Origin of the sequence: Antarctobacter sediminis, from assembly GCF_019218285.1 — a bacterium.
Taxonomy (GTDB): domain Bacteria; phylum Pseudomonadota; class Alphaproteobacteria; order Rhodobacterales; family Rhodobacteraceae; genus Antarctobacter; species Antarctobacter sediminis.
Genome location: NZ_JAHUZG010000001.1, coordinates 1,522,254 through 1,576,328 on the forward strand (window position 1 = coordinate 1,522,254; position 54,075 = coordinate 1,576,328).

The window sequence follows — 54,075 nt, forward strand, 5'->3', positions numbered from 1 at the left end:
ATTAACCTCAGGCGCATAGACCGCGGGTGCCGTATCCGCGCCCAGCACCAGCGCGTCTTCTACTGGCCCCGCTTCTTCCGGGATCTCTCTGCCGTGCAGGGGCAGAACCGTGGCCGGTTCGTCAGTATGGGGCGGAACAGCGCTTTCATCGACCTCGGGAACGCGCAACGCGGGCGACAGGACAAGGCGGTCCGGCGCAGCCGCAGTCGATTCCGATCTTGGTCGCCCTTCCTCGGACACCAAGCGGCGGATCGAGGACAGCACATCCTCTATTTCGACGTTCGTTACGGGATCTGACATTGTTCCTGCCACTCTTGCCTCGGGTCAGAGTGTACCCGCAAAGCGGGGCCCCGCACAACAGACGCAGAAAAAACTACTCTTTTCCCAGCGCCTTCAGAACACGGTCCAACTCGGCCCCTTGCTTGGAGCGCTTCATCGGGGCGGTCTTGACCAGATTGTAATAGGCCGCCGGATCGAAGGACGGCACGTCAAGGTGCAGCGCCTCGGCCGTCAGCAAGCCCAGAGAGGACAGGACCTGATAGGCGGCGATTGCCTCATCCACCTGCGCCCCGACAAGGCTGGCCCGCGCGTCCAGCAGTTCCTGTTCCGCGTCCAACACTTCCAGCGTGGTACGCGCGCCCAGCTTGGCCTCTTCGCGCACGCCCTGGAAAGCCACTGTCGCGGCGCGGACCTGCTGTTCGAACGAGGTGCGGTTGGCGCGGGCGACGCGCAGGTTGGCGTAGGCCTGACCGACGTTCTGTTCGATCTGGGTCAGTACGACATGCAGTTGACCCCGGCTGGCGTCACGGTTCGCCATGGCCTGACGCAGGGACGAATCGAGCGCCCCGCCCGAATAGATCGGGCCGCTGGCGCCAAGGGTCACACTCCCCCCGCGAGAGAAGGTGCGGTCGTCAAAGCTCTCGGTGACGCCATAGCTGCCTTCAAGGCTGACCACGGGCTTCTTGGCCCCTTTGGCGATCAGGATCGCCAATTCGGTCGCGGTGACCACATGCTGCTGGGCAATCAGTTCCGGGTGCTGGCGCAGAGCCTGCTTCTTGGCCTCTGCGACGCTCGCCGGCAGTTTGGGCAGGGCACGGGGGTTCACAAGATTGCGGGGTTTGTCACCCACCGCTGCAAGGTATTCCTCACCGGCCACCAGCAGATCCCCCTGCGCGGCGGCCAGCGCGGCGCGGGCCTGCGCTAGGCGCGCCTCGGCCAGAGCCACATCGGTGCGTGTCACCTCACCCACTTCAAAGCGGTCACGTGCCGCGCGAAGCTCCTGCTGGATGACGCGCACGTTGTTCTGCCGCAGGTTCACGGTTTCGCCAAAGCGGCGGATGTTCATAAAGGCCGCAGCCGCCCGCAACAGAACCTGCTGCTCGACAGCCACCAGCTGCGCCCGCGTTGCCAGCACCTGTTCCTTGGCGGCATCAAGACCCAGCTTGTTGCGGCCACCGGCATAAAGCGTGATCGATGCGATCAGGTTGAAGCTGGCAGTGTTGGAAAAGCTGCCGCTTTCGACAAAAGCCCCCGTGGTGGCGCTAAAGCGACCGCTGTATCCATACTCACGCTTGATGTTGCCCGCCCAGCTCAGCACCGGGCGAAGTTCGGCCAGCGCTTGGGCCACGTCCTCATCCGCGGCGCGCAAGGTGGCCCGGTTCTGCTCCAGCAAACCGCTGTTCAGATAGGCCTTGGTCATCGCATCGGCCAGGGTTTCCGCCCAGGACGGTGCAGCCATTGCCACCATCAGGGCGACGCCGGTCGCCCCCCGAATACATGTCTTGCGAATTCTGCCCAGCACCGCTGTCCCCAATGTCCTGTCCGCGCGCGGCCTGCCCTGCCCCTGTTATCCTCAGAGGGCGAATTCAGCCGCTTTCTCGAAACCCTGCATGATCGGCGCTGTTCCGTTAAAGGCAAAGCGCCAGTTGATCTGTCCGTCCAATTTATGGCCGATGCGCACCGTTCCAAGGGCACCTTCCATGAAGATGACCGCGATACGGCCACCTTCTTTCAACTGCGCCACGATCCCCTGGGGCAGAACTTCGACACCGCCTTCGATCAGGATCGCATCATAGGGACCATGTTCCTCGGCACCCTGCGTCAGCGCACCGGTGTGCAGGACAACATTGTCCGCATGATGTTCCGTCAGCAGGGCCTGCGCCTCGTCGGCAAGGCTCTCTGCCTCTTCGACCGCGACCACCGCCTCGGCGATCCGCGCAACAACGGCTGAGGAATACCCATAGCCCGCGCCGATATCCAGCACGAGGTCGCTGTTGGTCAGGTTCAGCGCATCGAGGATCTTGGCAAACACCCGCGGGTCCAGCAGCACCCTGCCCTCTCCAAGGTCCACATGCTCGCTGGCATAGGCAGCCTCAATCCGGTCACGGGGCACAAATGCCTCGCGCGGGACGCTGAGCATGGCGTCGATGATCGGGAATTCCGTAACGTCGGACGGGCGAACCTGAGTGTCGACCATCATGCGGCGGCGGGTGGCGAAGTCTGTCATGTACTAAACTCTTTCGTTCAGAACCTGTTGTAGCTTGTGCCACAACTGCTGTGAAGCAGCAATGACCCAAGGGACCAAACTTTGAGAATGTGACCCAGTGACCCGTGGAATCTTTTGCAAGATACCCGCTTGACGCCCCCCGCCGTTCCGCCTAATCAGGCCTCCACTCTGGCGAGTTGGCGGAGTGGTGACGCAGCGGATTGCAAATCCGTGTACACCGGTTCGATTCCGGTACTCGCCTCCAATATCCCACTTACTTTTGCGCGTCACCCCATGCCGTTGGACAACGGCCTGCGTTGGGCCTCTTTCGCGGCTCGGGGATACCCTTTCTTTCAGTGTGGGCAGCACTCTGGACCTCACCAGGTCCCAACTGAGCCCCAGTTCACATCCCCACGCGGAAAACCGCGCCGGAGGTCAGTCCTTGCGCAGGGCAAAACCCAACTGACAATGTAAAGCTTGGAGATGGTACCGCCTCCCCGGCTCGAACGGGGGACCTCTTGATCCACAATCAAGCGCTCTAACCTACTGAGCTAAGGCGGCACTCCGACGGCTGCGGGACGTCGCCGCCCCGAACCGTGCGGCTTCCTAGCAGCACGCCCCGGACAGCGCAAGCCCTCTGTCGCGCAGAAAATGACAGTTCTGCGACTTCTCTTTCAGCCCAGCTTGAGGATCAGCGCCATGGCGGAATCGCCAGCCGCACAGCCGTGAAAAAGACCGTATCCACCGCCGCGCAACTCTAGCTCTTCGATCATTTCGATGATGGCACGCAGGCCTGTCGGCCCCTGTGGATGGCCCCAGATCAGCGAACTGCCAAAGTTGTTCATCCTGCGCCAATCGATTCCAAAGGCGCGGGCAAAAGCGATGTCATTGACAGCAAACGGGTTGTGCGACTTGATAACATCCATGTCCCCGATCGCCAGATCCGCGCGCTCCAGTGCCCGCCGAGCGGCGTCGATGGGGGCGGCCGGCATATGCGCCCTATCCTCGCGCGACTGGCCAAAGGCCAGAAGCTGCACCAATGGCGCATCTTTTCGTGTGGCCATGTCGCGCGCCCTGTCCGGCTCCGCCACCATGACCAGCCCAGCATTGCCGTCCGCCGGATGGGTCTGGGCGGCAAAGGTTACGCTGCCGCCTTCGCGCACCGGTCTCAGCGCGGCCATCTTGTTTGGTGAGGCCGGGTATACCCCGCAATCGCCGCTGATCGTCTTGACCGTCTTGCGAAACCGGGCGTCGGGAACAGCAAAAGCCGCCGCCATGTAACGTTTCTGAAATGCCCGGTCGTCTTTCAGCGCATCCTCGTACTGGGCCTGCCGATGCAGGGTCAGTTCATGCTGTTCCGCCGTGTCGATCCCCACACGGCACGCCACGTTGTCGGCGGTATCGACCATGGCACATCGGGCGAAGGGGTCCTTGTTGAAACTCTCCAGAACGATATCTTCGCTCTGGCCCGTGCCACCCGGAGCGCCGGGCGCAGGGTAATAGACATGCGGGCTGTTCGAAGTCCGATCCCCCGAGACCAACAGCGCAGAGCGGGCAGCGCCAATGGCGAACTCCCCCGCTGCGGTCGCCAAGAGCCTTGCCCCGGTCGCACAGGCCTGATTGACGGTCGGCCCGGTCAACCGTTCCGCACCGATCATCCCGGTAAACCACGGCAGACCGTAGAAACTGCGATACTGTGGCACCGTCAGCCCATAGGCCGCGAAATCAAACGCCTCGACGGGCAAGTCTCGCTCCGCCAGCGCCGCCCGCGTAACATGTGCGGCAAATTCCATCGCGTGCAGATCGGCGAACTCTCCCTGCCAACGGGCAAAGGGCGTGCTCCAATAGGCCCCGTAAGGGATGTAGGCGTGCATGGCGGTCTCCATTCAGGCGGTCAAAAAAGGGCCAAGGCAGTCAGGCACCCTGCCCCCGAAACGGTGCCAGCGCGGAAATCAGGCCGCACAGGTCGGACAGCGATTGGTCCGGTGAACGGTGGCTGGTGTCGAGGTGATGCTCTGCGCGGCGATAGCTGTCTTCGCGTGTCCTCAGGATCTCGCGCAATTGCAGCATGGCGCGCGGGTTCCCCGCCATCGGTCGGGTGTCGCCCTGAGAGCGCACGCGATCCATATGCTCCGCGGCGCTGGCCTTGATCCAGATCGTATGGAAACCGGACAGGATGCGGTCAAAACTGCCCTGCTCCTCGACGATGCCGCCACTTGCGGCCAAAACGATCCGGTCTTGCGTCGACAGGAGGGACTCCAGCGCCTCGGCCTCGATCTGGCGATACCCCTCCTGCCCGTAAAGCGCGATGATCTCGGCCACGGGCATCCCGGCGCTTTTCTCGATTTCAGCGTTCATCTCGACAAAAGGCAGGTCGAACGCCTTTGCGATCCCGGCGCCAAGGGTGGATTTCCCCGCTCCGCGCAGACCCACAAGACAGATGCGCCGTGCCTTTTGCACCCGCAGGCGATCCGGATCCAACACCTGCATGGTTCGGGCACGGGTCGCCCCGCAGGCGCTGCGGTACAGGGCGGCCACATGGGCCACCTCTTCGGCCAGCGGATCATCATCGGCCAGCAGATCCGGCAAGGAACGGCCCAGCGCGCCGGACACCCGCTTTAGCAACCCGATGGAGATATTGCCGTCACCGCCTTCCAGTTTGGCAAGATAGCGGGAGGACACGCCCGACAGATCGGCCAGATCCTTGCGCGTCAACCCGGCGCTTTTCCGTGCTGCGCGCACGCGGTCCCCAACCCGCCGATACAGCGTCGACAGATCGTCCGGCCCGCCCTTGGCCCCGGCTTGCGTCGCCACCTGTGCCATGGCCCCGGTTCCGGCCTAACCCGCCTGCGACGGACCGCCGTCCGGCAGGCAGCTTTCGACGACCACCCGGATGTCATCCGGCGGGGTCCGCTTTTTGAACGCCGTGGCATCGGTAAACACACTGACCGACCGCGACGAAAAACACAGCCGCCCGTCCTGCTCTCCATCCACCCGGAAGGTGATCGAGGTTTCCCCCAAACGCACCGGCCAAACGTAGCAAATCAGCTCGTGGCGCGGAGTGATCGGCGCGCGGAAATCCATCTCCAGCCGGACAAAGGGCGTGCCGACGTTGCGATCCAGTTCCATCTGGAACCAGCCGTCCCCGTCCAGATGAGCCTCCCACCAGCCGTTGATCGCATCCAGCGCGAACCACGGGATGCGCGCGGTATATACGATCTTTGCGGGGTCACAGTCCCCCCATGTCACGCGGATGCCGTGGCGGTGGGTCTTTTCGGGGCGCGGCTCCATCTCAGTAGGTCTCCACGTGATAGCGGCCTTCTTCGCGCAACATGTCGCGCAGGTTGGTCCACTGCTGGCCGATGCTTTCCGCGATATTGGTAAAGGCCAGTTCCACGCCCTCCTCCATCTCTTTCAGCCCGCAGATGTAGATATGCGTGTTGGGGTCTTGCAGCATGTCGGCCACGATATCCTCTTCGGTCCGCATGCGGTCCTGCACGTATTCCTTGTCCTGCCCGGGCATCCGGCTGAACACCAGATGCTTTTGCAGAAGGCTGGAAGGCACCTTGTTCAACGGGCCAAAGTACGGCAGCGAATCCGGCGTGCGTGCGCCGAAAAACATCACCATGCCGCCAGATTTTTTTCCGACCGTGCGCTGCCGTGCCATGGTAAAGGCCCGCATCGGGGCCGAACCGGTCCCGGTACAGATCATCAAAAGCCGCGCATCGGGGTCGTTGGGCATCAGGAAGGTCGCGCCGAATGGCCCGGTCACCTGCACCTTGTCGCCGGTCTTGAGATCGCAGACATAGTTGGAACAGACCCCGTTTTCCTCGCGCTTCACCGTCAGCGAGACGTTGTGATAGCCGGGGCGCTCGCCGTCACGGGGGCTGGACACCGAATAAAGCCGCGGCAGATGCGCCTGACCCTCGGCATCCGTTCCGGGTGCGATGATGCCCAGCGACTGCCCTTCCAGCACCGGAAACGGCTTACCCTGGAAATCAAGAATGATGTGGCGCACGTCCGTGTCGGAACCTTCGGCCGTCAGGCGATAGTTGCCCTGCACCACCGCCTCGACCGGATTGCCGAGATTATAAAGGTTGACCGCAGGTTTGGCGGCACTGGTCGGGGCCGTGGCTTTGCCGCCGGCACCCTTGTGCGCTTCGGCCAACAGGGCGGCCACAGGATCCTCGCCGCCCTCGACGCCTGCATCTGCGCTTTCGGCCACCGGAACTTCGCCCTGCTCGGGCAGTTCGGTCCATTCGAATTGCTCTTCCATCGAATAGGGCGTTTCCACCACGCGCCATTCGTCGATCGACCCTGTCGGACAGACCGGGATGCAGTCCATGCAAAAGTTGCAGGTCTCGGCGTTCACCACGACGTTGTTGTCGTCATGTTCGATGGCACCCACCGGGCAGGTCATCTCGCACGTATAACAACGGATGCAGATTTCCGGGTCGATCAGGTGCTGTTTCAACGGCTTGTTCATCGTGTGTCCCGGTGCAGAACCGCCTCCGGCACAGCGATAGCGTCAATCAGCGCCCGGCACAGGCCGCGACAATCTTCGCAGCCGATGCAACAGCCGATCTCTCCCAGTTCCTTGGCAACCTCGGTGACGCGCGGAGCATGGCCAGCGTTCCGTTTGGTAATCATCGCGTTTCCTCCTCCTGCTGGTCGGCGTGGCGCGGATCTGACGCCCGCGCCCTCCCTTGTTTCGGGACACGGGCGACCCTGTCATCCGGGCCGCCCGAGCCGCATGGCTCAGGCCATGTGCAGTTTCACATATTCAAAGTCGCCGGGCTTGTTGTCGATGCCCACTTTCGGCGGCGCGATCCAGCTGGCGTATTTGCCCGGCTCGTAGACCGGCTTCATCAGCGACTGGATGAAATCGCCATCCGCATGGGTCGGCAGCCACTGGGTGATGCCCTTGTCGTACTCCGCACCCGACACGTGATTGCCTTCGGGGTCGAAGTTGTGGCCCGCGAAGATGCCGATCTTGCGGTTGAACGCCTGGTGCGGCAGCTTCAGCTCAAAATGGACACCCGCCTTTTCGATGATCTTGTTCCAGCGACCCACACCGCCAGCGGCATCGCGGATATAGTCATCGCGCAGGCGCATGTTAATCGCGGTCAGCGCCGGCACGTCCTTCTCGACGATCTTGCCGCCCTCGAGGTCCAGCACCCGGTAGGTGGCGTCCTTGAGCATGTGGTCGTCGTCGATCCGGTTCTCCATGTAGCGGCCCTTGATGCCCGCGTTAAAGGCATTGGCCGCGTTGGTCGAAACTTCCTGGCCAAACAGGTCGAGGCTCAGCGTGTAGTGCAGGTTGAGCTTTTTCTGGATGGTCGGCAGGTCGATCACGTTGAGGTCGCGGATCTTGCCCACGTCATAGGGATCGGTGATGCCCGCCTTGTTCATCGCCTCGACCGTGGCCTGAATGGTACGGCCCACGCCGGTTTCGCCCACAAACATGTGGTGCGCTTCTTCGGTCAGCATGAAGCGGCAGGTGCGCGACAGCGGGTCGAACCCGGACTGCGCCAGCGATTCCAGCTGCATCTTGCCGTCACGGTCGGTGAAATAGGTGAACATGAAGAAGGACAGCCAGTCCGGCGTTTCCTCGTTGAAGGCGCCCAGCATACGCGGTGCCTCCTCGGACCCGGAGGAGCGGCGCAGCAGGTCGTCAGCCTCTTCGCGGCCATCCTTGCCAAAGTATTTCTGCAGCAGGTAGACCATCGCCCAGAGGTGGCGGCCCTCTTCGACGTTCACCTGGAACAGGTTGCGCATGTCATACAGCGACGGCGCGGTCAGGCCAAGAAAGCGCTGCTGTTCGACCGAGCCCGGCTCGGTGTCGCCCTGAATCACGATCAGGCGTTTCAGCAGGTTGCGGTATTCGCCCGGAACCTCTTGCCACGCGGGCTGTCCGGCATGTTCGCCACAGGGGATCACGCGGTTTTCGACCTGCGGTGCCAGCAGCACGCCCCAGCGATATTCCGGCATCTTCACGTAGTCGAACTTGGCCCAGCCCTTGGGATCCACGCTGACGGCGGTGCGCAGGTAGACCATGGACTCCTGAAAATTCTGCGGGATCAGCCGGTTCCACCAGTCCAGATAGCCCGGGTGCCATTTTTCCAGTGCTTTCAGCACCTTCTTGTCCGACGACAGACCCACGTTGTTTGGGATCTGGGTGTCGTAGCTCACGTTGATCAGATCGAGCATGTCTCTCTCCCTTTGGGTGTGGTGTGGCGGGACCGGCGCCTGTGCCGGGGCCCGCCAGGGTGGACCGGGGTCCACCGTTGCGCGCGTCAGACGCGCTCCATGTTGTATTCACCGCGGATGCCGGTGCCGTAGCGTTGCAGGGCCCCGTTCTCGCCCACCGCGTTGGGACGGTTAAAGATCCAGTTCTGCCATGCCGTCAGGCGGCCAAAGATCCGGGTCTCCATGGTTTCCGGCCCGGCAAAGCGCAGGTTTGCCTCCATGCCGGTCATCGCGTCCGGGCTAAAGCTCGCCCGCTCTTCCATAAAGATGCGGACCTCGTCCTCCCAGTCGATGTCGTCGAGGATCATGGTCACAAGACCCTGTTCATTGGCCTCTTCGGCCTCCAGCGCCTCGCCGATCTTGCCTTTCAGGGCCTCGACATGCTCTGGCTCGGCCAGAAACCGGGTTTCCAGCCGGGTCAGCCCGTTGCCCATCGGATAGGGGCCAAAGTTGGCAGCGGTCAGGGTGATCGCCGCCATTGGCCGGTTGTCGCCCTCGAACTCGTCTTCCATCATGTAGCTGCGGTCGACCGCGAACAGGATTTCGGCAAGCACGCCGACAAAGCACGACCCATGTTCGACAAAGGCCGCCAGCGAGCGCGAGGTCACGTCGATCCGCTTGAGCGTGCGCTTCCAGTAGTGACGCACCTCGTTGGCCAGCCAGTGATCGGCATTGTCGGCCAACAGTGCCTCATGTGCGGCCAGCTTTTCGGGATCGCCCTGAGTGCGGAAAATCCACAGCCCCAGTTCCATCTCGTTCAGGCGCAGATGCAGGATCGCATCCTCAAGCTCGCGGCAGAGCTTGAGCATATAGGCCTGATCGCCCTGCGCCACGAAGGCGTCCATATCGGCGGGTGCGTCCTCTTCGGGGCCTTTCAGCGTGATGACGGCTTTGCGCCCTGCCCGGTCCAACTCGACCTCGACCAGCGAATAGGTCACCGCATCCTCCGAGATGCTGCGCGACAGCGGCCCCAGCGTGATGCCCTCGGCCACGTCAGGTTTGGCCGAGGCCGCCGCGAATTCCTTGGCGCGTTCGACAACCGTGTCATCGAACTTGGAGTTGGCGATGACCTCGTCAACCAGCCGCCAATCCTTGGCGCGCTTGCCTTTCACGCCTTCCTCGATGGAACAGAAGATGTCCGCCAGGTCGCGGCGCACCTTACGCTTGTCGGTGACTCGGGTCAGCCCGCCGGTGCCCGGCAGAACCGCCAGCAACGGCACCTCTGGCAGGCCCACGGACGAGGTGCTGTCATCGGTCAGCATGATGTGATTGCAGGCCAGCGCCAGCTCATAGCCGCCGCCCGCGCAGGCACCTTTGACCGCCGCGATATATTTTTGACCGCTCTCCTCCTCGGCGGCCTCGAACCCGTTGCGGGTTTCATTGGTGAACTTGCAGAAGTTCACCTTGTGGCTGTGCGCGGCGCCGCCCAGCATCCGAATGTTCGCGCCAGCGCAAAAGACCCCCGGCTTGCCCGACTTCATGACCACGGTCTTGACCTCGGGGTGTTCGAACCGCATCCGCTGGACGATGTCGTTCAGCTCGATGTCCACGCCCAGATCGTAGGAATTCAGCTTGAGCTTGTAGCCGTCGAACAGGCCCGCATCCTCATCCACATCCATGATCAGGTTGGCCACCGGACCATCATATTCGACACGCCAGTGGCGGTATTTTGACGGGTCGGTCTGAAAGTCGATCATCTTGGTCATCGGGTCCTCCCTGGTCGCGAAGCTGCACTGAAGGTACATCAATCTGGATTGTAAGTAAACTTATGTATGCACAATAAAGCACATAATAGATCACCAAAATTCAGCCACTTACCCCACAATGCCCACCATCACCGCCAACATGTGCATTATATTTCATATTCACTCTCCACCTCGAGGGAATCAAGGATGGCATGAATCGCCCCAGCCTCAACGCCCATGATCGTCACGTCCCGCGCAGCAGGCAGCAGGTCTCGCGCGATCATGCATATCCGTCGCACCGCCCGCGGACGGTTCATCCGGTCCTTCAGCAAGGCGTTGGCGGTCTGGATCAGCGCCTGAACGAAACGGCGTTCGGCACTCTCGTCCGGCAGGGCCATCCAGACCGGTTCCAGCGCCTCATGCGCCTCCCAGAAGAAACCGGTTTCAAGGTAGAAAAGCCCATGGCGGAACGCCGCGCTCTCGGCCAAGTCGTCCGGTGTCATGCCGCCGCGCACGGTTGCCCGTATCGCGTCAAGGAACCCCTCTGCGTGCCGGGCCGTCTGCCCCGGCACATAGGCATGTGTCGGCCTGTACAAGGCCCGCACGGTCACGCGCCCTCGGGTTCAGCGGCTTCGATCCGCTCCAGTGTGGCGCAAAAGGCGGCAATGCCCGCCACCACCTGTTCCGGCTGATCCAGATGCGGTGAGTGGCGACACTCGTCCAGAATCAACAGATCAACCGGCGCATAGCTGCGGCTTTCGACCTCTTCGATCTGGGCAAGAGTGCCGTATTGATCCTCGCGCCCCTGCACCGCCAGCGTCGGGATGCGCAGGTAGTCGATCACGTCCGCCACGTTCCACGCCTTGAATCCGGGATCCAGCCAGGCGTCGTTCCAGCCCCGAAACGTATTGTCCGGGTCGCGATGATACCGCGCCATCTTTTGGCGCAGGTCGGTCGTGGCATAGGCATCGCGCGCCTTGGCGATTTCGGCCAGCCCCATGTCTTCGGTGAAGAAATGCGGCGCCATCAGCACGATGCCTCGCACCCGCATGTCCGAAACGCCGCCCGCATAGATTGCCGCGATGGTCGCACCGTCGGAATGCCCGACCAGCACGCCGCGCCGGAACCCGATCGCATCCAGCACCTCGGGCAGCACATCCACCGCCTCGCGCGTCATGTAGTCCAGCGGGCGCGGCAGCGCGGCCAGATCCGACTGGCCATACCCCGCGCGCGAATAGGCAAAGACGCCAAAGCCTGTCGCCTCGGCCAGCGCCTTGGGGAAGTCGCGCCACAACGCCACGCACCCCAAGCCCTCGTGCAACAGTACCAGCGTCGGCGCCGCTTCGGGCGACGGGCCGTAACAGGCATATTCCAGCGACTTGCCACCGGCGGTCAGAAAGCCGTTTTCCACCCAAGGCGCGGTCATGCCTGCACCCTCAGCTTGAAACGCTGAATCTTGCCGGTTGCGGTCTTGGGCAGATCCTCGACCACTTCGACCCAGCGGGGATATTTCCACATGCCGATCTTGTCCTTGACGAAGTCCTTCAACCCGTCGACGGCCGCCGCATCCTGGCCCTCCTTCAGCACGACAAAGGCCTTGGGTTTGTCCAGCCCTTTGTCATCGGCACAGGCCACCACGGCGGCCTCCAGCACGGCGGGATGTTCGATCAGCGCCTGTTCGACCTCGAAGGGCGAAACCCAGATCCCGGACACCTTGAACATATCGTCGGTGCGCCCGCAGTAGACATAGCGCCCCTCGGCGGTGCATTCATATTTATCGCCCGTGCGGGTCCAGTGCCCCTCGAATGTCGATCGCGACTTGTGCCGCCGGTTCCAATAGCCATCCGCCGCCGACGGCCCGCGCACCAGCAGTTCGCCCACCTCACCCTCGGGCACATCCTCGTCATGTTCATCGACAAGCCGCACCTCGTAACCGGGGACGGGTGTACCGGAGGTGCCATAGACGATCTCGCCTGGCCGGTTGGACAGGAAGATATGCAGCATCTCGGTGGACCCGACACCATCGACGATCTCGGCCCCGGTCAGCTTGAACCACCGTTCGCCGACCTCTTTGGGCAGCGCCTCTCCGGCCGAAGTGCACAGGCGCAGCACATGCGCCGGCACGCTTTGCCTGTCCATTGCCGCGTTCATCGCCGCGTAAAGCGTTGGCACGCCGCAAAACAGCGTCGGGCGTTCGGCTTCGAGAATGTCGAATACCACCTCCGGCGTCGGACGCCCGGACAGCAGCACAGTCGTTGCGCCGACGGACATGGGGAAGGACATGGCATTTCCCAGCCCGTAGGCGAAAAAGATCTTGGCCACGGAATAGACCACGTCGTCTTCGCGGATGCCGATAACCTGCGCGCCAAAGGTATCTGAAGTCGCCTTCAGGCTGGAATGTACGTGGCGCACCCCCTTGGGCTGACCGGTCGACCCAGAGGAATACAGCCAAAAGGCCATTTCGTCCTCATAGGCCTCGACCGCGTCGATGGGCTCAGCCCCTTCGACAAATGCACTGTAGCTTTCGGCCCCCTCTGGCGCGGTGCCGATCACCACCACCGCCCGCAGATAGTCATTGTCCTGAAGCGCGGGCTTGACCGTTTCCCACAGCTTTTCCGACACCACGAGGATCGACGCGCGGCTGTCTGCCAGCACGGTTTCATAGACCGGCGCGGACAGAAGCGTATTCAACGGCACCGGGATTGCGCCCGCTTTCAACGCGCCCCAGAAAACCACCGGAAACTCGATCTGATCCTGAACGATCATGGCGATACGCTCTTCGCGCCGAACGCCGTGACGGCACAGGGCCCCGGCAAAGCGCCTGGTCTCCTCGACCAGTTGTCCGTAGGTCAGGTTGCGCTTTTTTCCGTCAGCCTCTCGAAAGGCCACCTTGTCCCCGCGCCCCTCCGCCACATGGCGATCCACGAAATACAGCGCTGCGTTTCCGTTCATGACTTGGCCTCCTCCTGCCTGTCACCCTGTCCGTACCGACCCGGTGGATCGGCGCATCCGGCGCACGACTGTCCGCACAAGCCTGTCTGAAACGTGCTTCAGACGCGGCCCCTCCTCCGCGCGGAATCGTGTTTTGATAAGCATACACCCCAATCCCGCGTTGTGCAATTTTTTGCATCAACATGGCAGCAATTCACCTTTTATGCATTATACTTCACAACCGAAACCGCGCCGTCGCCGTCAATAAAGGATGCACAATGACAATATGCACACTTGTCACTTTGGCGGACCGGCGTAGGCTGATGCCATGAAAGCCATCCATACCATGCCCGGCCATCTGATCCGGCGTCTGCAACAACTCTCATCCTCGGTCTTTGCCGAACAGATGCGCGCCGCCGGGGTCGACCTGACCTCGCCGCAATTTGCGGCACTTGCCATGTTGCAGGAACACCCCGGGATCGATCAGGCGACCCTCGCAGGCATGATCGCCCATGACCGCGCCACCATGGGCGGCGTGGTCGAACGGCTTTGTGCCAAGGGGCTGATCGAACGCAGAACCAACCCGAATGACCGCCGGGCCAAGGTTCTGGACCTCACCCCCGAAGGCAAGGCACGCATCACACATATCCGCCCCATCGTCGAAGACATGCAGCGCAACCTGCTGTCGGGTCTCGACGAAGAAGAACAGCGCGAGTTCCTGCGGTTGGCGACCAAGCTGGCCGAGGCAGGCAACGACCGTACCCGCGCGCCGCTGCGCCTGCCGAAATCCGGCCGGGACGCGGGCTGAACGCCGCGTTGATCCGGGCCGCGTGCCGTGGCATCCGTGCGCTATCCGCATTATTGGAGGGGCAACATGTCGGACACCATCCTTGTCAACGATCACGGCGACTGGCTTGAAATCACGCTGAACCGGCCAGAGCGGCTCAACAGCTTCACGCCCGAGATGCACCTTGCCCTGCGGTCCGCGCTGACCCGCGCCGCCGACGACGCCAAGCGCGCAGTCTTGCTGACCGGTGCCGGGCGCGGCTTTTGCGCCGGGCAGGATCTGGGCGACCGCGATCCGCGCAAGATGGACGGGCCGCCCGACCTTGGCGAAACCGTCCGCACCTATTGGGCGCCGCTGGTGCGCCAGATCCAGGCGCTGGACATGCCGGTGATCTGTGCGGTCAACGGCGTTGCCGCAGGGGCCGGATCCAGTGTGGCATTGGCTTGCGACATGGTGCTGGCCGCTGACAGCGCCAAGTTCATCCAGTCCTTTTCCAAGGTTGGCCTGATCCCCGACACCGGTGGCAGCTGGCACCTCACCCGGCTTGTCGGCCCGGCCCGCGCCATGGGTCTGGCCCTCACGGCCACCCCTCTGCCCGCCAAGCAGGCCGCCGAGTGGGGCCTTATCTGGCAAGCCCTGCCGGATGAAACCCTGATGGACGAGGCCCGCGCCCTGGCTGCGCGCTTTGCCGAAGGTCCGACCTTTGGCTATGCGCGCACAAAGGAAGCGATCGCCGCCGCCGCAACCAATACATTGGACGCGCAACTTGACCTTGAGGCCGAGCTAATGAAGGCCTGCGGCGAACATCCCGACTATGCCGAAGGGGTTTCCGCCTTTCTGGACAAACGCAAGCCACAGTTTGGCGGCACGGGCTGACCGAGCCTACAGCACAACCTCCCACGCCTGTTCTACGACCTCCGTGCCAAAGCTGACCTTTGGCTCGGAGCGTAGCAACCGCCAACCCATCCGCGCGTACAGCGCGCAAGCGGCCCGATGACTTTCATGGGTCCACAACTCCATCCGGCAATAGCCACTGTCCCGCGCAAACCCCATACAGGCGGACAGCAGGCGCTTGCCGACGCCCTTGCCGCGCGCCTCGGGCACGAGGAAGAACAGACGCAGCTTGGCCATCCCTTCGGCGCTGCCGCGCACGCAAAAGATGCTGCCCAAACGCCGATCCCCTTCCCACGCGACAAAGGCACGTTCCGAGGCCGGATCGTGATCCGTTGCGAAATCTTCGAGGATCTGGCGCACGAGCACCGGAAAGCTCTCATCAAAGCCTTCGTCGCGCGCATATAGCGCACCATGTTGCGCCACCAGCCAATCAATGTCGCCGGGGCCAAGATGCCGAAACTCGATCTCCATAAGGCAAAGATGCCCGCCGCATGCCTTGCAAATCAAGCCTGCCACCGCTAGGTGACAACGATCTTTCGCAGGCTCCGGACAAGGCGGCGGCACATGGGCATCAACGACGAACGCGACATCGAGGCAAACCTCCAGATCGGACCCACCGACAAAGGCATGGTCCGGCTGTTCATCCATGCCGACGGGCTGGAAATCCCGATGGATTTCGACCCGGTCGAGGCTGAGGAAATCGCCGAGGAACTGCGCGCCGCGGCCGCAACGGCCCGCAAGAGCAAACCCAAGCGCCGCTAAGGCTTGGGCACATGCTGGTCGATAAAGACCCGGTTGCCATCCGGATCGACCAGCGAAATGCAGCCCGGCCCCGCACTGTCAGGCTCCACCGGTTTTTCCGGCTCGATCCCCTGCGCCTGCAAGCGGGCCTGAATTTCCCGAATATCGGTAAAGGCCTCCTTTGGCTCCGCCTCTTGGGTCCAGCCGGGATTGAAGGTCAGCATATTGCCTTCGAACATCTGCTGAAACAGTCCGATCGTGCTGTCCCCGTTGCGCAGGATCAACCAGCCTTCCTCGGCAACGCCGCTGACCTGCGCAAACCCCAGGGCCTCGTAGAATTTCCGTGACGCCGCCAGGTCCTTGACCGACAGGCTGACCGAAAACGCTCCCAATTCCATCACATTGCGCCCCTTCCTGACCGCGTTAAAATCCCGTTGCGCGCTCTAGCCCGGCGCCCGGATCCCGCAACCCGTGCAAACGCCGGGCGGCGTGCACCGCGAACTTGCGGATCAGCTTGTTTCGCCGCGCCGCCGGCAGCTTGTCCTCCGGTGCCATGCGCAGGATTTCGGCGTCATAGCCATCGGCAATAATCAACCCCGTTTCCTCTGGCAAAAGATCGGTCGGAAACGCCTGATCCACCGCCCAGAAATAGCGATCACACCAGTCCAGATAGCCCTGCCATTTGCTGTCCCCCATGAAATCCGCACGGCTGGATTTGCATTCGACCACCCAAAGCTCTCCTTTCGGGCCAAGCGCCATGACGTCCACGCGCAACCCGCGATCGGGCACGAATTCCTCGACCACGGCAAAGCCATGCCCCGCAAGGTGGCGACATACGCCCCGCGCCAGCAACTGCCCTGGCATCAAATCAGGGGGAACAGGCAAATCCATGCTCAAACCTTCGAACAATTCGTGAACAAATGCAACCCCGGGTCGCGCCACCTTTCCTCTGCCCGCGAATAGATTAGGCTCGGCCCGATCCGCAGCGAACAGTCAAGGAACCGCATGTCTCAGGACACTTCCGCCAACCGCCTGACCCGCGCCGAAGCCAGAGGCGTGCGCGCCGCACGCGAGCTTGAGGGCCACCTGACATGGCTCGACACGTTTTCCGGCACCGCCCTTGGGGTGCTTTCGGTTGCTTCCGGCATTTACACCTATCTTGGGGTGTCTTCGCTGCTGGATGAGAATGGTGCCATGTCGGTCTTTGCCGCCATAGCCTATTCCACGGCGGTTTCGGTCGGGATCTTTGTCTTTTGGTCCTACATGTTGCGGCTGTTTCCGGCGGTGCGAACCGCCCGCGCCCGGACCGGCCTGATGGCTGCCATGGGGCTGGGCAGCCTTGCGATCGTCGCGATGTCCTCGTGGCTGAATGCCGCCGCGCTGGCCGGATCGGCCGCCGTGGAACAGCATCTTGCCGAAACCGTTCAAGACTATCAGGCGGCGCTGGAACGCGCGCATGAAATCGCGCTGACCGGTCAGGCGCTGGAACGCGACGTCGCCCGCGTGCGCCAGTCCTTCGAAGACCTCTCGGATCTCGAGGCACAGGGCGCGCTGTCCGGCATGGCCGGGCGTGGCGCCGTTTTCCGCGTGTTGCGTCAGAAATCGGCGGAACTGGCGGCGTTGGAAACCCAGATTGCCGCCCAGACACCGCTGGTTGAAACCGCCTTTACCGAGGGCAATACGATCCTGTCCCGGATGCGCGCGCTGACTGTTGAACCCGGCAGCGTCGAAGCGCGGTCGGTCGAGTTTTCCGAGGCAGCCGTCCGCCTGCAAGGGCTGATCACGCAGTTGCGCCAACTCTCTGTAGCGCCACTGGTGGAACGCGCCGCACAGGATCTTGCCGCCTCCGTGGTGCTGCCCGAACTGGACAGCTCTACCGCACAGGGCCGCGCGGACCAGTCAGCCACGATCACGTCGGTTCTGGAAGTGCTGGCCCAACGCGCCGCAACGCTGGAGAAGGCCGCGCAGAACGTACAGGCACTGCAACCGCCAACCGATGTCACCTACACGCCGGTGTCGGCGGCAGATGCCGTCATCCTCTACGCGCGCAACTTTGTGCCGTCATGGGCCGGCGCCATCGCCATCGACCTGCTGCCCGCCGTGCTGGTTTTTATCCTCGCCATCACCCATGCCGCGATCCGGCAAGGCCGCGAAGGCGCAGGCGTCGAAGACACGCTGACGCTGGCCGAACTGCGCGCTGCCGTTACAGCCCTGCGTGAGGTGGAAGCCGTGGCCGCGACCCCGCCACAGACCCCGGATGCAAGCCCCGACAAGGACAGCGACTCGGTCACGCCGATCAAAGGCAAATCCGCATGAGAGGGCGCAGCTGATGAACCGCAGCGTTGCCCGGACCATGTCCGCCGTGCTGATTTTCCAGGTCGGGATCGGCGTCCTGCTGGTCCTTGGCGACATGCGGAATGGCACACTTGCGCTGCCCGGTTTCAAACCCGACGTTCCGCGCCTGTCCGAACCGGTGCGACCCGGCGACCAGAGACGTGTCTTTTCACCACGCCAGATACGCCCCGCTGTCTCGCCCGAACGCGATCCGGGCGAATTGCCGGACCGGCTGACCCTGACCTTCGACAGCGGCACATGGAGACTGGAAGGCGGAATCGCCGAAGGCGACGCAGAGCGGCTGATCCCCCAGATCGACCGTGCCGACCCGCCCATCGCTTCGCTGCTGCTGCAATCGCCCGGCGGTTCGGTTCGTGACGCGCTGGATCTTGGCCGTCACCTGCGCGCCTCCGGCATCGCAACCGAGGTGCTGGCGGGCGAGTTCTGCTATTCCGCCTGCCCCTACCTCTTTGCCGGGGGCAAGACGCGACAGGCGGCAGCCTCTGCCTCTATCGGAGTTCACCAGCATTACTTTGGGGAAAATACCCTGCTGCCCGCCTTCACCGCCGTCGAGGACATTCAGCGCGGACAGGCCGAGGTGATGGGCTATCTCGACGACATGGGCATTAGCCCGCTGGTCATGCGCCACGCGCTGGCCACGCCGCCGGACGAAATCTATGTCCTTCTGCCGGAAGAGTTGGAACGCTACGGGTTCATCACCAACGCCGCCCCGGACAGCTGACCGCTTTTCGGGCAATCCACAAGAATTCTGCGCCCTGCCCTTGTCATGCCCGCCGGGCCGACTTAACTCAGGCGCTGGCGGGTTCTGCCCTTCTCGTGAGACGGGTACATTCCGGTGGCCTTAAGCAAATCCGAGGGAGCTGGCTCTGGTCAGGCCGTGGTCTGATTACCTGGCGCCCACCTGTATTAACAGGTCCTCGGGAATGCGTTTACCCACACGGTTGGCGTGGTTCCCGCCGCATCGCTCAGGCACACCATCCGTCCGGGAAGTGGACTGGAGGGTGGGCCGCTGAGCCGGCACGGCTCAGTCGGGGCGCCCGGAAGCCGCTTCCGGTTCAGCGACGCATCAATGCCTTCATAACACGGGATTTCGGGGCTTCTGCCGCCACTTTTACCTGTGCAGGTTCTTGGAAGTTTGCCCGCTGCCTCTTGCCGCCGCGGGGTTCGTCGTCCTCGCCCAATCTCATGATGGAAATGGCGAACTGTACCCCGGCAAAGACGATCCCGTTGAACATGAACAGCATCAGAACAGCGACAAGCCCAACGTCGCTGCCGGAAATCAGGTGCCAGAGGTTGGCCACGTTGAACCACAACAGCAGCCCGACAAAGAGCGCCGAAAGACCAAAGCCGGTCAGTACCTGAACAATGTAGAGACGGATCAGCCGGGGCATGGGCGACTCCTTCGTATTCCACGGTCAGAATACTATTTGGGTCGCAGGAGGCAACAGGCAAGCCCGCGCCAGTCCCTTTCACCTTGTTGCGTCAGAACGCCTCGGGCTTGGCCTCGCGCGCCATGTGGTCCAGCACCGCATTGACGAACCGCGCCTCTTTCCCATCCGGGAAAAAGGCCGAGGCCACATCCATGAACTCGACGATCACCACCTTCGGCGGGGTGTCGAACTGCAACAACTCGGCCCCCGCCGCGCGGAACAGCGCCCGCAGGGTCGGATCGATCCGCGCGATGGGCCATTTCGCCACCAGCGCACGGTCTGTCATCTGGTCGATCTTGGCTTGCCAGCTGACCGCCTGTTCCAGCAAGCGGGCAAAGAAATCGACATCGCCGTCGATCATCTCGGTGCCCTCGTCGATTTCGGCCCCGAAACGGTGCTCGAGGAACTCGCGCCGCACCCTGTCCAGGCCGCTATCCGATTGTTCCATCTGAAAAAGCGCCTGCACGGCATATAGCCGCGACGCGCTTTTCATTTTCCGTTTCTGATTGCCCGAAACTGCGGTCATGCGATGTCAGGGTCCTTCGTGGTGCCGGCGATCTGGGTATCCTCGCCAAAGGGGACGAATCCCACCCCCTTGCGCGAGCCGCCCCACTTACGGGTGAGCGCCAGCAGATGCAAGGCCGCAGCGGCTGCGCCGCCGCCCTTGTTCTGTCCTGCCGCCTCGGCCCGCACCCGGGCCTGTTCGTAATTCTCGACCGTCAGGATACCGTTGCCGATGCACAGCCCCTGAAGACCCAGCAGCTGCAAGGCGCGCGAACTGTCGTTGCAGACGGTTTCGTAATGCGTCGTCTCGCCCCGGATCACGCAGCCCAGCGCCACGTAGGCGTCGAAATTCGACAGCCGTTCCGCGATGCCGATGGCCGTCGGAACCTCCAGCGCGCCGGGGACCTGCACGACCTCGTGCCAGCCGCCCACGGCCTCGACCTCGGCCACCGCGCCAGCCACCAGCTGATCGGCGATGTCCTTGTAATACGGGGCCACGACGATCAGGACCTTGACGGGCTTGTCGAATTCCGGCCGGTCCAGCGTGTGATGCGTTTCGTTGGATGCCATCAGCCCAGCTCCGAGATCTTGCGCGTTCCGGTGATTTCAAGGCCATAGGCCTCCAGCCCCACCACCTTGGGCGTGGGCGAATTGGTCAGCAGCACCAGCTTGGACAGTCCCAGCGAGGACAGGATCTGTGCCCCAAGTCCGTATTGCCGCAGCGTCTTGGGCGAAACACCGTCGCTGACATCCAGCTTCATCGCCGTATCACGCAACAGAACGACGACACCGCGCCCCTCGCGGGCCACTTCTTCCATGGCGTGCTGGAATTCATGCGCGCGGCCTTTCGGCCCGGTTCCCACCACGTCCAGCATCGGATCCATCGCGTGCATCCGCACCAGCACCGGTTCCGAGGTCGAAATGTCGCCTTTGGTCAGAACGATATGTTCGTCACCGTGGGTTTCGTCGGTGTAGACGCGCATCATCCACTCACCGCCGAATTCCGAGGTGATCTTTTCCTCGTTCCGAACCTTCACAAGGTTGTCGTTGCGGCGGCGATAGGCGATCAGGTCGCTGATGGTGCCGATCTTAAGCCCGTGTTTCTGGGCGAAGGCGATCAATTCGGGCAGACGGGCCATGGTGCCGTCTTCGTTCATGATCTCACAGATCACGCCCGCCGGGTTCAGACCGGCCAGACGGGACACATCAACGGCGGCCTCGGTGTGGCCCGCGCGGACCAGAACACCGCCCTTGCGGGCACGCAGCGGAAAAACATGGCCCGGCGTGGCAATATCGGCTGCGCCCTTCGATGCGTCGATCGCCACGGCAATCGTCCGCGCCCGGTCGGCGGCGGAAATCCCGGTGGTCACGCCCTCGCGCGCCTCGATCGAGGTGGTAAAGGCGGTTTCGTGCCGCGACGAGTTATTCGTCGACATCAGCGACAGGCCAAGCTCCTCGATCCGGTCCGAGGTCATCGCAAGGCAGATCAGCCCGCGGCCATACAGCGCCATGAAGTTGACCGCATCCGGTGTCGCCCATTGGGCGGGAATCACCAGGTCGCCTTCATTCTCGCGGTCCTCGTGATCGACAAGGATGAACATGCGCCCGTTGCGGGCGTCGTCGATAATCTCTTCGACCGAAGAAATCGCGTCAGACCAGTCCTGTTCGACCGGGCCGGGTTTTTCAAAGTCGGGCATCGGGCCTCTCTCCTGCCTGTCTCAGGCGGGATACTTGACAGACAGGCCAAAGGCCAGAGGCAAGGACGCCTCGGGCCTGTGCATCATGCGAAAGCCCCTGTGCGGCAGGTTTCGCCCCGATCAGTCAAAGATATCTTCCAACAGGTCAAAAGCCTCATCGAAAAAGCGATAAGCCAGCCCCTTCTTGGGCTTTTTCTTTTTGTGCGTGGATTTTCGCGCCTTTTTGGGCGGCAGCGCACCGGCGACGGCCGCCGGAACCTTGCGCGCTTTTTTGCGATCCGCGTAAGGGTCCGGGGCCTCTTCGACCTTGAGCTTTTTCATGTTGTGCAGCGGCGCGCCACAGGCCGCACAGCTCAATTCATGCCGAATCTGCCCCTTGAGGACCAGCGCGGCCCGCGTTCCGCAATAACAGCAGGTCGTGATTTTCGTCTTTGCCATGCAGGCGATCTAGGCACGCGCCGCATAGAGCGCAACGGCCGCCGCGTTCGAGACATTGAGCGAACCGAAATCACGCGCGAAATCAATCCGGACCAAGGCATCGACCGTTTCCTTGGTCTTGGGGCGCAGGCCCGGCCCTTCGGCCCCCAACACCAACGCCACCGGCGCATCGCGCCGCCCTTCCAGCGCTTCTTCGATGGTCTGCTCGGCTTCGCCATCCAACCCAAGCACAAGATAGCCCATCCCCTGAAGCGCGATGATCGTATCGGCAAGGTTGCGTTCGCGCAGATAGGGTTGGCGTTCCAGCGCACCGCTGGCCGTCTTGGCCAGCGCCCCGGTTTCCGGGGCCGCGTGGTGGCGCGTGCCAATCACTGCCTGTGCGCCGAATACTTCGGCGGACCGCAGGATGGCGCCCACGTTATGCGGATCGGTCACGCGGTCCAGCAAAACCAACCGCAAGGCGGCCCCCTCCGCGGAAATCGCGACGTCTTCCAACCGCCCCCAATCCAGCGGCTTGACCTCCAGAGCGGCCCCCTGATGAACCGAGCCGGGATCCAGCGGCGCGCCGAAGCGACGCGGATCGTTGATTTCCGGCTCAATCCCCGAGGCGCTGACCGCGTCTGCCAGTTTCTCTGCCGCGTTCGGCGTGAGAATCAGCCGAAGCTTTTCTCGCCGCGGGTTCATCAATGCATCGCGCACCGCGTGCAGCCCGAACAGCCAGACAGTTTCCGCCGCAGATGCCTTGCGCGCCTGCTCTTTCTCGATCACCCACTTCGGTTTCTTTGCCATGGCCGATGCCCCCGTTTCCTGAGGTGACAGGCTTTGCATCGGACAAGGTGCTTTGCCAAGGGAATTTCCTGTTGACGCCGTTTTTGGGCGGTTGTAATCAGCCCCCCACGCCGGCAGCGACCGGCGCTCGGTGGGCGACAGGCCGCAAGGTGTGGCAGGGGACTGTAACTCCCTCGCGGAGACGCACGCTTGGTTCGATTCCAAGGTCGCCCACCATTTTCCAAATGATAGCAGACAATCGCAGGGCGTCCGCGCATCCATGACATGGCGTCCATATATCCGCCCAGTTCCTCAGCGCAGATGCCCGGGTTAACAACGACTTCGCCCATGTCTGACATGCCGTTATGGCGTTAAGCACCGCGCTGGCTGCGACACCGAATCCGGGTTCATGGCAGATTATAGCCCACGCGGGCCGTCGGAATGGATTGTTCGAATCAAAAACCCGCGCCATTGGACCAGGGAAAGCGCATGAGGGGACGCCGTTCATGCCGATTCACAAACCGAACAACCAGATTTCTTCGGCCAACTGACAACGCTCATGACGGGCGTTGATCCTGATTTGCCAACCTGCTCGGATTCAACCTGAGCGTTGCGGCATCGCAAAGGCCGCTGAAGAGCACTTTTTTCTTGCTGCTTGACGGTCCTTTTCGCAGATCCCCATAGGGTTCACGGCAAGGGCACAGAGATCGCCGGATACCTCGCCAACAATCTCGCATGTCCGCCAAAAGACGCTGCGCGTGAACCTAATGTTTCGCGCACTCGCGCATCGACAGCGCCGGGATCAAGATCCAAGCGCACGGGACAAGGCCGGCCCGCGACTTCGACAAAACCTCCCGTCCTATTGCGAAGACGATTGCGGCAAGGCTTCGCTCCATTTCCGCAGTTCGTCTAGAAACCCCAGAGCGGTGCGGCCAAACTCCGTGATCTCATATTGAACTGAAACCGGGGCGGTATCCATGACCTGACGGGTCACAAGGCCCTGCGCCTCAAGTTGGCGCAGGCGTTCGGTGATCATCTTCTTGGACGCGCCGCCGATCATGCGCGACAGATCGTTGAAACGCACAGGCGCGTCCTTGAGGTGCCAGAGGATCGAACCGGTCCATTTGCCGCCAATGATCCGCATGCCGCGTTCAATGGCGCAGGGCGCGATACAGGCATCGTGGACAATCCGGCGCCCCTGCCCATCCCCTTGCACTCTGGCTTGCATATCACATCTCCCGGCCGGGCCCGGCACAGGGCGCGCGGCCTTTCTGTCAATCCCAAAGGTTACCAAAAGTATACTGGTTGATTTCCAATCCTTGAGAACGCAACTTCCTCGCAAGCCGGCTCCAAGTCAAGAGCGGCACCCAGACGAAACTGACATCCAAGGTTCGAAATCATGAGCAAGATCCTGATCCTGAACGGCTCCCAGCCCTATGAATTTGCCCCCGGCAAGCTGAACGCCAGCTTTGCCGAACGCGCCCGCGCATGGCTGCAAGAGCAAGGCCACGAGGTGCGCCTGACCACCGTGGCCGAGGGCTATGACGTCGAGGCCGAAGTGGACAACCACATCTGGGCCGATACCGTCATCCTGCAATTCCCGGTCAACTGGATGGGCGCGCCGTGGTCGTTCAAGAAATACATGGACGAAGTCTATACCGCGGGCATGGACGGACGGCTGTGTGCAGGTGACGGTCGCGTGGTCGAAGCGCCAAAGGCGAACTATGGCATGGGCGGCAGCCTGAGAGGCACCACCTACATGCTGTCGGCCACGTTTAATGCGCCGCGCGAATCCTTCGACAACGCTGCAGAGCCCTTCTTCGAAGGTATGTCGATGGATGACCTGCTGCGCCCGGTGCATCTGAACGCCAAGTTCTTTGGCATGGCGCCGCTGCCGTCCTTCGGGTCCTTCGACGTCATGAAGAACCCAGAAATCGAGGCTGATTTCGCCCGGTTCGACGCCCATCTGGCACGCGTTTTCGGCGCAACGGCCGAAGCCGCCGCCTGAGATCTTGCCCCGGTGCGCCGCTGGCCTCCGGGGCAAACCGCTTTGATCAAGGAATTTGCGCCATGTCCCAGCCCGACATCCATCTTTATACCGCCGCCACGATGAACGGCTACAAGCCGGTGATCTTCCTCGAAGAGGCAGGCGTGCCCTATGACCTGACCTTCATCGACTTTTCCAAATCCGAGCAGAAGGCCCCCGACTACCTGAAGCTGAACCCGAACGGCAAGATCCCCACCATCGAGGACCGCGCCGAGGGCCGTGCGATCTTTGAATCCGGCGCCATCCTTTGGCATCTGGCCGAGAAATACGGGCAATTCCTGCCCGAAGGCGCGGCCGAACGGTCCGAGGTCATGCAATGGCTGTTCTTTCAGGTCGGGCACGTTGGCCCGATGATGGGTCAGGCCATGTACTTCCAGCGCATCGCCGCGCCAAACGGGCACGAAGAGCCTTTCTCGATCAAGCGCTACCGCGACGAAACCCGCCGCCTGCTAGAGGTTCTGGACACCCGGCTTGAGGGGCGGGACTGGCTGGCCGCCGATCAATACACCATCGCCGACATGGCCGTTTATCCCTGGGCGCGGGCCTTTCCCTGGGCACGGGTCGACATCGACGGGTTGCCCAATCTCAAGGCCTGGTTCGACCGGATCGACGCCCGCCCCGCCGTGCAGAAGGCGCTGACCATCCCCAAGGCGCAACCGCAATTCTGGGATGCGCAGGCCGATGACGGCGCTTTTGCCGCTGAAAACGCCGCGCGCTTTGCCAGCGACGCGAAAGGCTGAACCCGTGGCGCTGACGCTGGTCGGATACCCCGTCTCTCCCTTCGTGCGGAAGGTCCGCGTGGTGCTGGAAATCAAGGGCATCGCCTATGACCTCGACCCCGTTGTGCCTTACACTGAACGGGAAAAGGTACTGCCCTTGAACCCCGCGGGAACCGTGCCTGTTCTGGTCCCCGAGGGCGGCACGCCGATCCCCGAAAGCGCCGACATCGTGACCTGGGCAGAGGCACGGGTGCCCCTGCCCGCCGTCATTCCCGCAGACCCAAAGCTGCGGGAACGGGCTCTTGCGGTGCAAAACTATGCAGACACGCAGTTGGCCGGCGTTTTTGGCGGCATGATGTTCGGGCAGCGGGTGATCGTGCCCTATTACTTTGGCAAGCCGCAGGGGAAAGAGGATCTGGTGACCCGGGCCATGACGCAAATGGCACCGCCGCTTCTGGACCAGATCGCCGGCTTGCTTGAGGGTCAGGATTATGTCGCTGGTGGCTTTGGCATCGGCGACATCGCCCTGTCCAGTTGGCTGCGTGCCGCCGAAATCGTGGGTTTTGGCCTTGATGCGGCGCGTTGGCCGGAAATCGCGTCCTGGCTGGAACGCTGTCATGCGCAGCCGGGTTATGCCAAGGTCATCGCCGAAGAAGAGACACTGGCCCCGGTGAAATGGGCCCGCGCCCGTTACCGCAAGGACCTGACATGACCCGGCCCGAAATCACCCTGTATACCGCGCCCACCATGAACGGCTGGAAACCGCTGATCTTTCTGCATGAGGCCGATGTGCCCTATGAGCTGGTGGCGGTAGATTTCTCGAAAAAGGAACAGAAGGCCGCGGACTATCTGCGGATCAACCCGAATGGCCGCATCCCAACCATCGTGGACCGGTCCAACGGCGATTTTGCGGTTTTTGAATCCGGTGCGATCCTGCTGTACCTCGCCGAGAAATACGGCAAGTTCCTCAGTGCGGACCCCAAGGAACGGTCGGAAACGGTGCAATGGCTGATGTTCCAGATGGGGGGCATCGGCCCGATGATGGGACAGGCGATGTATTTTCAGCGTATCGCCCGGCCCAACGGCCATGACGATCCTTTTGCCATCAAACGCTACATCGACGAAAGCCGCCGCTTGCTGGAAGTGCTGAACACCCGGCTTGCGGGACGCGACTGGCTGGCCGGTTCCGACTATTCCATCGCAGATATGGCGACCTACCCTTGGGCGCGGTCGTTTTATTGGGCCAATGTTCCTGTCGACGGGCTGGACCATCTGAACGCCTGGTTCGACCGGATCGACGCCCGGCCCGCCACGCAGGCGGCGCTGCAACTGCCGCAACCGCGACCGGCTGTCTTTGGCCATGGCGACACCGAAGCCGCCGCCGCGAAAAACGCGGCCAACTACAAGGATTGAGAGCATGACTGACAAGGCCCCCCTGCGCGTGGACATCGTTTCAGACGTGGTCTGCCCATGGTGCACAATCGGCTATCACCAGCTGAAAAAAGCATCCGAGGAAACCGGTATCGCCATCGAAGTGCACTGGCACCCGTTCGAGCTGAACCCTGGAATGGCACCCGAAGGCGAAAACCTGCGTGAACACCTTGCGGCGAAATACGGCACCACGCCCAAAGCCTCGCGCGAGGCGCGCAACCGGTTGACCGAAATGGGCGCCGCGTTGGGATTCACCTTCGACTATACCGACGACATGCGCATGGTGAACACCTTCAAGGCGCACCAGTTGATCGACTGGGCCGAGGATCAGGGCAAGGGCCACGAGACCAATATCGCGCTCATGGGCGCATTTTTCACGCGCCGCGAGGATCTGAACGACCCGCAGATCCTTGGCAACGTGGCAGCCAGTGTCGGGCTGGACCGCGATGCCGCTCTGGCCATGCTGGACAGCGGCGAAAAGGCCGATCTGGTCCGGCAAAAGGAACAGTTCTGGACCTCGCGCGGGATCAGCGGCGTGCCCGCAATGATCTTTGACCGTCAGCACCTTGTGACAGGCGCACAGGGCGAAGACAATTACGCCCGTATCCTTGACCAGCTCTCGAAGGAAGCCGCATGACCGAGATCCACCGCGAAGAAAACGACAGCAAAGGCCGCTACTGGACCGTCGTCGATGGCCACGAGGCCGAAATGACCTTTTCCCGCCTAGGCAGCACGCAGATCATCATCGACCACACCGGCGTGCCCGATGCCCTGCGCGGCAAGGGTGTCGGTGTAAAGCTGGTGGAACGCGCCGTGCTGGATGCCCGCTCCGAAGGCCGTAAGATTGTCCCGCTTTGTCCTTTTGCCAAGGCGCAGATCGCGCGCCACCCCGAATGGCAGGACGTTCTCTGAGCGCCTGTTCCCGAAAGGACCGGAGCATGACAACCGCCCCGATCAAGGCGCTCACGTTCGACACCGGCGGCACGGTCCTTGACTGGCATTCAGGCTTTCGCGCCGCCTTCGAGACCGCCGGGGCGCGTCATGGGCTGACGGTGGACGGGGCGGCGCTGGCCAATGACCTGCGTCGCCGCAGCATGGCCATGATGCTGAACCTTGGCGCCGAAGGCCCGCCAGACCGTAATTTCGACGATGCCCACAGGCTTTGCCTTGATGCCCTGCTGGCGGACCACGGGCTATCGGTCTTTGATGACTCCGACCGCAAGGCCATCGCATGGGACGCACCGCATGGCTTGATGGCATGGCCCGACGTGGCCGAGGGACTGGCCGCGCTGCGCCAAGAATACATCACGGTTTCATTCAGCCTGCTGTCCTACCGTCTGGTGATCGACACGGCGCGCCGAAATGCCCTGACATGGGACGCGGTGCTGTCATGTGAAGGGCTGGGCCTGTACAAACTGCTGCCCGACGCATACCGGCGCGCCGCAAAGCGGCTGCAATTGCCCCCTGAATGCTGTCTCATGGTCGCCTGCCACCCCTATGATCTCGACGCCGCGCGCGCGGTCGGCTTTCAGACGGCGCTGATACGGCGGCCGACCGAATGGGGAAACCTCGCCGATGCGGCCCCCAGTCTGCCCCCGCGCGGCACCTATGACTTCGACGTCGACAGTGTCACGGAACTTGCACACCTGCTGGCTATGCGGGGGTCCGGCCCGCGGACCGACGTTGTCCGCCTACACCACGACAAGACGCCTCTCGAACAAGGAACCCACAGCTAGATGGCCAAAGTCCTTCACATCTTCGCCCACCCCGGGCGCGGTTCATCCCGCATCAACATGGCGCAATGGAGCGCCGCGCAAGCCGTTGACGGGATCACCAGCCTCGACCTTTACGCCATCTACCCGCGCTACGACATCGACATCGAAGTCGAACAGCAGCGCCTGCTGGATCACGACCTGGTCCTGCTGCAATTCCCGCTGTTCTGGTATTCCGCGCCCGCTCTGGTCAAGGAATGGATCGACCTGACCTTCGAGCACGGCTTTGCCTATGGGCACGACGGCGACCGGCTCAAAGGCAAATCGCTGATGCTGGCGCTGTCGGCCGGCGGCCCGCAGGATGCCTATAACCCCGAAGGCTATCAGCATTTTCCGCTGCGCACCTTCCTGACGCCTTTTGAACAGACCGCCCGTCTGTGCCAGATGCATTTCCTGCCCCCCTATGTCCAGTACGGTGCCCTGCGTGCCGATCCCGCGCCCCATGCCAAAGGATTTGCCACATTGCTGAAGGCACTGCGCGACGACCGACTGGACCTGCCGCGCGCGCCCGAGGTGCTGACGCATGACACTCTCCCGCTGATCGAAGGCGACCCGACATGACCGATTTCCTGATCCTCGCCTTTCTCTTTCTCATCGCCGGGGTGATCTCTGTTCCCATCGCGTCGCGGTTGGGGCTGGGCTCCGTTCTGGGCTACCTGATCGCGGGCATCGTTCTCAGCCCGATCCTTGGCCTGCTGCATGTGGACGTGATCTCGATCCAGCATTTCGCCGAATTTGGCGTGGTCATGATGCTGTTCCTCGTCGGGCTGGAACTGGAACCGCGCCTGCTCTGGGCCATGCGCGCCCGTCTGCTGGGTCTGGGCGGGTTGCAGGTGGGTCTGACCGCGGCGCTGATCGCTGGCGTGGCTTTTGCCTTTGGCATGGTCTGGCAGGTATCGATCGCCATCGGCCTGATTTTTGCGTTGTCCTCGACGGCAATCGTGCTGCAAACCCTGAATGAGAAGGGCCTGATGAAAAGCGACGGCGGACAGGCGTCCTTTTCCGTCCTGCTGTTTCAGGACATCGCGGTGATCCCCATGCTGGCCTTCCTGCCCTTGCTGGCGCTGCCCGGTCTTGCCGATCATGGCGCAGGCCACGGGGCGGACCACGGCGATGGACATGGCGGCGGCGGCGATCACGGCGCCAGTTTCTCGCTGGTCGACGGGCTGGCGGGGTGGCAAACCGCACTGGTCACCTTGGCCGCCATCGCGCTGGTCATCGTGGCCGGCATGTACCTGACTCGGCCTGCCTTCCGCTTTATCGCACAGGCCAACCTGCGCGAGATCTTTATCGCCGCCGCCTTGACCTTTGTCATCGGGATCGCGCTGTTGATGACGCTGGTCGGCCTGTCGCCTGCGCTTGGCACCTTCCTTGCGGGGGTGGTGCTGGCCAACAGCGAATACCGCCACGAACTGGAAAGCGATATCGACCCGTTCCGCGGGCTGCTCCTGGGGCTGTTTTTCATGACCGTCGGGGCCGGGATCGACTTTGGCCTGCTGGCTTCGGAAACGGTCACGATCATCGGGCTGACGCTGGGCGTGATGGCGGTCAAGGCCGCTGTTCTGATGACCCTCGCGCGGATCTTCCGGGTGCGCGACGAACAGGGATGGCTGTTCGGGCTGGGTCTTGCACAGGCGGGCGAGTTCGGGTTTGTCCTGATTTCCTTCGCTGCCGCCAGTTCGGTGCTGCCACCTGACATCTCTCCGCGTTTGACGCTGATTGTCACCCTGTCGATGATGCTGACGCCGCTGCTGTTTATTGCCTATGAAAAACTGATCCTGCCAAGGTTCGAAGCCTCGGAACAGCGCGACGCGGATGAAATCACCGCCCCCAGCCATATTATCATCGCCGGTCACGGTCGCTTTGGCGGGATCGTCAACCGGATGCTGCTGAGCGCGGGGCACGAAACAACCGTGCTGGACCACAATGCCGACATGCTGGAACGGTTGCGGGCCTTCGGCGTGCGTGCGTTCTACGGCGATGCCACCCGCCCCGATCTGCTGCATGCCGCCGGGATCGAAGACGCCAAGGTTCTGGTCATCGCCATCGACGACAAACATCGCGCGACCGAACTGGCCCGCTATGTGACAGAGCATTATCCGCACGTACACATCACGGCCCGCGCCATGGACCGCAACCATGTCTACGAACTCTGGGGCGCGGGGTGCCGCGATATCATCCGCGACACCTTTGACAGCGCAGTGCGCACCGGGCGGTCGGTCTATGAGGCGCTTGGCGTCCACCCGTTCGAAGCAGAACGTACCTCGCGCGCCTTTGTGGCCGAGAACCAGCGCACCATGCGGGAACTGGCCGGCCTGTACGATCCAGACATTCCGAACCACGAAAACGCCCCCTACCGTGAGCGCGCAAAAGAGCTGTTGGACGAACAGGCTGCGCAGATGCGGGCGCGCGGGTTCGGCGCGTTCCACGAACGGTCAGATCGCGGTTGGTCGCCGCCCACGGTCGAGGATGTCAAAGCCGCCGAGAAAAGTCAGGAAACCGATTAGGCCGACAGGCCGGAGGTCCGCATGCCCCACTCTCTTCCGCGGCTGAAACCGGACCCGATCCCGCAGATCGCCCCGGTGCCGGAACACAGCGCCGAGGGCCGTCTGGCCGAAGTCTATGACCGCACCAAGCGCGGCCTGTCGGTACCGTGGATGGGGGTGGTGGCCATGGCCTTTGCCCGGTATCCGGCCTTTTTCGACCGGCTCTGGACAGCCTTGGAGCCGGTCGCCGCCTCTTCGGTCTTTGACGAGGCCTGCGCCAGCCTGCTGACACAGGCCGAAGCAGAGGCATGGGCGCTGGAGCCGTCCGGCATCACCGCCCGCCTGTTGGATATTGGCTATGCGCCAGCGGAACTGGACGAGATCCGCGCCTGCAACGCGGTCTTTTCGCCCGGCAACATGCCTTATCTGCTGATGGCCGCCTTGGCGCGGCTGCTATTGGAAGGGCAGGATTGGACGGGCCAAGGCCCGCTGCCGCCCAAGGGGCCGATGGGCGCGGCACAACCACCGCGTCCCGCCCTGATGGAGCCACACCACGCGGACCCTGCCCTTTCGGCGATCTATGCCGACCTGCGGCAGGTGCTGGGGCTGCCCTTCGTCAACACCGATTACCGGGCCTTTGCCCGATGGCCCAGTTATTTTGCACTGGCCTGGCCGGACCTGAAGACCGCCATCCAGCGGCCAGACTATGAGGCCCGTGTGACCCGGGTCCATGAGGCAAGCGTTTCCATTGCCCTGTCCCTGCCCAATGTAACCGGTCTGACGGCACGCGATCTTCAAGAGGCCGCGGCCAACGATAGCTCTGTCGCAGAGGTATTGGCCGTCGTGCGCCTGTTCCAATGGCTTTTGCCCGGCCTTGCGGTCAACGTCGGTTTTCTACGGCACCAGTTGAAAGACTGACCACAACATAAGGGTCGTTTCGGGTTATATTGCGAACCGTCAGAAAACTGTCGCATTCAAATTAACATATAAAAATCAACACTATAAACGCTAACTGCCTTAGATGGACTCAGGTTACAAAAAGTAAACTGGTTGATTTAGGTTTCTACAAAGGCCTTTTTCCTCGTGACGGGTTCACCCCCCGGCACCGCAAGCAGCAACCGACGCCAGCGAGGAAAAACAATGACAACTCTGACAGTGAACGGGAAAGAGCACAGGCTCGACCTTCCCGGCGACACGCCCCTGTTGTGGGCCCTGCGCGACGAACTGCGCCTGACCGGCACCAAGTTCGGTTGCGGCATCGCGCAATGCGGTGCCTGCACCGTCATGGTCGATGGCATGCCGCGCCGGTCCTGCGTGACGCCGCTTGATACGCTCGAAGGCGCCGACGTGACGACGATCGAGGCGCTGGACACCCCCGAGGCGCAGGCCGTCCGCAAGGCATGGGAACAGATCGACGTGCCGCAGTGCGGCTATTGCCAATCCGGGCAGATCGTCACCGCCGCACAGCTATTGCTGGAGGTGCCGAACCCGACGGACGAAGACATCGACAATGCCATGGCCGGAAACGCCTGCCGCTGCGCTACCTACCCGCGCATCCGCAAGGCGATCCATGATGCCGCCGCGCTGCTGGAGGGCTGAACGATGACTGCGACCCTCACCCGCCGTTCGGTCCTTGCCGGTGGTGCCGCACTGATCATCGGCACCCGCATCGCCATGGGCACCCGCGCCGCCGCGCAGCCGATGACCGGCCCGCTGGAAGCCAATGCCTTTGTCCGCATTGGCACCGATGACACTGTCACCGTCCTGATCAAACACATCGAATTCGGCCAAGGCACCTGGACCGGGTTGTCGACACTGGTCGCCGACGAACTGGATGCTGACTGGGCACAGATCCGGGCTGAACACGCACCCGCCGATACCGCGACCTACCAGAACTTTGTTTTTGGCATTCAGGGCACCGGCGCGTCGACCTCGATGCGCAATTCATACGACCAGATGCGCAAGGCCGGGGCCACCGCCCGCGCGATGCTGGTGGGCGCCGCCGCCAAGACATGGGATGTGCCTGCCTCCGAGATCACGGTGTCCAAGGGCGTCCTCTCGCACCCGTCAGGAAAATCCGCCCGCTTTGGCGAACTGGTCGAGACTGCGCGCAGCATCACGCCGCCACAAGATCCGCCGCTCAAGACCCCGGACCGGTTCACCCTGATTGGCAAAGCGGCCCCGCGCCTTGACACGCCGGCAAAAACTACGGGAGCGGCGCAGTTCACCATCGACGTCTATCGCGACAATATGCTGACCGTGGTGGTTGCCCATTCGCCATGGATCGGTGGCAAGGTTGGCGCGGTCGATGCCAGTGCCGCGCTGGCCGTGCCCGGTGTCGAGAAGGTCGAAACCATCCCAACCGGTGTCGCCGTCTACGCCATCAATACCTTTGCCGCCCTCAAGGGCCGCGAGGCGCTGACCATCGATTGGGACCTTGCCGAGGCCGAACGACGCAGCGCCGACGCCCAGATGGAAGACGTGGCCAATGCCGCGCGTGATGGCGACGGCGTGGTTGCTGACAGCTATGGCGACCTGACCACCGCCTTCGCAGATGCCGCCGAGGTGATCGAGGCCGAATACCGGCTACCTTTCCTTGCCCACACACCGCTGGAAGCGCTGGATGGCGTGATCGAAAGCCGCGCCGATGGTGTCGAAATCTGGATGGGCAGCCAGATGCAGACCGTCGATCAGCAAGTCACCGCCATGATCCTTGGACAGCCGGTTGAGGCGGTCAAGATCAACACCCTTCTGGGCGGTGGCAGCTTTGGTCGCCGGGCCCAGTACGACGGGCAATTCGCACAGGAACTGGCACAGGTTGCCAAGGCCGGAGGCCCGGGCACCTATAAACTGATCTGGACGCGCGAGGATGACTTGCACGGTGCCTATTATCGCCCGCAAGTGGTACACCGCCAACGCGCCGCTCTGGATGCCCAAGGTCGCATCATCGGGTGGGAAAACCGTTTTGCCACGGTGAGCATCATGGCCGGTTCGGCTTTCGAAGTGGTGATACAGAACGGCGTCGATCCTTTTTCGGTCGAAGGTGCGGTTCACAAGCCCTATGATTTCGGAGCATTCGAAGCGCGTTGGGTGCCGGTCACCAGCAAGGTGCCCCATCTTTGGTGGCGGTCAGTGGGCCATTCGCACACCGCCTTTGCAAACGAATGCTTCCTTGACGAGGTGCTTCAGGCCAAGGGCAAGGATCCGGTCAACGGCCGGCTGGAGCTGTTGGGCAGCAAATCGCCCCGTGACGCCGCCGTGCTGACGAAGGTGGCCGAAATGGCTAACTGGCAGGGCGCTCAGGGCACAGACGGTCGCGCATACGGGGTTGCGCTTCACCCCAGCTATGACAGCCATTTAGCTTATATCGCCGAGGTTTCAGACGAACATGGCATGCCCAAGGTGCACAAGGTCTGGGTGGCCGCCGATGTGGGCATCGCGGTCAATCCCGACGTGGTGAAGGCGCAGATCGAAAGCGGGTTGGGCTATGGCCTCTCCGCCGCCCTCTATAACGAAATCACCTTCCAAGAGGACGGTCGCATCGCCCAATCGAACTTTGACAGCTACCGCCTGTTGCGAATGGGCGAAATGCCCGAGGTCGAAATCAACCTGATCGTGACCGACAACCCTCCCGGCGGGATCGGTGAAGCGGGCACGCCCCCCATCGCCCCCGCCGTCGCCAATGCATGGCGCGTGTTGACCGGCACCGCCGTGCGTCAACTGCCCTTCGAACGCGCCTGAAGGAGTCCGAAGATGACCATTTCCACACATCTGACACGTGCCGTTTTTGTCGCCCTTTTGCCCTTTGCGGCCGTGGCCGGTGACGGGAACGGCGGCGACCTGACCCCAGTCAGCGCCTTTGACGAAATCGCCGACAAGGGCGAACGCTCGGTCGCCCTTTTTGGCGAGATGCTGAAAGTGATCGAAAGCCCACGCTGTCTGAATTGCCACCCGGTCACGGGCGGCCCGACACAGGGCGACGACATGCGCCCTCACGAACCGCCAATGGTGCGCGGAGACGGCGATTTCGGTGCGCCCGGCATGTATTGCACAACCTGCCACACAGGCGACAATGTTGCGTTCATCACCGGCAAGGGGTCGATCCCCGGGCATGAACCATGGGTGCTTGCGCCAGCGTCCATGGGATGGGTTGGCCTGACAGACAACCAGATCTGCGAACAGTTGAAGGATCCCGAACGCAACGGCGGACGGTCGCTGGACGAAATCCGTGAACACATGGCCGAAGACGGGCTGGTCGGCTGGGCATGGCATCCGGGCCAAGGCCGCACCCCGGCCCCGGGCAGCCAGCACGAATTTGGCGAACTGGTCAGCGCGTGGATCGAAACCGGCGCAGCCTGCCCCGGGTGATCCCCCGCTGGTCGCCTCTGAACCACTCTGAAAGGCCCGGCAACCTACCGGGCCTTTCTTGCGTCGCCCTGGTGCGGGCTTTGGGCGCATTTCTTTGCAATGACACGCGGGACGTGATCATCACCGACACCGTCGTGATCCTGCGGCAAAAGCCGCCGCGCGCTTGCCCGGGATGTGGTGGGGAGCAGGCCCCGGAGGCGTCTATGCCCCGGCGCCGGCCACCATGGCGCCCAGTTCCCGTGCCTTGGTCTGCGGCTGCGACAGGATCATGGCGGCCAGCTCTTCGGCCTCTGCCCCCATCAGCAACCGAGCTTTTTCCCGCAGCTTGGCGGTCAGGTCCTCCAAGGGAACCGGGGCGGCAAGGTCATGGGACTGGGTTTCTTTCCGTCCGTCGGCAAAATGAAGTTCGACCTCGGCCTGCATGTCCCCAACAGAGGCATCCCCGATCACGTCGACCCGCTCTGCCAGATCGGCAAAGGCCGCCTCCGCGGCAAGCGCATCCGTGTAGACCTTGGGATCGGCGGTCGAAACGCCGGACAGCGACATGCTCGCCAGCCAGCCATAGCTGAACTTGACCTCCAAGCCGGTGCGCGGAGCCTTGAGATCGCAGACTGTCAGCCATCGCGGACTGGTGCGCAGAACCAACCGCGACACCCTCTCCGGTGACAATGTTTCGCGCGCTTTCAGATGCGCCAGCGCCTCAAGCATCGCGTGGGTGCCGTGACAACAGGCGTGCAGCTTGTATTGGATGTCTTCAAAGAGGAACCGCCCAGTGGCCTCCTCTGGCAGCGTTCCGGCCCCATGGTGGGTGACAAGAAACCCCTGCGCCCCTTCCAGCCCATCCTGCGCCGAGGTCAACCCCGCTTTGGCCAGTGCGGCGCATTCCACACCCGTCGAGGCCGCGTAGCCAGCGTTCAAGGGTTTGCCCATGGTGCCGAACTGGTTGCGCAGGCCAGAGGCGCGCGTGGAACAAAGGCCCAGCGCCGCGCGCATCCCCGGTTCGTCCAATCCCATCAGCCGTCCCGCAGCAAGCGTCGCGCCAAAAGCCCCCGCCGTGGCGGTCTGGTGATAACCGATGTCATAGTGGTCGCGCCCCAGTGCCAGACCGGTCAGGATCGCGCCCTCGGCCCCTGCAAGAAATGCCTCGACCACGGACTCCAGCCCCGCGCCCTGCGCCTCGCCCACGGCAAGGGCCGCGCCATAGATCCCGGCGGACAGATGCCCGATATGGGCAAAATGCGTGTCGTCATAGTCCAGCGCATGTGAGGCCGTCGCGTTCAGCAAGGCCGCCGCGCGCATGGGCATCCGCCGCCCGCCAACCGCCTGCGCCGCCGCCGCGCCCCCTTCGCTGTCCAGATAGGCCGCCAGCCGCAGCGTAACGGGCTCACTTGCCCCTGCGCGCAGGCAAGCCACCCAATCCAGTAGTGACAGGCGCGCCATTTCGCGGCTGCGCGATGGCATGTCAGTGCCCGGCATCCTTGCCAGTTCCATCAGGCGCTCGATCACGGGGCGGGTCATGTTATTTCCTTTCCTGTCGGCCTTGGCCTGAACGGGTCATCAGGGCCCGTGCCGGCCAGCGGCAAATTACGCATGGACATTTTATTTCGCAAGCGTATTGTTCGCACACTATCTTTATTTGGCGACCCACCGGGGCCCGCCAACACCGCAAGAGCGAAGGGGAGAGCGCGTGGAACCATATTTGAACACCGAGGACAGGGCCTTTCGGGAGGAGGTCGTCACCTTTCTCGACCGGGCCATGCCCGAAGATATCAAGCGCAGCTTTCTGGACATGCGCCGCCACACGCAAGAGCAATCCATGCGCTGGCATCGCATACTTGCCGCGCAGGGTTGGGCCGCGCCGCATTGGCCCAAGGAGCATGGCGGTGCCGGTTGGACCCCGATCCAGCAATATATCCTCGAGGTGGAGTCCGCGATGCGGGGCGCGCCCCGGGTCCGCCCCTTTGCGCTCAAGATGTTCGGACCGGTTCTGATCCGCTATGGCAGCGAAACCCAGAAAGACCGCTATCTGGACCCGATGATGAAAGCCGAGGAGTTCTGGTGCCAAGGCTTTTCAGAGCCGGGCGCAGGATCAGACCTTGCAAGCCTCAAGACCCGCGCCGAGCGGACCAACCATGGGTACAAAATCAACGGGTCCAAGACATGGACTACCATGGGCCATCACGCCGACTTCATGTTTGCCCTCGTGCGCACCGATCCGGGTGCTGCAAAACGTCAGGCGGGCATCTCCATGGTCATCATCGACATGAAGGCCCCCGGCGTCACGGTTCGGCCCATCGTCACCATCGACGGCGATCACCATGTAAACGAAGTTTTCTTAGACAATGTCGAGATCCCTGCGGAAAACCTTGTCGGTGAAGAGAACGCCGGCTGGAGCATCGCCAAGTTCCTGTTGCAGAACGAACGGGTCAGCATTGCCAATGTCGGTCTCAGCAAGGCGCAGTTCGCCCTGTTGAAACGTCTGGCCGCGCGTCCGGACCAGGACGGGCAGACCCGCATAGACGATCCGGTACTTGCCCGGCGCTTTGCCGATCTGGACACCGACCTGCTTGCGCTGGAGGTGACAAACCTGCGCATGTTGACAGCCTTGCAAGGCGGGGCCGACCCCGGCGTCCTGTCCTCTTACCTGAAACTGCGCGGGACAGAGATCCAGCAGCGCATCGCTGAACTGGCGATGGACCTCGCCGGGCCGGACGGCCTGCGCTGGCAGCAGGATACAGCTCCGCCCGAGGATCTCTACGGGTTGAACCTCTGGCTCTACAGCCGCGCCTTTACGATCTTTGGCGGGTCCAGCGAGATCATGAAGAACATCATTGCCAAGCAGATCATGGGGGCGACATCGGCATGAGCATCTTTGACAAGAGCGAAGAACAGCAGATGCTGGCGGATGGCGTTGCGCGCCTGTTGATGGATACCGGCTATCCCGAGGCCCGCAATGACATCCTGTCCGGGCGCAAGGCGGATGCCACCGCAACCCTGACCGACATGGGCTTTCTCGGCGCAACGCTGCCCGAAAGCTTTGGTGGCGCTGGGTTGGGGATCGCGGACGTGGTGCCCGCATTGGTTGAAAACGGCCGCCTTGGCGGGCTGGAGCCGGTGACTGGCCCCCTGCTTGCAGGACTGGCGCTGACACTGTTGTCCGAAGGCGGCAGCCTGTCCCTGCCAGAAGGCGTTCCGATGGCGCTGGCCCTGGCCGACGCTGAACAGCCAGACCAGTTGCCCATGGTTCTGGACGCCGACGAAAACTGCGCCCTGCTGGTGGCCACGCAAGGCGACGACGGCCAGGACAAACTGTACCTGGTTGCCCCCGGCGCGGCACGGGTGAAAGCCTATCACCTGCCTGATGGGCGCCGGGCCGCGGATGTCACCCTGACCGGCGCGGACATGGCCAGCGCTCCGCATGTGACTTTGGCCAAAGGCAGCGCAGCACGCCTGCACGACATGGCCGCGACCCTGCTTTGCGCCGATGCACTTGGCGCCTTTCAGACCATGTGTGACCTGACACGGGACTATCTGGACACGCGCGAACAATTCGGACAGCCGCTGTCCAGCCACCAGGTGCTGCAACATGCGTTGGTGGACGCCTTCCACGAGATCGAACACGTCCAATCCCTTTTGCATCTGGCAACCCAGTCCTGCGCGACCGACGACGACGACCGCCTGCGCGCGCGTTCGGTTTCGGCGCTGAAACGGATGGTCGGACAACGGCTGCGCGCGGCGGGGGCCTCGACCATCCAGATGCACGGCGGCATTGGCATGACCGACGAATACGCGCTTGGCCATTACATGAAACGGATCCTTGTCGCGGACATGCTGTTCGGGTCCTCTGACAGGCACGCCCGCCGGATCGCTGAGCAGATCAAGATCGAAGCCAAGGCCAACCCCTTTGCCGACCTTGAGGCCAGCCTGACATGACCGCCTCGACACAGACCATTCCCGAAACCACGATCCACGCCGAAACCCGTGGCAGCACCCTGCTGATCCGAATGGACGGGCCGGAAACCCGCAACGCGATCACCGGCCCGAACTTTGGCCGGATGCGCGCGCTGTTGGCGGATGCGAGCCGCAACCCTGCCCTGCGTGCCGTGGTGATCACCGGGGACAACGGCTATTTTTCCTCGGGCGGCAATCTGCGCCGTCTGAAAAAGACCGCCGAGGGCCCTTATTCCGAGGCCTCGTCAAACACCGATCTTTTGTCTGCCATGATCCTTGGCATCCGCGACTGCCCCCTGCCCGTCATCGCGGCGGTCGAGGGCGGCGCGGTAGGCGTTGCGACCTCGCTGGCCTTGGCCTGTGACATGATCGTCGCCGCAAGCGACGTGTCTTTCACCGTGGCCTATGTGCGGATCGGCCTGACACCGGATGGCGGCGTCACCCATTTCCTCAGCGCCGCCCTGCCCCGCCAGATCGTTTCCGAACTGTGCCTGACCGGCGCCCCGATCACCGCCGAACGGCTGGCAACGGCGGGTCTGGTCAATCGCGTGGTCGACAAGGGCACCGCGCTGGACACCGCGCTGGACTTGGCGAAACGGTTCGACAAAGCCCCCCGCACCGCGGTTTCGGTCATCAAGTCCGAACTGAACGCCGCCCCCCGCAACAGCCTAGCCGAGCAACTGGCGCTGGAGGCGCAAAACCTGAACCACGCGCGCTATCAGCCCGAAGGCCGCGAGGGCATTGCCGCCTTCCTTGAGAAACGCAAGCCGGAGTTCCCGAGCAATGAATAAACACGCCCCCATCCGCCAGCTGCCAAAGGCGCTGGCCAACCTGCGCGTCCCCATGGTCGCGGCACCGCTGTTCATCATTTCGAACCCGGATCTGGTCATCGCCCAATGCAAGGCTGGGATCGTCGGCAGCTTTCCGGCGCTGAACGCCCGTGAGGAAGACGGCGAGCCCATCTTGCTGGAAGCATGGCTCAAGCGCATCACAGAAGAACTGGACCGCTACAATCAGGCCCATCCCGATGCGCCTGCCGCGCCCTTTGCAGTCAACCAGATCGTGCACAAATCCAACACCCGGCTGGAACGCGACATGGAAATCTGCGCCCGCTGGAAAGTGCCGATCTGGATCACCTCGCTGGGCGCCCGCCCCGAGGTCAACGAGGCCGCGCATTCCTGCGGCGGCATCGCCCTGCATGATGTCATCAACGACATGTTCGCGCGCAAAGCCATTGCCAAGGGCGCGGACGGATTGATCGCGGTCGCAGCCGGTGCCGGCGGCCATGCCGGGCCAATCTCTCCTTTTGCGCTGATTCAGGAAATCCGCGAATGGTTCGACGGGCCCCTGCTGCTGTCCGGGTCCATCGCCACGGGGCGCGCTCTGCTGGCGGCACAGGTGATGGGCGCGGATCTGGGCTATGTCGGCTCCCCCTTCATCGCCACCCAAGAGGCCAACGCCGTTGAAGGTTACAAGCGCATGGTGCTGGAAAGCGGTGCCAGCGACATCGTCAATTCAAAGCTCTTTACCGGGATCGCGGGGAACTATCTCAAACCGTCGATCCGCAATATCGGACTGGATCCCGATGCCCTGCCCACCGATCCAACAGAAATGAACTATGGCCGGGGCGAAGGCGGCAGCGCCAAACCCAAGGCCTGGAAAGAAGTCTGGGGCGCGGGCCACGGCATCGGCGCGGTGCGCGACGTGCTGCCCGCCGGTGATCTGGTGGCCCGGATCGGTCGTGAATACCGGCAGGCGCTTGCAGATATCCGGCGCTGACCTCCTACCTCCCTGCCGGATAACCGAAGGGCCGCCCGTTTCCGGGCGGCCCTTTTTTGGTATTGGCAAAAGGGGCACGGGCCCCTCTCTGCGCAGTTCATCCCATGGACCCCGGCAACAAAAGCGAGATGATCGGGAAGGCCACGATCAGGGCCAGCACGATCAGATCCATGACAAGGAACTTCATCACGCCGAAAAAGATCGTGTGGACGGCCACTTCTTCGCGCACGACCGAACTGACAACAAAGACGTTCAGCCCCAGCGGCGGTGAAATCAGCCCGATCTCCAGCAGTTTGACCACGACCACGCCGAACCAGATCAGGTCATACCCCATGTTTTCCACCAGCGGCACGACAAAGGGCAGCGTCAGCAGCATGGTGCCCAGCGGATCAAGGAACATGCCCATGATCAGGTAGATCACCACGATACACAGCAGGATCATCCCGTTCGACAGTTCTGCCGCCGCCACCGCATCGACCACATAGCCCGTCACCCCGGTAAGCGAGACGAAGGAGACAAAGATCTTGGCCCCCGCGGCAATCAGGAACAGCGAAGCGGTGGTATGCGCCGTTTCGCGCAGGCTTTCGACCAATTGACGCCAGCCCAGACGACCGGAGAGCAGGCCGAAACCGGCGGCAAAGACAAGGCTGACCGCCGCGGCTTCGGTTGCGGTGAACCAGCCGCCATAAATGCCGCCGATGATAATGACGCAAAGCATCACGGCCGGCCAGGTCTTGATCAGCGCGCTGATCCGGTCGCTGCGGCTGTAGGTCTCTTCGACCCTTGGCGCCACGCCGGGGCGCAGACTGACCCAGATCAGGACGGTGATGATGAACCCGACAAGGGTCAGCAGGCCCGGCAGGGCCCCCGCAAGGAACAGGCGACTGATCGAGGTTTCGGTGAAGATACCATAGACGATGAACAGCACGCTTGGCGGGATCAGCGATCCGAGCGTCCCGCCCACCGCCACCGACGAGGTCGCGATTTCCTTCGAGTAGCCGAACCGGCGCATTTCCGGCACGCAGATCCGCCCCATGGCCGAGGCACAGGCCAAAGACGATCCGGTTATGGCCGAAAATCCGCCACAGCCGACAATCGAAGCCATGGCCAGCCCGCCGGGCAAGCGCGACATCCAGACCCGCGCGCTGTCGTAGATGTCCGTGGTGATCCGCGAGTGATAGGCCAGATGGCCCGCCGCGATGAAGAGCGGGATCATGCTGAGGCTGTAGGAGTGAATGAAGCCAAAGACGCTTTTCTCGATCAGGCTGACCGCCGGACGCAGGCCCGCGGTGAAATTCGGGTCCATGCCCGGACGCCAGGAAAAGACAAGCAACACACAGACCGAGGCCACGGACATAAGGGCAAAGGCGATCGGAACGCGCAGCATCAGAAGGGCCAGCGCGGCAAAAAACCCGATGGCGCCGATGGTGGATGGATCCATCTTTTAGGCTCCGTTTGGGGGCGCGCCCTGCGGCCGGAGCGCCGACCTCAGGTCGAACCAGCACAGCAAAAGCAAACGCAGGATGAAGAGGGCATAGCCGATCAGAAAGACGAGCCTTCCCGGCCAGGCGGGTACGGACAGCACACCAAAATAGTAATCACCGTCCTCATACGCGCCCCAGAAGGATTTCCAGGCCGCGTATACGATGAAACTGACCGCCAGCACGCCAACGACCGATCCCAGCAGATTGAGCAAGGCCTTTACCTTCGGACTGCGGTCGAACCACGTCATGAAGATGTCGACAGAGATGAACGACCGTTCCGCCGCAACAAAGGCCAGCGGCAGGACCACGGCGGCGATCATCGCTTCGGACACAAGGACCGTCTCGTCCGGGATCGAGGTGCCGAACAGGTTGCGAGAAACCACGGCGCACATGATGTAGATGCCCAGCAGCAGGATCGCCAGCGAAGACACGTCCAGCAGGAAAAGCTCCAGCTTGGCCAGCGGTGAAGAACCGGCATAGCGGTAACGGCCGCCACCATGGGCGGCCGTTTCGGATTCGTTCAGCGGTTCCAAGGGTAGCCCTCGGCGTCGCGGATCTCGGTGTATTTGTCGATCAGGGATTTGTACTGATCCCAGATCGCATCACCATCATAACCGGCCTCGGTAAACTTGGTCCGCCAGTCCTGAATATAGGGTTCGGTCCCCTCCAACAGCGCATTGCGCACCGCCGGATCCAGATCGATCACACTGACCGTCTTGCCATAGTGACCGCTTTCCAGCTGCTCGATCATCTCGTCCACGCTTTGGATCTGAAGCTGGGCGAAAAAATCGATCATGTCTGAGCCAGCGGTCATCAGGATGCCTTGCTGTTCCTCCGACAGGCTGCGGTACATGTCGCGGTTGGCGATGATGGCAAAGCCACCGATCTGGCCAAAGTCGGCGCGATAGACCGTATCGATCACCTCGTGCAGGTTATAGGCCTTGATGGCGTAGAAATACCCTGCGTCGCAATCCAGCAAACCGGTGTCATACCCCTGATAGACCTGATCATAGGTCATGTTCACAAGGTTGGCCCCCAGATCGCTGAGCACGCGACCATAGACACCGCTGGCCCGCATTCGGTAGCCGGCGAAATCCTCTGCCTTTTCCAGCGTGATCCCCTCACGGCATTCGATCTGAAGCCCGGTGGTGTGGTAATTGGCAATGTAGACGGTGTTCTGTTTGGCCAACGAATCTTGCGCCGCTGGGCTGGAGGTCATCAGGTCATACATCGCCCGCATTCCAACCCAAGCATCCGCCGAGGCGCCGTAGGGCAGATCCCCCACCAGCAGCGCCAGCATCTGGTTTGGCGTATAGACCCCGATAACCGACCCCATGTCGGCGATCCCGTCGCCTACACCTTCGGCGGTGTCCCCCAGTTTCAGCAGCGCGCCACCCCAGTTGATGTCGATCTTCATCTCGCCTTCGGACAGGTCCTCGACCCGGTCGGCGAAATACTGCAACGCTTCGGCACGGGTGCCCCGGTTAGGACCGCCTTCGTTGAACCGCAAGACGATCTGGGCGTCGGCCACGGCGGTCGAGGCGATCAGCCCCGCCAGACCCAGTGACATGGTCTTCAGAAGATTGTTCATTTTTTCCTCCCTGTTCGGAAACTTGGTTTCACGTCCGTTGCGGCCCCCGGTCTCCTCCCCGGGTCTGGCCGTTGCGCGCCCCCGGCCCCCCGGAAACGCACGTCGTTTTTACCGCCCCTCAGGCCGAGGCGGGTTCTGCCTCGGTCCGGGCGCGTCCGGTCCACTGGCGGAAACGATCCTCACCCCCTTCGCCAAGATGCGGCGCGGGCTTGGGCAGGTCGCATTGCGCCCTGGCAAAGCGTGGCGTGGGCATCGGCTGGGCAAAGCCCTGAGACATGTCGTTCAACCCACGGGCGAGGTTGTGCGGATCGGCCAGTGCCTCGTCCGGGTCCAGAACCGGCGCACAGCAGGCATCCGTCCCGTCAAAGACCGCGCTCCATTCGTCGCGTGTCCTTGTCCGGAAGACAGCGCGCAACCTGTCGGCCAGTTCGGGCCAGCGCTCGGGGTTATGGCGGTCGGTAAAATCCTCTGCCGACAAACCCGTCAGGCGCAGAAGCTCGGCAAAGAACTGCGGTTCCAGCGCACCAACGCTGAACCATTTGCCGTCCGCGCATTCATAGACGCTATAGAACGGGGCCGCGCCATCCAGCCGGTTGGACGCCCGCTCATATCCCCAGTGCCCCCGGGCATGCAGCCCCCGGACAAAGCCCATCAATAGGTTTGCGCCGTCGCAGATCGCGGCGTCCACCACGTCGCCCTGCCCGGTTTCACGGGCGCGCATCAACGCCGCCAGAACGCCGACCACCAAAAAGGTCGATCCCGCGCCGAAATCCCCCAAGAGGTTCAAGGGCGGCAAGGGACGCCGATCCCCTTCACCGAATGACCACAAGGCCCCGGACAACGAGATATAGTTGATGTCATGCCCGGCGGTGTGGCTTAGCGGCCCGTCCTGCCCCCACCCCGTCATCCGGCCATAGACCAGCGCGGGGTTCCGCGCATGGCAGGCTTCGGGGCCAAGTCCAAGCCGCTCCATCACGCCCGGACGGAAGCCTTCGACCAGAATGTCGGCCTCGGCGATCAGCGCCATGGCATCGGCACGGTCCGCATCGGATTTCAGGTCCAGCATCAACGAGGCGCGGCCGCGCCCGGTGACATCGCCATACGGGTCCTGCACCGGTTGCCCCTTTGGCACAGGGCGGTCGATGCGGATCACTTCGGCCCCAAGATCAGCCAGCATCATGCAGGCAAAGGGCGTGGGGCCGATGCCAGCAAATTCGATGACGCGCGTTCCGGTCAGCGGTCCCATGGCGTCACGCCCCAGCCAGCGTGACAAGCCCGTTGTCCAGCACGACAAGATCGCGTTCGACAACCCGCGCGCGGAACGACACCTGATCGCCGTCGCGCCACATCTCGGTGCGGATCGTCTCGCCCGGGTAGACCGGGCTTGAGAACCGCAGCTTCATCGACCGGAACCGTGCCGGATCGCTGTCGGCACAACAGCGCAGGATCGCACGCCCCGCGATACCCAGCGTGCACAGCCCGTGCAGGATCGGAGCCTTGAACCCCGAGGCCCGCGCAACCTTGGGGTCGGCGTGCAGCGGGTTCGGATCCCCGGCCAGCCGGTACAGCAGCGCGGCGCGGTCCTCGGTCTTGTGGTCGAATGTCAGACCAGGCGCGCGATCCGGGATCTGGTGCGGCTGCGGTTGCGGGCCGGTGTCACCGCCACAGCCGCCATTGCCGCGGGCAAATGTGGTCGACCGCAGGGTGGCGATGTCCTCGCCGCTGTCGGCATCGCGGATCGTACGTTCCGAGTAGATCAGCGCGCCTTTCGCCGCCCCCTTGTCGATCACGCGCGACACGCGGGTGCGGGCCGTCAGTCCGCCCCCTGCCGGCAGTGGACGGTGCAGGATGATCTCTTGCTCGGCGTGCAGGACCTTTTGCCAGACGATGCCAGTGTCCGCCTCGCGCGCCCAGAATCCGGGGCCAGCCAGCACCACCGCCATGGTCGGCGCTGCCTTCAGCGCCGGTTCCTCAAAGACAAACGGCAGGTCATCCTCGTCCAGCGGATCGGTGCCGAACCCGACGCCCAGCGCATAGATGATGCTGTCGCGTTCGGAATACTCATGGCGAACTTCCGGGAATTCGCGCGCCAATAGACGGTCGGGCGAAAACTCTGCCCGTTCCAGAACCTCAGCCATCAGACCGGGTCCCAGCTGAACACGTCCGAGGACCGTTCCAGCGCGGTCATGCTGGGCCGCATCGCGGGCAAGGCGTTGTCCAGGATCTGCCGCGGCGTCCAGCCTTCGGGACGGCCCATGCCGCGCACCGGGCGGGGCTGGCTCATGAGAAAGACTTCACCGGCGCGGGCAACAAAGATCTGGCCCGTCACGTCCTGCGCGGCATCCGAAGCCAGCGCAGTCACCAGCGGCGCGATCTTGGCCGGGGTCATGCGCTTCATCCGCTCCACGCGCAGCTTTTCCTCTTCGGTCTGTGTCGGAATCGTACCGATGAGGCGCGACCAGGCGAAAGGCCCGATGACGTTTGACGTCACGTTATAGCGGGCCATGTCCAGCGCGATCGACCGGGACAGACCGACGATGCCCAGCTTGGCGGCGGCGTAATTCGCCTGGCCGAAGTTGCCGATCAACCCCGAGGTCGAGGTCATGTGGATCATGCGCCCGGATTCCTGCTTGCGGAACTGGGCCCCCGCTGCGCGGGCCACATTGAACGATCCCTTGAGGTGGACATCTACGACGACGTCGAAATCCTCTTCGGTCATCTTGTGAAAGATCACGTCGCGCAGGATGCCCGCATTGTTTACGACGATGTCGATGCCGCCGAAGGTGTCCATGGCCTGGGTCACCATGTTTTGCGCGTCGGACCAGCTGGTTACGCTGTCGGTGTTGGCTGCCCCCTTGCCGCCTGCGGCCTCGATCTCGGCCACGACCTCGGCGGCGGGCCCGGCATCGGCGCCGCTGCCTTCGGGACCGCCGCCCAGATCGTTTACCACGACATTTGCGCCCTCGGCGGCCATCATAAGCGCAATCTCACGCCCGACACCCCGGCCCGCACCGGTTACGATGGCTGTTTTACCGGTCAGAACACCTTCGCTCACACCGTTCTCCTTCCCTTGTTCCTCCTTGACGCCCTCGGCGCCGTCCCGACTCGTTTTATTTAGCTTGCGAACTAATAGCAAGCGAATTATTAAAGCGTGCAGACGGAAGGCGTTCAGGGGAGGAACCGCACAGTGTCCGATTTCATCCAGACAAGAGAGGACGGCGTGCTGACGCTGACCTTCAACAGACCGGACAGGCGCAACGCACTGTCCCCGGAAATGCGGATCGGCCTGCGCGAGGCGCTGGAACAGACGCGCATCAAAGGCGATTGCCGTTGTGTTCTGTTGACGGGCAGCGGCGGATCCTTTTGCGCGGGGGCGGATCTGGATCTCGACACGATCCTCAGCCGACGCGCCACCATCGAAGGAGAGATGCAACGCGGCATCAACCAGATCGTGACCCTGATGCGCGATCTGGCCGTTCCGATCGTGGCCGCCGTAGACGGCCCGGCCGCAGGCGCGGGCTTTGGATTGGCGCTTGCGGCTGATTTCCTGATCGTGTCGGACCGTGCGCGGTTTCATCTGTCCTTCCCCAAAATCGGTGCCTCGCCTGATGCGGGGGTCGTGCCGGCGCTGGTCAACCGGATCGGAGCGGCCCGCGCCACGGCCGCCGCCATGCTGGGGCAGCCGATGACGTCGGATCAGGCGCTTGCGCTGGGGCTTGCCTATGCCCGCGTCCCGGCCGACGATCTGGTAAAGGAAGCGCGCGCGCTGGCCCGCACCCTGTCCGAGGGGCCGACCCGGTCCTACGCCATGACAAAGCGGCTGGTGAACGCCGCCGTGGCCGGGCAGCCGGTCGAACAGGCGCTGGCGTTAGAGGCCGCCTGCCAGCAACAGGCCTTTGCCACGCAGGACTTCGAAGAAGGGGTACGCGCCTTTGCAGACAAGCGCGCCCCGGTCTTCACCGGAACATAAGAGGAGAAACAGCCATGACCGGAGACGTGATCTCGGGCAAGTCCCGTACCAGCCGCGCCGAAATCCTTGTACAGGCGCGCCGGGGTGCCGCCGGTTTGCAGGCCATTGGCGCCGGCGGTGGCCGGATCGCCCTGCTGTTGCGCAACGGCGCGCCTTTCGTGACCGCCGTCGAGGCCGCCCGCCTTGCCGATGCCGTCGCGGTGCCGATCAACTGGCATTTCAGCGCGCCAGAGATCGAATACGTGCTGGCGGACAGCGGTGTGTCGGCGCTGGTCGTGCATGCCGACATCTGGAACCGCATCCGCTCGCAGCTGTCCCCCTCGGTGCTGGCCCGGTTGGCGGTCCTCTGCGTTGAACCAGACGCCGAAACGCGCGCGGCCTATCGGCTGGGCGACGACGAGGCAAGGATCGGATCAGGCTGCCGGTCTTGGGACAGCTTCTGTGCCGATCATGACCCCATAGGTGAAAGCACGGGCAAACCAGCCTTTCCGCTTATCTATACCTCGGGGACAACGGGCAACCCCAAGGGCGTCTGCCGCCGGGGCAAGGGCACCCCGACCACCCATGGCTATGATGCCTTTTTCCAAGGGGACATGGTCACGCTGATTTCCGCGCCAACCTATCACTCGGCCCCGATCCGCTTTTGCACCCAGACGTTTGCCAAGGGCGGCACGCTTGTGCTTCCGGCCCGGTTCGATGCCGAGGACACGCTGGCCCTGATCGAAAAGCACCGGGTCACCGATTCCTTCATGGTGCCGACGATGATCAACCGGATGTTACGCCTGCCCGAAGACGTGCGCGCCCGATATGACCTGTCGTCGTTGCGCCATGTCGTGACCGCAGGCGCGCCCTTCCCGCCCGAGATGAAAGAGCAGGTCGTCGCATGGTGGGGGCCGGTCGTCTATGAATACTACGGATCGACCGAGACAGGTGCCCTGACCTTTGCAACCAGTGCCGAAGCACGGGAACGCCCCGGCACCGTAGGGCGCGCCCTGCCAGTTGCGCGGCTGGCGATCCTTGATGAGAACCGCAATCCCCTGCCCCCGGGAGAACCCGGCGAAATCTTTGGCGCGCGGTCGGACTATCCGCCGTTCGAATACCTGAACCGCCCCGAGGCCACGGCCGAAGTCTATCACGACGGGCTGCTGACCTCGGGCGACGTAGGCTATCTGGACGAGGACGGCTATCTGTTCCTGAATGATCGCAAGCGGGACATGATCATCGCCGGCGGTGTGAACATCTACCCCGCCCATATCGAAGCCGCGCTAAGCGCCCACCCGCAGGTTCTGGATTGCGCGGTCTTCGGCATTCCCGATCCCGACCTTGGCGAGGCCGTCGCCGCCGCGATCCAGACCCCGGACGGAACGCCCCCGGATCTGGACGACATTCGGGCCTTTCTGGCCGAACGGGTAGCGAAATACATGATCCCGCGCCATTTTGACCACGAGACCACGCTGCCCCGCGACCCTTCGGGCAAGATCGTCAAACGCAAACTGCGCGATCCTTATTGGGACCAACAGAAACGCGCGATCTGAAACGACATGGCGCCCGTCCAGGTGGACGGGCGCCATGTGTTCCAATCCATTTTCAGGAATTGGTGCGGGTCAGTCGCGTTTGCCCGCGCCGTCCATCGTCGGGATGATGCCGACCTGTTCGCCTTGCAATGCGCCATTCAGATTGCGGCGGACGCGGCGCATCAGCTCCAGCATTTGGCCGATTTCTTCGTCGCTCAGCCCTTGATAGGAAATCGCGTCCAGTTCGCCATGGGAATCCTTCAGGATCTGCTTGCGCGAGGTGGCGCTTTCCTGAAGCCAGATCCGCTTGGACCGCCGGTCGCGTTCATCAGGTTCGCGGCGCACCCAGTTGCTGGCCTCCAACCGGTCGACCATCCCGCTGACGCCAACGGTGCCGATCCCCAGTTCGCGCGCCAGCTCCACCTGTGTCATGCCGTCGGTCCGCAACAAGCAGTTCAGCAGGAACACCTGCGCCGAGGTCAGCCCATGCGCGGACAAAATACCATCCAGAACGCGGATCCGTTGCCGTGCAATGTGCTGAAAGATCATACCCGTTTCGGTTTTCATCCGGGTTTTGTCGCTGGCGCTCGTCTTATCGGTCATCTCACAATCCTTACTCGGCCTGCCCTTACACGACCTGCCGCCAGTTGACATCGTCCACATGGCGACGATCGCCTCTGCACATTTACCAAACTGTGCACACCGCCGCGCGCCGGTTCGTCCGCCGCAGGCTTGCCCGGAAACAGACAAGCCGGGCAGCACGCCCCAAGCCCGCAAGGGCACGGCATTTCATTATCTTTACGCGGGTTCAGAGGTCTAGGCAAGAAAAGTAATTCGCTTGCTAATAATTATGATGCTATATAACATTCCGCCATCTAAGGACGACCCGCGCAAGCCCGGATCGGGCGCGCAAACCGGTCGCGAAAGGCGTTTCACAAATGATCCATCCCCCCAGACCCCTGCCCCCCGCCCGTTATGGCAACGACCTGCCGCCCCCCGGTCTGGTGGACTATGGCGCGCTGGCCGCCATGACGCTGCTATGGGGGTCGACATTTCTGTTCACCGCCATTGCGCTGGACGGCTATGGCCCCGGCGAGTTGGTGGCAGCGCGACTACTGCTTGGGGGGATCGCACTGATGATCCCGGCGCTGGCGCTGGGACAGATCATCCGCCCGGCCCCGGCTCATCTGGCGAAACTGGTGGTGCTTGGCCTGCTGGGCTACGCAGTGCCCTTCGTGGCCATCGCATGGGCACAGCAATGGGTGACCAGCGGTCTTGCGGCGATCTTTCTGTCCACGATGCCGCTGTTCATCCTCGTGCTGTCGCGCCTCATCCTGAAAGAGCATGTGTCCCTGCGCAAATGGGCCGGTTTCGGGGTTGGCCTTGTGGGTCTGGTGCTGCTGATCGGTCCAGAGGTCTTGCTGACGGCCGGATCAACCTCGGCTGCGCCGCAACTCGCGCTGTTGCTGGCCATCACCTGCTTTGCCTGTAGCTCGATCCTTGTGCGCACGCTGCCGCCGATGCCCTCGATGCAGACGACAGGCCTTGCGCTGCTGTTTGGCGGGCTGGCCCTTGCGCCGTTCAGCGCGGCCAGCTTTCTGACCACGACCGACAGGATGTTGCGCACCGCACGCAGCGCCGAAGACCTGATCCCCTTCGGCGCGATCCTGTTCCTTGGCATCGTGCTGGCAGGCTTCGGCCAGACCATCCGCATTCATACGATCAAGTTGCGGGGGCCGGTCTTTTTTTCGATCACTGGCTACATGATCCCGCTGTGGGCGACGGTGCTGGGCGTTCTGGTTCTGGGCGAAAAGGTCACCACGATAAAAATGGTGGCCTTTGTCGTGATCGTGGCGGGGCTGCTTCTGGCACAGTCGCGCGCTGCCCCGCCACCTTCGGGATGAGGCCGCCGCGATCAGGCGTCGAACAGCGATCTGCCGATGATCTCTTTCATGATTTCGGCGGTTCCCCCGGCGATCCGCGACATACGGTTATCCGCCCAGGCGCGCGCCACCGGGTATTCCCACATATAGCCATAGCCCCCATGCAATTGCATGCATTCGTCCAGCACCTCCATCATCAGATCGGTGCTGCTCAGCTTGGCCATGGCGGCATCGGTAGCGTTCAGTCCACCGTCCAGATGCAGTTCCGTCAGCCGGTCCACGTAAATCCGCATCATCTCGGCCTTGGCTTTCATCTCGGCCAGCTTGAAACGGGTGTTCTGAAAGGCCGAGATCGGTTTGCCAAAAGCCTTGCGCTCCGCCACATAGGCGATGGTTTGTTCCAGCGCGGTCTCGATCACCTGCGCCGAACGGATCGCGATCTGCAACCGTTCCTGCGGCAACTGGTCGATCAGGTAGAAAAAGCCCTTGTTTTCCTCGCCCAGCATGTTTTCCGGCGGCAGGCGAACGTCTTCGAAAAAAAGCTCCGACGTGTCCTGCGCCTTCCAGCCAACCTTTTCAAGGTTCCGGCCCCGGCGAAAGCCCTCGCGGTCACGTTCGACAAGGAACAGGCTGATGCCCTTGGCCCCCTTGTCCTTGTCGGTCTTGGCCACGACGATCGTCACATCGGCCATCTGCCCGTTCGAGATGAACACCTTTTGCCCGTTCAGGACAAATTCGTTGCCGTCCCGCACCGCCGAAGTCCGGATCCCCTGAAGATCCGAGCCTGCCCCCGGTTCGGTCATGGCGATGGCCCCGATGGCCTCGCCCGAGACCATGCGCGGCAGCCAACGACGTTTCTGCTCTTCGGTGCCATAGTTCAGGATATAGGGCGCGACGATTTCGGAATGCAGTTGAAACCCCGGACCCGTGGCGCCGACACGGGCCAGTTCTTCGGTAATGACGGCGGACATGAGGAAATCGCCCCCCACGCCGCCGTATTCCTCGGGGATCGAACAGCCAAGGAACCCGCGTTTTCCGGCCTCCAGCCAAGCTTCGCGGCTGATCTGGCCGTCCTTTTCCCATTGGGCGTGATGCGGGGCGATCTCTTCTTCGCAGAAGCGCCGGACCGAGTCGCGCAGCATCGCGTGCTCTTCGGAATACAGGGTGCGCGGGATCATTCGTATCTCCTCCATGATAGCGTCTTGCCATTTAGATAGCATGTGTATTATACGCATCATAATAGTTTTCAAGGCCGAAGAACGAAGGACGCAAGATTCCCATGCTGAGACACAACCGGAGGAGACGGGCATGAGCCTCGCCGACAGACCCAAGCCGATGATGGTGCCCGAGACCGAGTTCTTTTTTGAAGGTGCGCGGGCGGGCGAGCTGCGCATCCAGCGCTGCAATGCCTGCGACAAGGCCTATTTCCCGCCCCGCCCCTTTTGCCCCGAATGCGGGTCGCGCGATGTATCCGTCATCAAGGCCTCGGGGCGGGCGACGCTTTACAGCTATATCATCAACCACATGCCGGCACCGGGCTATGAGCCGCCGTTCTCCGTGGCGGTGGTCACGCTGGAGGAAGGGCCGCGGATGATGTCCAACATCGTGGACTGCCCGCAGACGCCCGAGGCGATCCAGCTGGACATGGATCTGGAAGTGACCTTCGAAGACCGCGGCGACGTGACCATGCCGCAATTCCGACCCGCCGGAAAGGACAGCGCATGACACCGAATTCCACTGCCATCGTCGGCGCGGCGGAAAGCACCGAAATGGGCAAGCTGCCCCATGTCGGCCAGACCCAGTTGCACGCCGATGCCGCATTGAACGCGCTGGCCGATTGCGGCCTGACCGTCAAGGACATCGACGGCGTCGCCACCGGTGGCCATGACCCGTCCGAAATTGCGCACTACCTTGGCATCACGCCGCGCTGGATCGACGGCACTTCTTCGGGGGGCTGTTCCTTTATCATCCATGTGCGGCACGCCATTGCGGCCATCGAGTCCGGCCTGTGCAACACCGTGCTGATCACTCACGGCGAAAGCGGCCGCAGCAATCACCGGACCCATCGCCCCATCTTTCCCGCGCAGTTCCAGTTGCAGTTCGAAGTACCCTATGG

At 62.8% G+C, this 54,075-nt stretch carries 59 protein-coding genes, 3 tRNA genes and 1 other RNA gene (2 of these 63 running past the window's edge); 30 read left to right on the forward strand and 33 right to left on the reverse strand.

Annotation, left to right across the window (positions count from 1 at the left end):
* From KJP30_RS07355 to KJP30_RS07365, 3 genes are all read right to left on the reverse strand, one after another.
* Window positions 1-300 carry the 5' end (the start) of a hypothetical protein gene (locus tag KJP30_RS07355; protein ID WP_218448318.1) on the reverse strand. 990 nt of this gene lie to the left of the window's left edge, so the window shows 300 of its 1,290 coding nt (coding positions 1-300); it begins with the start codon at window positions 298-300; the stop codon falls past the left edge of the window.
* Between the two features lie 73 nt (window positions 301-373).
* Window positions 374-1,747, reverse strand: coding sequence for a TolC family outer membrane protein (locus KJP30_RS07360; RefSeq protein WP_218448462.1), 1,374 nt, complete (start codon window positions 1,745-1,747; stop codon window positions 374-376).
* A 105-nt stretch (window positions 1,748-1,852) separates the two neighbouring features.
* Window positions 1,853-2,506, reverse strand: coding sequence for a protein-L-isoaspartate O-methyltransferase family protein (locus KJP30_RS07365; protein WP_218448319.1), 654 nt, complete (start codon window positions 2,504-2,506; stop codon window positions 1,853-1,855).
* 170 nt (window positions 2,507-2,676) lie between these two features.
* Between KJP30_RS07365 and KJP30_RS07370 the strand changes: the two genes are divergently transcribed.
* Window positions 2,677-2,750, forward strand: a tRNA-Cys gene (locus KJP30_RS07370).
* Between the two features lie 219 nt (window positions 2,751-2,969).
* Here the strand turns inward: KJP30_RS07370 and KJP30_RS07375 are convergent.
* From KJP30_RS07375 to KJP30_RS07425, 11 genes are all read right to left on the reverse strand, one after another.
* Window positions 2,970-3,046 (reverse strand) — tRNA-His (locus tag KJP30_RS07375).
* 113 nt (window positions 3,047-3,159) lie between these two features.
* Window positions 3,160-4,359, reverse strand: coding sequence for a thiolase family protein (locus KJP30_RS07380; RefSeq protein WP_218448320.1), 1,200 nt, complete (start codon window positions 4,357-4,359; stop codon window positions 3,160-3,162).
* 40 nt (window positions 4,360-4,399) lie between these two features.
* Entirely contained in the window at window positions 4,400-5,308 is a 909-nt protein-coding gene (locus KJP30_RS07385) for a helix-turn-helix transcriptional regulator (RefSeq protein ID WP_218448321.1), read from the reverse strand.
* Window positions 5,309-5,323: 15 nt separating this feature from the next.
* On the reverse strand, window positions 5,324-5,776 hold the full coding sequence (locus tag KJP30_RS07390) for an acyl-CoA thioesterase (RefSeq protein WP_218448322.1): 453 nt from the start codon (window positions 5,774-5,776) through the stop codon (window positions 5,324-5,326).
* Window position 5,777: 1 nt separating this feature from the next.
* Window positions 5,778-6,971: a benzoyl-CoA 2,3-epoxidase subunit BoxA gene (boxA, locus tag KJP30_RS07395; RefSeq protein WP_218448323.1), complete on the reverse strand. Its 1,194-nt coding sequence runs from the start codon at window positions 6,969-6,971 to the stop codon at window positions 5,778-5,780.
* The gene (locus KJP30_RS07400; protein WP_218448324.1) at window positions 6,968-7,135 is read right to left on the reverse strand and encodes a hypothetical protein; all 168 of its coding nucleotides are present in this window, start codon (window positions 7,133-7,135) and stop codon (window positions 6,968-6,970) included. Before KJP30_RS07400 ends, boxA begins: the two co-directional genes overlap by 4 nt.
* Window positions 7,136-7,243: 108 nt before the next feature.
* Entirely contained in the window at window positions 7,244-8,695 is a 1,452-nt protein-coding gene (gene boxB, locus KJP30_RS07405) for a benzoyl-CoA 2,3-epoxidase subunit BoxB (protein WP_218448325.1), read from the reverse strand.
* A gap of 86 nt (window positions 8,696-8,781) precedes the next feature.
* Window positions 8,782-10,440, reverse strand: coding sequence for a 2,3-epoxybenzoyl-CoA dihydrolase (boxC, locus tag KJP30_RS07410; protein ID WP_218448326.1), 1,659 nt, complete (start codon window positions 10,438-10,440; stop codon window positions 8,782-8,784).
* A gap of 146 nt (window positions 10,441-10,586) precedes the next feature.
* A complete protein-coding gene (locus KJP30_RS07415; protein WP_218448327.1) occupies window positions 10,587-10,922 on the reverse strand; it encodes a DUF309 domain-containing protein in 336 nt (111 codons plus the stop codon).
* A 104-nt stretch (window positions 10,923-11,026) separates the two neighbouring features.
* Window positions 11,027-11,845 (reverse strand): alpha/beta fold hydrolase, encoded by an 819-nt coding sequence (locus KJP30_RS07420; RefSeq protein WP_218448328.1) that lies wholly within the window; start codon window positions 11,843-11,845, stop codon window positions 11,027-11,029.
* The gene (locus KJP30_RS07425; RefSeq protein WP_218448329.1) at window positions 11,842-13,371 is read right to left on the reverse strand and encodes a benzoate-CoA ligase family protein; all 1,530 of its coding nucleotides are present in this window, start codon (window positions 13,369-13,371) and stop codon (window positions 11,842-11,844) included. Before KJP30_RS07425 ends, KJP30_RS07420 begins: the two co-directional genes overlap by 4 nt.
* 307 nt (window positions 13,372-13,678) lie before the next feature.
* On the opposite strand from KJP30_RS07425, the gene KJP30_RS07430 reads away from it, so the two are divergent.
* Complete coding sequence (locus tag KJP30_RS07430) at window positions 13,679-14,158, forward strand: MarR family winged helix-turn-helix transcriptional regulator (RefSeq protein ID WP_218448330.1); 480 nt, start codon at window positions 13,679-13,681, stop codon at window positions 14,156-14,158.
* A 66-nt stretch (window positions 14,159-14,224) separates the two neighbouring features.
* The gene (gene paaG, locus KJP30_RS07435) at window positions 14,225-15,013 is read left to right on the forward strand and encodes a 2-(1,2-epoxy-1,2-dihydrophenyl)acetyl-CoA isomerase PaaG (protein WP_218448331.1); all 789 of its coding nucleotides are present in this window, start codon (window positions 14,225-14,227) and stop codon (window positions 15,011-15,013) included.
* A 6-nt stretch (window positions 15,014-15,019) separates the two neighbouring features.
* Here the strand turns inward: paaG and KJP30_RS07440 are convergent, their stop codons facing one another.
* The gene (locus tag KJP30_RS07440) at window positions 15,020-15,502 is read right to left on the reverse strand and encodes a GNAT family N-acetyltransferase (RefSeq protein ID WP_218448332.1); all 483 of its coding nucleotides are present in this window, start codon (window positions 15,500-15,502) and stop codon (window positions 15,020-15,022) included.
* Window positions 15,503-15,595: 93 nt separating this feature from the next.
* Here KJP30_RS07440 and KJP30_RS07445 point away from each other — a divergent pair, with 93 nt between their 5' ends.
* Window positions 15,596-15,793, forward strand: coding sequence for a DUF6324 family protein (locus tag KJP30_RS07445; protein WP_218448333.1), 198 nt, complete (start codon window positions 15,596-15,598; stop codon window positions 15,791-15,793).
* On the opposite strand, the gene KJP30_RS07450 is transcribed toward KJP30_RS07445, so the two are convergent.
* Both KJP30_RS07450 and KJP30_RS07455 read right to left on the reverse strand, forming a co-directional pair.
* Window positions 15,790-16,170 (reverse strand): VOC family protein, encoded by a 381-nt coding sequence (locus tag KJP30_RS07450; protein WP_218448334.1) that lies wholly within the window; start codon window positions 16,168-16,170, stop codon window positions 15,790-15,792. The genes KJP30_RS07445 and KJP30_RS07450 overlap by 4 nt on opposite strands.
* A 25-nt stretch (window positions 16,171-16,195) precedes the next feature.
* Window positions 16,196-16,636: an MmcB family DNA repair protein gene (locus KJP30_RS07455; RefSeq protein ID WP_218448335.1), complete on the reverse strand. Its 441-nt coding sequence runs from the start codon at window positions 16,634-16,636 to the stop codon at window positions 16,196-16,198.
* 141 nt (window positions 16,637-16,777) lie between these two features.
* Between KJP30_RS07455 and KJP30_RS07460 the strand changes: the two genes are divergently transcribed.
* The 3 genes from KJP30_RS07460 to ssrS all read left to right on the forward strand — a co-directional run bounded on the left by KJP30_RS07460 (window position 16,778) and on the right by ssrS (window position 19,084).
* Window positions 16,778-18,088: a coiled-coil domain-containing protein gene (locus tag KJP30_RS07460; RefSeq protein WP_218448336.1), complete on the forward strand. Its 1,311-nt coding sequence runs from the start codon at window positions 16,778-16,780 to the stop codon at window positions 18,086-18,088.
* Window positions 18,089-18,101: 13 nt separating this feature from the next.
* The gene (locus KJP30_RS07465; RefSeq protein ID WP_218448337.1) at window positions 18,102-18,848 is read left to right on the forward strand and encodes a COG3904 family protein; all 747 of its coding nucleotides are present in this window, start codon (window positions 18,102-18,104) and stop codon (window positions 18,846-18,848) included.
* A gap of 78 nt (window positions 18,849-18,926) precedes the next feature.
* Window positions 18,927-19,084: non-coding RNA, 6S RNA (gene ssrS / locus KJP30_RS25210), on the forward strand.
* Window positions 19,085-19,182: 98 nt separating this feature from the next.
* On the opposite strand, the gene KJP30_RS07470 is transcribed toward ssrS, so the two are convergent.
* The 6 genes from KJP30_RS07470 to rlmB form a co-directional block, all read right to left on the reverse strand.
* Window positions 19,183-19,518: a hypothetical protein gene (locus KJP30_RS07470; protein ID WP_218448338.1), complete on the reverse strand. Its 336-nt coding sequence runs from the start codon at window positions 19,516-19,518 to the stop codon at window positions 19,183-19,185.
* Between the two features lie 91 nt (window positions 19,519-19,609).
* Entirely contained in the window at window positions 19,610-20,050 is a 441-nt protein-coding gene (nusB, locus tag KJP30_RS07475; protein WP_425515700.1) for a transcription antitermination factor NusB, read from the reverse strand.
* 29 nt (window positions 20,051-20,079) lie between these two features.
* Complete coding sequence (locus tag KJP30_RS07480; RefSeq protein WP_218448340.1) at window positions 20,080-20,631, reverse strand: 6,7-dimethyl-8-ribityllumazine synthase; 552 nt, start codon at window positions 20,629-20,631, stop codon at window positions 20,080-20,082.
* Entirely contained in the window at window positions 20,631-21,758 is a 1,128-nt protein-coding gene (gene ribB / locus KJP30_RS07485; protein WP_218448341.1) for a 3,4-dihydroxy-2-butanone-4-phosphate synthase, read from the reverse strand. Before ribB ends, KJP30_RS07480 begins: the two co-directional genes overlap by 1 nt.
* Window positions 21,759-21,878: 120 nt before the next feature.
* On the reverse strand, window positions 21,879-22,196 hold the full coding sequence (locus KJP30_RS07490) for a hypothetical protein (protein ID WP_218448342.1): 318 nt from the start codon (window positions 22,194-22,196) through the stop codon (window positions 21,879-21,881).
* Window positions 22,197-22,205: 9 nt separating this feature from the next.
* Entirely contained in the window at window positions 22,206-22,985 is a 780-nt protein-coding gene (gene rlmB, locus KJP30_RS07495) for a 23S rRNA (guanosine(2251)-2'-O)-methyltransferase RlmB (protein WP_218448343.1), read from the reverse strand.
* A 132-nt stretch (window positions 22,986-23,117) separates the two neighbouring features.
* On the opposite strand from rlmB, the gene KJP30_RS07500 reads away from it, so the two are divergent.
* A tRNA-Tyr gene (locus tag KJP30_RS07500) sits at window positions 23,118-23,201 on the forward strand.
* Window positions 23,202-23,823: 622 nt separating this feature from the next.
* On the opposite strand, the gene KJP30_RS07505 is transcribed toward KJP30_RS07500, so the two are convergent.
* A complete protein-coding gene (locus KJP30_RS07505) occupies window positions 23,824-24,192 on the reverse strand; it encodes a winged helix-turn-helix transcriptional regulator (RefSeq protein WP_218448344.1) in 369 nt (122 codons plus the stop codon).
* 171 nt (window positions 24,193-24,363) lie between these two features.
* On the opposite strand from KJP30_RS07505, the gene KJP30_RS07510 reads away from it, so the two are divergent.
* The 13 genes from KJP30_RS07510 (at window position 24,364) to KJP30_RS07570 (ending at window position 35,787) form a co-directional block, all read left to right on the forward strand.
* A complete protein-coding gene (locus KJP30_RS07510) occupies window positions 24,364-24,972 on the forward strand; it encodes an NAD(P)H-dependent oxidoreductase (protein ID WP_218448345.1) in 609 nt (202 codons plus the stop codon).
* A 62-nt stretch (window positions 24,973-25,034) separates the two neighbouring features.
* Complete coding sequence (locus tag KJP30_RS07515) at window positions 25,035-25,751, forward strand: glutathione S-transferase family protein (protein ID WP_218448346.1); 717 nt, start codon at window positions 25,035-25,037, stop codon at window positions 25,749-25,751.
* Window positions 25,693-26,442, forward strand: coding sequence for a glutathione S-transferase family protein (locus tag KJP30_RS07520; RefSeq protein ID WP_218448347.1), 750 nt, complete (start codon window positions 25,693-25,695; stop codon window positions 26,440-26,442). Before KJP30_RS07515 ends, KJP30_RS07520 begins: the two co-directional genes overlap by 59 nt.
* Window positions 26,439-27,143, forward strand: a complete 705-nt coding sequence (locus KJP30_RS07525; protein ID WP_218448348.1) for a glutathione S-transferase family protein — start codon at window positions 26,439-26,441, stop codon at window positions 27,141-27,143. Before KJP30_RS07520 ends, KJP30_RS07525 begins: the two co-directional genes overlap by 4 nt.
* A 4-nt stretch (window positions 27,144-27,147) precedes the next feature.
* Window positions 27,148-27,798, forward strand: coding sequence for a DsbA family oxidoreductase (locus tag KJP30_RS07530; protein WP_218448349.1), 651 nt, complete (start codon window positions 27,148-27,150; stop codon window positions 27,796-27,798).
* Entirely contained in the window at window positions 27,795-28,073 is a 279-nt protein-coding gene (locus KJP30_RS07535; RefSeq protein WP_218448350.1) for a GNAT family N-acetyltransferase, read from the forward strand. Before KJP30_RS07530 ends, KJP30_RS07535 begins: the two co-directional genes overlap by 4 nt.
* Window positions 28,074-28,099: 26 nt before the next feature.
* The gene (locus tag KJP30_RS07540; RefSeq protein WP_218448351.1) at window positions 28,100-28,897 is read left to right on the forward strand and encodes an HAD family hydrolase; all 798 of its coding nucleotides are present in this window, start codon (window positions 28,100-28,102) and stop codon (window positions 28,895-28,897) included.
* Window positions 28,898-29,494, forward strand: a complete 597-nt coding sequence (locus tag KJP30_RS07545) for an NAD(P)H-dependent oxidoreductase (protein WP_218448352.1) — start codon at window positions 28,898-28,900, stop codon at window positions 29,492-29,494. It begins immediately after the preceding gene.
* Entirely contained in the window at window positions 29,491-31,440 is a 1,950-nt protein-coding gene (locus tag KJP30_RS07550; protein WP_218448353.1) for a cation:proton antiporter domain-containing protein, read from the forward strand. Before KJP30_RS07545 ends, KJP30_RS07550 begins: the two co-directional genes overlap by 4 nt.
* A 21-nt stretch (window positions 31,441-31,461) precedes the next feature.
* Window positions 31,462-32,337 (forward strand): halocarboxylic acid dehydrogenase DehI family protein, encoded by an 876-nt coding sequence (locus KJP30_RS07555; RefSeq protein WP_218448354.1) that lies wholly within the window; start codon window positions 31,462-31,464, stop codon window positions 32,335-32,337.
* 222 nt (window positions 32,338-32,559) lie between these two features.
* Window positions 32,560-33,018, forward strand: coding sequence for a (2Fe-2S)-binding protein (locus KJP30_RS07560; protein WP_218448355.1), 459 nt, complete (start codon window positions 32,560-32,562; stop codon window positions 33,016-33,018).
* A 3-nt stretch (window positions 33,019-33,021) separates the two neighbouring features.
* Window positions 33,022-35,160, forward strand: coding sequence for a xanthine dehydrogenase family protein molybdopterin-binding subunit (locus KJP30_RS07565; RefSeq protein ID WP_218448356.1), 2,139 nt, complete (start codon window positions 33,022-33,024; stop codon window positions 35,158-35,160).
* A gap of 18 nt (window positions 35,161-35,178) precedes the next feature.
* Window positions 35,179-35,787: an Isoquinoline 1-oxidoreductase subunit gene (locus tag KJP30_RS07570; RefSeq protein WP_425515701.1), complete on the forward strand. Its 609-nt coding sequence runs from the start codon at window positions 35,179-35,181 to the stop codon at window positions 35,785-35,787.
* Window positions 35,788-35,988: 201 nt separating this feature from the next.
* On the opposite strand, the gene KJP30_RS07575 is transcribed toward KJP30_RS07570, so the two are convergent.
* A complete protein-coding gene (locus KJP30_RS07575) occupies window positions 35,989-37,305 on the reverse strand; it encodes an MmgE/PrpD family protein (protein ID WP_218448358.1) in 1,317 nt (438 codons plus the stop codon).
* Window positions 37,306-37,474: 169 nt separating this feature from the next.
* Here KJP30_RS07575 and KJP30_RS07580 point away from each other — a divergent pair, with 169 nt between their 5' ends.
* The 4 genes from KJP30_RS07580 to KJP30_RS07595 are packed head-to-tail and all read left to right on the forward strand — an operon-like array spanning window position 37,475 to window position 41,517.
* Entirely contained in the window at window positions 37,475-38,653 is a 1,179-nt protein-coding gene (locus tag KJP30_RS07580) for an acyl-CoA dehydrogenase family protein (protein ID WP_218448359.1), read from the forward strand.
* Window positions 38,650-39,720 carry an acyl-CoA dehydrogenase family protein gene (locus tag KJP30_RS07585; RefSeq protein ID WP_218448360.1) on the forward strand — a complete coding sequence of 357 codons (1,071 nt, stop codon included), beginning with the start codon at window positions 38,650-38,652 and terminating at the stop codon, window positions 39,718-39,720. Before KJP30_RS07580 ends, KJP30_RS07585 begins: the two co-directional genes overlap by 4 nt.
* The gene (locus tag KJP30_RS07590) at window positions 39,717-40,529 is read left to right on the forward strand and encodes an oxepin-CoA hydrolase, alternative type (RefSeq protein WP_218448361.1); all 813 of its coding nucleotides are present in this window, start codon (window positions 39,717-39,719) and stop codon (window positions 40,527-40,529) included. Before KJP30_RS07585 ends, KJP30_RS07590 begins: the two co-directional genes overlap by 4 nt.
* Window positions 40,522-41,517 (forward strand): NAD(P)H-dependent flavin oxidoreductase, encoded by a 996-nt coding sequence (locus KJP30_RS07595; protein ID WP_218448362.1) that lies wholly within the window; start codon window positions 40,522-40,524, stop codon window positions 41,515-41,517. The genes KJP30_RS07590 and KJP30_RS07595 overlap by 8 nt, the downstream gene beginning before the upstream one ends.
* Window positions 41,518-41,614: 97 nt before the next feature.
* On the opposite strand, the gene KJP30_RS07600 is transcribed toward KJP30_RS07595, so the two are convergent.
* From KJP30_RS07600 to KJP30_RS07625, 6 genes are all read right to left on the reverse strand, one after another.
* A complete protein-coding gene (locus KJP30_RS07600) occupies window positions 41,615-42,958 on the reverse strand; it encodes a TRAP transporter large permease (protein ID WP_218448363.1) in 1,344 nt (447 codons plus the stop codon).
* 3 nt (window positions 42,959-42,961) lie between these two features.
* Window positions 42,962-43,534 (reverse strand): TRAP transporter small permease subunit, encoded by a 573-nt coding sequence (locus tag KJP30_RS07605; protein WP_218448364.1) that lies wholly within the window; start codon window positions 43,532-43,534, stop codon window positions 42,962-42,964.
* Window positions 43,522-44,592 carry a C4-dicarboxylate TRAP transporter substrate-binding protein gene (locus KJP30_RS07610; protein WP_218448365.1) on the reverse strand — a complete coding sequence of 357 codons (1,071 nt, stop codon included), beginning with the start codon at window positions 44,590-44,592 and terminating at the stop codon, window positions 43,522-43,524. The genes KJP30_RS07605 and KJP30_RS07610 overlap by 13 nt, the downstream gene beginning before the upstream one ends.
* A 118-nt stretch (window positions 44,593-44,710) precedes the next feature.
* Entirely contained in the window at window positions 44,711-45,865 is a 1,155-nt protein-coding gene (locus KJP30_RS07615; protein ID WP_246594372.1) for a CaiB/BaiF CoA transferase family protein, read from the reverse strand.
* Window positions 45,843-46,730, reverse strand: coding sequence for a MaoC/PaaZ C-terminal domain-containing protein (locus KJP30_RS07620; protein WP_218448366.1), 888 nt, complete (start codon window positions 46,728-46,730; stop codon window positions 45,843-45,845). The genes KJP30_RS07615 and KJP30_RS07620 overlap by 23 nt, the downstream gene beginning before the upstream one ends.
* Window positions 46,730-47,647, reverse strand: coding sequence for an SDR family NAD(P)-dependent oxidoreductase (locus tag KJP30_RS07625; protein ID WP_218448367.1), 918 nt, complete (start codon window positions 47,645-47,647; stop codon window positions 46,730-46,732). Before KJP30_RS07625 ends, KJP30_RS07620 begins: the two co-directional genes overlap by 1 nt.
* A 132-nt stretch (window positions 47,648-47,779) precedes the next feature.
* On the opposite strand from KJP30_RS07625, the gene KJP30_RS07630 reads away from it, so the two are divergent.
* Both KJP30_RS07630 and KJP30_RS07635 read left to right on the forward strand, forming a co-directional pair.
* Window positions 47,780-48,562 carry an enoyl-CoA hydratase/isomerase family protein gene (locus tag KJP30_RS07630; protein WP_218448368.1) on the forward strand — a complete coding sequence of 261 codons (783 nt, stop codon included), beginning with the start codon at window positions 47,780-47,782 and terminating at the stop codon, window positions 48,560-48,562.
* Window positions 48,563-48,576: 14 nt separating this feature from the next.
* Window positions 48,577-50,097, forward strand: coding sequence for an AMP-binding protein (locus tag KJP30_RS07635; RefSeq protein ID WP_218448369.1), 1,521 nt, complete (start codon window positions 48,577-48,579; stop codon window positions 50,095-50,097).
* A gap of 69 nt (window positions 50,098-50,166) precedes the next feature.
* Here KJP30_RS07635 and KJP30_RS07640 read toward each other — a convergent pair whose 3' ends face one another.
* Window positions 50,167-50,679 carry a MarR family winged helix-turn-helix transcriptional regulator gene (locus KJP30_RS07640; protein ID WP_218448370.1) on the reverse strand — a complete coding sequence of 171 codons (513 nt, stop codon included), beginning with the start codon at window positions 50,677-50,679 and terminating at the stop codon, window positions 50,167-50,169.
* Between the two features lie 335 nt (window positions 50,680-51,014).
* Between KJP30_RS07640 and KJP30_RS07645 the strand changes: the two genes are divergently transcribed.
* Window positions 51,015-51,980, forward strand: a complete 966-nt coding sequence (locus KJP30_RS07645; protein WP_218448371.1) for a DMT family transporter — start codon at window positions 51,015-51,017, stop codon at window positions 51,978-51,980.
* 11 nt (window positions 51,981-51,991) lie between these two features.
* Here the strand turns inward: KJP30_RS07645 and KJP30_RS07650 are convergent, their stop codons facing one another.
* On the reverse strand, window positions 51,992-53,137 hold the full coding sequence (locus KJP30_RS07650; protein WP_218448372.1) for an acyl-CoA dehydrogenase family protein: 1,146 nt from the start codon (window positions 53,135-53,137) through the stop codon (window positions 51,992-51,994).
* 130 nt (window positions 53,138-53,267) lie between these two features.
* On the opposite strand from KJP30_RS07650, the gene KJP30_RS07655 reads away from it, so the two are divergent.
* Window positions 53,268-53,684: a Zn-ribbon domain-containing OB-fold protein gene (locus KJP30_RS07655; RefSeq protein ID WP_218448373.1), complete on the forward strand. Its 417-nt coding sequence runs from the start codon at window positions 53,268-53,270 to the stop codon at window positions 53,682-53,684.
* A protein-coding gene (locus KJP30_RS07660) for a thiolase C-terminal domain-containing protein (protein ID WP_218448374.1) crosses the window boundary here: on the forward strand, window positions 53,681-54,075 show its 5' portion. Its footprint extends 742 nt past the window's final position; the window shows 395 of its 1,137 coding nt (coding positions 1-395); its start codon is at window positions 53,681-53,683; its stop codon lies off the right edge, out of view. The genes KJP30_RS07655 and KJP30_RS07660 overlap by 4 nt, the downstream gene beginning before the upstream one ends.

What these genes read in the sequence shown, in the direction of transcription:
- KJP30_RS07545 (WP_218448352.1), top strand. Translation starts at nt 28,898, where the DNA reads ATGGCCAAAGTCCTTCACATCTTCGCCCACCCCGGGCGCGGTTCATCC.
- KJP30_RS07635 (WP_218448369.1), top strand. Translation starts at nt 48,577, where the DNA reads ATGACCGGAGACGTGATCTCGGGCAAGTCCCGTACCAGCCGCGCCGAA.
- KJP30_RS07575 (WP_218448358.1), bottom strand. Translation starts at nt 37,305, where the DNA reads ATGACCCGCCCCGTGATCGAGCGCCTGATGGAACTGGCAAGGATGCCG.
- KJP30_RS07400 (WP_218448324.1), bottom strand. Translation starts at nt 7,135, where the DNA reads ATGATTACCAAACGGAACGCTGGCCATGCTCCGCGCGTCACCGAGGTT.
- KJP30_RS07590 (WP_218448361.1), top strand. Translation starts at nt 39,717, where the DNA reads ATGACCGCCTCGACACAGACCATTCCCGAAACCACGATCCACGCCGAA.
- KJP30_RS07550 (WP_218448353.1), top strand. Translation starts at nt 29,491, where the DNA reads ATGACCGATTTCCTGATCCTCGCCTTTCTCTTTCTCATCGCCGGGGTG.
- ribB (WP_218448341.1), bottom strand. Translation starts at nt 21,758, where the DNA reads ATGCCCGACTTTGAAAAACCCGGCCCGGTCGAACAGGACTGGTCTGAC.
- KJP30_RS07650 (WP_218448372.1), bottom strand. Translation starts at nt 53,137, where the DNA reads ATGATCCCGCGCACCCTGTATTCCGAAGAGCACGCGATGCTGCGCGAC.
- KJP30_RS07595 (WP_218448362.1), top strand. Translation starts at nt 40,522, where the DNA reads ATGAATAAACACGCCCCCATCCGCCAGCTGCCAAAGGCGCTGGCCAAC.
- KJP30_RS07440 (WP_218448332.1), bottom strand. Translation starts at nt 15,502, where the DNA reads ATGGAGATCGAGTTTCGGCATCTTGGCCCCGGCGACATTGATTGGCTG.
- boxA (WP_218448323.1), bottom strand. Translation starts at nt 6,971, where the DNA reads ATGAACAAGCCGTTGAAACAGCACCTGATCGACCCGGAAATCTGCATC.
- KJP30_RS07645 (WP_218448371.1), top strand. Translation starts at nt 51,015, where the DNA reads ATGATCCATCCCCCCAGACCCCTGCCCCCCGCCCGTTATGGCAACGAC.
- KJP30_RS07380 (WP_218448320.1), bottom strand. Translation starts at nt 4,359, where the DNA reads ATGCACGCCTACATCCCTTACGGGGCCTATTGGAGCACGCCCTTTGCC.
- KJP30_RS07520 (WP_218448347.1), top strand. Translation starts at nt 25,693, where the DNA reads ATGACGGCGCTTTTGCCGCTGAAAACGCCGCGCGCTTTGCCAGCGACG.
- KJP30_RS07620 (WP_218448366.1), bottom strand. Translation starts at nt 46,730, where the DNA reads ATGGCTGAGGTTCTGGAACGGGCAGAGTTTTCGCCCGACCGTCTATTG.
- KJP30_RS07420 (WP_218448328.1), bottom strand. Translation starts at nt 11,845, where the DNA reads ATGACCGCGCCTTGGGTGGAAAACGGCTTTCTGACCGCCGGTGGCAAG.
- boxC (WP_218448326.1), bottom strand. Translation starts at nt 10,440, where the DNA reads ATGACCAAGATGATCGACTTTCAGACCGACCCGTCAAAATACCGCCAC.
- KJP30_RS07430 (WP_218448330.1), top strand. Translation starts at nt 13,679, where the DNA reads ATGAAAGCCATCCATACCATGCCCGGCCATCTGATCCGGCGTCTGCAA.
- KJP30_RS07385 (WP_218448321.1), bottom strand. Translation starts at nt 5,308, where the DNA reads ATGGCACAGGTGGCGACGCAAGCCGGGGCCAAGGGCGGGCCGGACGAT.
- KJP30_RS07585 (WP_218448360.1), top strand. Translation starts at nt 38,650, where the DNA reads ATGAGCATCTTTGACAAGAGCGAAGAACAGCAGATGCTGGCGGATGGC.
- boxB (WP_218448325.1), bottom strand. Translation starts at nt 8,695, where the DNA reads ATGCTCGATCTGATCAACGTGAGCTACGACACCCAGATCCCAAACAAC.
- KJP30_RS07490 (WP_218448342.1), bottom strand. Translation starts at nt 22,196, where the DNA reads ATGGCAAAGACGAAAATCACGACCTGCTGTTATTGCGGAACGCGGGCC.
- KJP30_RS07530 (WP_218448349.1), top strand. Translation starts at nt 27,148, where the DNA reads ATGACTGACAAGGCCCCCCTGCGCGTGGACATCGTTTCAGACGTGGTC.
- KJP30_RS07565 (WP_218448356.1), top strand. Translation starts at nt 33,022, where the DNA reads ATGACTGCGACCCTCACCCGCCGTTCGGTCCTTGCCGGTGGTGCCGCA.
- nusB (WP_425515700.1), bottom strand. Translation starts at nt 20,050, where the DNA reads ATGAAAAGCGCGTCGCGGCTATATGCCGTGCAGGCGCTTTTTCAGATG.
- KJP30_RS07365 (WP_218448319.1), bottom strand. Translation starts at nt 2,506, where the DNA reads ATGACAGACTTCGCCACCCGCCGCCGCATGATGGTCGACACTCAGGTT.
- KJP30_RS07390 (WP_218448322.1), bottom strand. Translation starts at nt 5,776, where the DNA reads ATGGAGCCGCGCCCCGAAAAGACCCACCGCCACGGCATCCGCGTGACA.
- KJP30_RS07640 (WP_218448370.1), bottom strand. Translation starts at nt 50,679, where the DNA reads ATGACCGATAAGACGAGCGCCAGCGACAAAACCCGGATGAAAACCGAA.
- paaG (WP_218448331.1), top strand. Translation starts at nt 14,225, where the DNA reads ATGTCGGACACCATCCTTGTCAACGATCACGGCGACTGGCTTGAAATC.
- KJP30_RS07540 (WP_218448351.1), top strand. Translation starts at nt 28,100, where the DNA reads ATGACAACCGCCCCGATCAAGGCGCTCACGTTCGACACCGGCGGCACG.
- KJP30_RS07525 (WP_218448348.1), top strand. Translation starts at nt 26,439, where the DNA reads ATGACCCGGCCCGAAATCACCCTGTATACCGCGCCCACCATGAACGGC.
- KJP30_RS07505 (WP_218448344.1), bottom strand. Translation starts at nt 24,192, where the DNA reads ATGCAAGCCAGAGTGCAAGGGGATGGGCAGGGGCGCCGGATTGTCCAC.
- KJP30_RS07480 (WP_218448340.1), bottom strand. Translation starts at nt 20,631, where the DNA reads ATGGCATCCAACGAAACGCATCACACGCTGGACCGGCCGGAATTCGAC.
- KJP30_RS07360 (WP_218448462.1), bottom strand. Translation starts at nt 1,747, where the DNA reads ATGGTGGCAATGGCTGCACCGTCCTGGGCGGAAACCCTGGCCGATGCG.
- KJP30_RS07445 (WP_218448333.1), top strand. Translation starts at nt 15,596, where the DNA reads ATGGGCATCAACGACGAACGCGACATCGAGGCAAACCTCCAGATCGGA.
- KJP30_RS07610 (WP_218448365.1), bottom strand. Translation starts at nt 44,592, where the DNA reads ATGAACAATCTTCTGAAGACCATGTCACTGGGTCTGGCGGGGCTGATC.
- KJP30_RS07535 (WP_218448350.1), top strand. Translation starts at nt 27,795, where the DNA reads ATGACCGAGATCCACCGCGAAGAAAACGACAGCAAAGGCCGCTACTGG.
- KJP30_RS07425 (WP_218448329.1), bottom strand. Translation starts at nt 13,371, where the DNA reads ATGAACGGAAACGCAGCGCTGTATTTCGTGGATCGCCATGTGGCGGAG.
- KJP30_RS07450 (WP_218448334.1), bottom strand. Translation starts at nt 16,170, where the DNA reads ATGGAATTGGGAGCGTTTTCGGTCAGCCTGTCGGTCAAGGACCTGGCG.
- KJP30_RS07555 (WP_218448354.1), top strand. Translation starts at nt 31,462, where the DNA reads ATGCCCCACTCTCTTCCGCGGCTGAAACCGGACCCGATCCCGCAGATC.
- KJP30_RS07455 (WP_218448335.1), bottom strand. Translation starts at nt 16,636, where the DNA reads ATGCCAGGGCAGTTGCTGGCGCGGGGCGTATGTCGCCACCTTGCGGGG.
- KJP30_RS07465 (WP_218448337.1), top strand. Translation starts at nt 18,102, where the DNA reads ATGAACCGCAGCGTTGCCCGGACCATGTCCGCCGTGCTGATTTTCCAG.
- KJP30_RS07470 (WP_218448338.1), bottom strand. Translation starts at nt 19,518, where the DNA reads ATGCCCCGGCTGATCCGTCTCTACATTGTTCAGGTACTGACCGGCTTT.
- KJP30_RS07600 (WP_218448363.1), bottom strand. Translation starts at nt 42,958, where the DNA reads ATGGATCCATCCACCATCGGCGCCATCGGGTTTTTTGCCGCGCTGGCC.
- KJP30_RS07560 (WP_218448355.1), top strand. Translation starts at nt 32,560, where the DNA reads ATGACAACTCTGACAGTGAACGGGAAAGAGCACAGGCTCGACCTTCCC.
- KJP30_RS07460 (WP_218448336.1), top strand. Translation starts at nt 16,778, where the DNA reads ATGTCTCAGGACACTTCCGCCAACCGCCTGACCCGCGCCGAAGCCAGA.
- KJP30_RS07655 (WP_218448373.1), top strand. Translation starts at nt 53,268, where the DNA reads ATGAGCCTCGCCGACAGACCCAAGCCGATGATGGTGCCCGAGACCGAG.
- KJP30_RS07415 (WP_218448327.1), bottom strand. Translation starts at nt 10,922, where the DNA reads ATGACACCGGACGACTTGGCCGAGAGCGCGGCGTTCCGCCATGGGCTT.
- rlmB (WP_218448343.1), bottom strand. Translation starts at nt 22,985, where the DNA reads ATGGCAAAGAAACCGAAGTGGGTGATCGAGAAAGAGCAGGCGCGCAAG.
- KJP30_RS07515 (WP_218448346.1), top strand. Translation starts at nt 25,035, where the DNA reads ATGTCCCAGCCCGACATCCATCTTTATACCGCCGCCACGATGAACGGC.
- KJP30_RS07510 (WP_218448345.1), top strand. Translation starts at nt 24,364, where the DNA reads ATGAGCAAGATCCTGATCCTGAACGGCTCCCAGCCCTATGAATTTGCC.